The following is a 51,453-nucleotide window of genomic DNA, read 5'->3' as shown; positions in this document are numbered from 1 at the left end:
CTTTTGTAGCGAACGCTCGAGCGTTCGACGAAAAGAGCCTTGCACGCCCGACGCTGGCTCACCCCATGCTGATCGCAGGCGTGGGCCACAGCGCTTCGCTTGGCATCGGGCGTCACCATTTTTTTGCAGCGACATCCTTCAGGATGGCGTTGTCCAGCATCTGCTCTGCCAGCAGTTTCTTCAGCTTGGCATTCTCTTCCTCCAGCGCCTTCAGCTTGCGCGCATCGGAAACGTCCATGCCGCCAAACTTGGCCTTGTATTTGTAGAACGTCGCTTCCGAGATCCCGTGCTTGCGGCAGACATCGGCGGTCTTCATCCCCGCCTCCTGTTCCTTCAAAATCGCGATGACTTGTTGTTCCGTGAACCTTGAACGCTTCATTCGTCCGTCTCCTCGATCAGACGGACTCTACCAAAAACTGGAGGAGATTCAGGGTCTCAGGTCACAATGGATGAAGTAGGGATAGCGCCTACAGGTTTAAAGATATTTCGCGAGGAAATCGTAAAAGTATTTCCAACGCTGTCGCTATTTCGAAAACATTGGCTTTAGAAATTGGCAAGAGCGCGAAATCGCGCTCTTGACGGGTCAGAACCGTCGGAAGGTTCTGGCGTAGTTTCGAGGGGGATCAGCAGCTCGTAGTTCGCGGTTTCATTCGGCCCGGGGAGCCAAACATTCTCAAGCACTTGGCTATGATGTCTGCGTGAGCGCGAAATTGCGCTTTTGCCTTTGGGGCTACGTCTGGGGCTATAATTGCGAGTCTCCCCGTCCCTTCCGGTCGTGATGGCGCTTTCGCACGCGTTCCTGCGCGACTATCCAACTTTCAATGAAAGGGGCTAGCGCGATGCCATCCAAGGTTTGGAATGCCGTTGCGTCTGGGGCAGTTTGGGGCCGTCGGCGGGACCCTCACCACCGGTGCTTTCGGATGCCTCAACAAAAACCGAGAGCTCGACATCGAGATGGTCAGAGTCTGGCTTTCGATTTTTGGCATGAGAAGACAAGACACTTCCCTGTCAGGCCGAAAATTCGCCTAGCCATTCGACTGCTCCGCATCGCGAAGGTTCTAGGCGCCGCAGGGGACCGCGTCATGGACCAAGTAGAGCGGGAGATCGCCCGATGACCGCTCACGTCGGCACGTGGACCTTTCGGTATGCCGGTGGGGATGAACCCGCGCGAATGCGCCGGTCAGTCGAGAAGCGTCTGAACGGCCTCCTGGACCGCGCCATGGGCCTGATTGCGTCCTTCGTTCGCATGTTTCTACAATATTAGCATAGACGCATATACTTGCCATGCGGCGCCTGGAGCGGAGACCCAAATGGGCGGCTATAAGGCCTGGCATGATGCTATTCACGACCATCAGGTCGAAAGTTTCGCTTCGGAGAACGGTTTGACTGCGGACCTGGTCTGGGAGTTGATCCTAAAACACGGTAACAGCCGCAAGGCCGTGATCAAAGCTGCGCAGGGTTTAAAAGGTGATGCCAGGCGACACGGCCGATCAGCACCCTGCCCGCCGACCCGCCCCGGACGATGAGCGTGGCCCGACGAAAGCAATAGCCGGCTTGCTCCAATAAGCCGCGATGGGCCACTGTCAGGTCGCTCGCTTGGCGCTTTCGAAAGTCGGTTCGGCTTGCGCACGATTTGGAGAATCACAGCCATCCATGGCATTATATTCAGGACCGCTAATATGAAGGGCGTCGACTTCGTGAGACATTCCGAAATCGTCAGTTTTTGAAGCAGGAGCATGGCCCCAACTGTAGAAATCAGCCAATCCCTAGGCGAGTGGGTTGTTACGATCGTAACAACGGACGGCAACACCTATTCTAGAGCCTTCGAACGTGAGTCCGATGCGATCGCTTTCGCTGTCAATCAGCGTTTGCATCAGGAATTGCAACTTCCGCCGCCCGACTAGTCGCCCTGAACTGGCACCTTGCTTAGGCCTTTGTCCTCCTGGACTGGCCCGGGGTCAGGAAGCCATCCCTTATCAGGTCCAACGCGTCGAGCGCGTCTTCACCCAACAAGTTTGTCAAGGGCACTCCACCCACGCGCACAACCTTGTTGTTGTCTATGTCGTAGACTTCCCAGAGGCCATCATTGACCCTTCGGATTGCGTGCCGTCGCTCCATAAGGAGTCTCTAATAAACGAGTCACCGAAGCGCCAGCAAGAAAACTCGATCGAAAGAGTTAACGGTGGAAAACCATGCTCGCTTTGGCAAGCCCCTGCGAATGACCCGCAAAGAGGCCGCGTCAAATCAGATCAAACTGGCAATCAGCTCTTCCACGAAGGCGAGTTCGCCGGCGCCATCGCCCCAAATCGTCCAGCACTTCCGAAAGGGAGCTGGTTTGCGTTTGTAGTCGACCGGCGCGGTGCTCGACCTTAAGGGCAAACAGGATGGCGAAACATGCCGCCGCCTTGGCTACCAGGCCAAACGAACTATCTGGGAAAGCTCGGCAATGTCGCCATAGATCATCGATCCCTTGACGAGCAAACATTTGTTACCGAGAACCTTGGAGAGTGGGCTCGACGCGGTGCAAACCGGCCGGTCCCTGTCCTTGGCCTCGGCATAGCCGATGCTGATGGCAAGGACAGCGATAGCAATGAGTGTCGTCTTGGTCATATTGGGCCACCCACCAGCGAGTCTCTGCAAAACATAGGACGTGAGTATTTATTAGCACATACTCATATTAGGCTTCATCCATCAATTAAATGAAGCGAACCCATCTTCGATCGCGCGCTAAAGGTAGATCAAAGCCGGCGGAGACCAGAGAGCAGCCCGGGGCGAGCGCAATAAAAATCGCCGCTTCACCATTGCTTTCCAGGGAGCTTGCGATGGATTACGTGGAACGGCGAGGAAGCCTGCGGAGCCATCCCACGGCGCCCCCTCACGCCATACCGACAATGCTCTGCGCATGGGCATGGAGCTGTTGGGCCGCTCGCTGGTATTCGATCGCGTCGCCGCTGCAAACCACCAGGAACTGCGCCGCGAACTCGTGCGTATTTGTAGCCGGGATGGCAAGGATGGCCTTCACGATCTCCGACATGTCTTGATAAACGCGTTTCAGATCGCGGTCGGAAATGTCCAGGGAGATCGAATTCGTCAGTGCCTCCCAGCGCCGAAAACCCGCCAGGATGGGACTTTCGTTCGAGTTTGCGGCAAAAATCTTTTCCGCCGCAGCGGCCCCCATGGGCGGAAAGGAGACCATCGTGCCTACCACCGTGCGTCTGGTCATTGCATCAAACATCATGTCCGAGCTCCTACGACTGAACGCAATTCTGTAGGGCCGGCGATCGGGCGGCACATTGTTCTGCGTCAAATTCCGGCAAGCTGCCCGACGCGGAGCAGGCGGAATATGAAGGAAGTCTTCGGCTGGCTGGTCGATTGAGCCATTCATCGCAATGTCGAACGCCACTCCCGCTTGCGCGCGGTTGTCCGCCGCGCGATAGATGCCTCGGTTCGGGGAGGTATCATGCGCAAAATCCTGATTTCGGTTCTGCTGGCCGCGGTTGCGCTTTACGCGAATTGCGCTCTGGCACTGGACAGCAGCACCACGCCTGTCGTCGTCACCCCGCTCGCATCACGCACGACCACCGCTTCCGGCCAGCCGATCACGCTGCCGCAGAAGAACGTGCAGGTGCTGGTGTCGAGCTATGACATCGCACCGGGCGCGACCTTGCCGGTGCACCGGCACCCCTTCCCGCGCTATGCCTATGTCGAGGCCGGTACGCTGAAGGTCACCAATGTCGAGACTGGCAACAGCAACACCTACAACACAGGCGATTTCATCATCGAGATGATCGGCCAGTGGCATCAGGCCACGAACATCGGCGATGGCCCGGTCAAGCTCCTGGTGATCGACCAGGTCGAGCAAGGCGCCAAGAACACGGAACTGCGGCAGTAGCCAGGCGTCACGCTCATGTGGCGAAAGGCGGGAGGCAACACGCCGCCCGCCTTCCCGCTCCGTATCGGATGACCATCCTGCAGCGCAGGACCAGTGCTCAGCCCCAGCTGCCGACCATCTGTCGTGTCGTCGCATTCAGCCGGTTGAAGGCGTTGATCAGGGCGATCTGGACAACCAGCGCGGCGAGGGCCTTCTCATCATAGTGGCGGGCGGCTTCGTCCCAGACATCGTCCGGCACCGCGTCGGGCCGGTCGGCAAGCCTCGTGCCGGCCTCGGCCAGCGCCAGGGCGGCCCGTTCGGCGTCGGTGAAGTAGGGCGTCTCGCGCCACGCCGCCAGCGCAAAAATGCGCTCGTCCTTCTCGCCGGCCTTCTTCAGTTCGCGCGCGTGCATGTCGACGCAGAGGCTGCAGGCATTGATCTGGCTGGCGCGCAGATGAATGAGCTTGCGCGTCACATAGGGTATGTCGGCCGCCTCGGTCGACTTGTCCAACGCCAGCAGCGCCTGCAGGGCGCCTGGGATGAGCATCACGGGATTCTTGAGTCTAGCTTGCATGGTCTTCTCCTTTTGAAGCGTTTTCGTCAGGACGTGTTTTGCCGAGCCCGGAAGCAACGCATCCGGGATTTTCAGCAGATGGAATTTTCGGCTGCCGCCGCACGGCCACCGGTCAATCCATAACCGTGTAGCTATGGGTTATTCATAACTACACAGTTATAGGACTGTCAAGCCGGGAAATGTCGGCGGGTCCAAATGGCGGTGCGCCGTTCACGCTTTCGCGCCAGCCGCCCGGGTGCTAGGGCTTTGCGCAACATCATGAACTGGATCGCCCCTTGACCACGCAAACCCGCCTGCCGCTGATCGAAATCTGTGTCGAAGGCATCGATGGCCTGCTCGCCGCGCAGGCTGCCGGCGCCGACCGGGTCGAACTGTGCGCCAGCCTGGTCGAAGGCGGCATCACGCCGAGCCTCGGCACGGTGCGCGCGGCTCTCGATCAGGCGACAGTGCCGTTTCACGTCATGGTACGGCCGCGCGGCGGCGATTTTCTCTACAGCGAGACCGAATACCGCTCGATGCTCGCCGATGTCGCGGCGCTGCGCGATCTCGGCGTGCCGGGCGTGGTGTTCGGCTGCCTGAACGCCGACGGCACCATCGACGAGAAGCGCATGAGCGAATTGACGGAGGCCGCCGGCTCCCTGAACGTCACCTGCCATCGCGCCTTCGACATGACACGCGACCCGGCCGAGGCGCTGGAGGCGCTGATTGGCTGCAAGGTCGGCCGCGTGCTGACCAGCGGCCAACGCGACACCGCGATCGAAGGATTGTCCATACTGGCGGATCTCGTGCGGCAGGCCGGCGACCGCATCATCATCCTCGGTTGCGGCGGGCTCGATCTCGGCAACATCGCCGAGGTGCGCCAAAGAACCGGACTGGCCGAAATGCACTTTGCAGCGCTGAAGGACGTGCCAAGCGCCATGCACTACCGCAATCCCAAGGTTGGCATGGGCGGCTCCGATCTCGATCGCGAATACCGCAACACAGTGACCGACACACCGCAGGTGGCGGCGACGATCGCGGCGGCCAAGGCATGACCACCCCGATAGACCGCATAGCGCAAGGCGACGAAGCGGACATACTGGCGCTCAACAACGAGCATGCCGCCGAACTGTCCTGGCTCGAAGCCGAGCGGCTGTCGTTCCTGCTCGGCGAGGCGTTCTACGCACGGCGCATCGGCGATCTCGAGGCCTTCATCATGACCTTCGACCAGGAAGCCAACTACGACAGCCCGAACTTCATCTGGTTCCGCGAACGCTACGAACGCTTCATCTATGTCGACCGCGTCGTCGTGGCGGCGCATGCAAGGGGCCGCGGCCATGCGCGCCGGCTCTATCAGGACCTGTTCGAACATGCCGAACGCGCCGGCCACACGCTGGTCACCTGCGAGGTCAACGCCGATCCGCCCAACCCCGCCTCGGACGCCTTCCACGCCGCGCTGGGCTTTGCCGAGATCGGCGAAGCAGTGATCCACGGCGGCAAGAAAGCGGTGCGGTATTACGTCAAGCAGATCGTCACCTGATTGCTGGCCACATAAAGAAGACGCGCCTAATATAAGCGTTCCACCAAATGGAGGAACCGCGATGCCAAGCAACGTCTTCCGCTTCGACGAAAGCTGGGACATTCCCGAAGGCACGCCGCAGCAAGTGTGGGACGTGCTCTCCGACGCTGAATTGCTGCCGCTCTGGTGGGGCGAGGTCTACAAGGAAGTGGTTCCGCTCGACCGCAAGGGCAAGGCGTCAGTCGGCTCGCGGGCAAGGGCGCGGGCGCGCGGCGCCCTGCCCTATGAGTTGAACTTCATCATCGAGGCCGCAGAACTCGAGCCGGGCCGGCTGGTCGTCGTGAAAACCTTTGGCGACTTCGACGGGCTGTGGCGGGCCGAACTCTCGCCGTCGGGCAGCGGCACCCATGTCCAACTGACCTGGCAGGTCACTGTCGAGAGGCCGATCCTCAAATTCCTGGCACCCCTGCTGCGGCCGGCCTTCGCCTGGAACCATCGCTGGACAATGCCGCGCGGCGAAGCCGGCCTGCGGCGCTATCTCAGGCTCGCAACAACAGTGCCTCGGCGCGATGACGCCTGAATCACCAATTGCGGTTCAGCCATTCACGCGCCGGCCGCTCGATGAGGTAATAGCTGCAGAGCGCGCAGGCAAAGACACCGGCCAGCATCGGCCACGGACTGCTGCCTTGCTCGTAGACGAATTTGTAGAAGGGCTGCTGCCACAGATAGAGTGAGTACGACCACAGGCCCAACGTCGCCATGGGCCAGGACGAGAGCAATTTGGAAAAGATTGGCGTGCTGAAATCGAGCGCATTGACGGCCAGCGCCAGCAGCGGCACCGCCAGGAGATAGTGGATCGGCGTCGGCACCGGGTCCATGAACAGCAAAACCGCGACCGCCGCCGCTGCCAGGGCGATATAAGGCCCCTTCAGCACCTCCGGCAGCCGGCCTTCGGCCTTGAGCAGGCAGATCGAAGCCGACAGTAGGATCGAGGCGATGTGCACATCGGTGCGCCAGTAGGTAGCTTCGTAATCCAGCCTGAACACCCAGTACGACACCGCGCCATTGGCCATTGCGAACAAGGCGAGCGTCACCAGCAAAGGGATGACGCGATTGCGGCTGGAGACGAGCGCGCTGATCAACGCCAGGATGATGTAGGCATGCTCCTCGACACAAAGCGACCAGATATGGTCGAGCGCTCCGGCGCGGGTGACGAGAATTCCGGCGTAATTGTAGGTGAATGTCAGTGCCGTCAGCGCCGCCTTCCACTTGAAGGCGACGAAGGTGCCGGAAAGCGCGATCATGGCGATGACGACGAAGACCAGCAGCGCCGGGTAGATGCGCGAAAAGCGGCGTTTGAAGAACTTCTTCAGTGGATAGCGTTCGATGAACAGGATCTCGCCCATCAGCCGGCCGCTGAGCACGAAGAAGAATTCGACGCCAAGCACGCCCAGATTGATTCCCGGAACCGGAAAAAAATGCCCGATCAGCACCAGGGCGATGGACAGGCCGCGCCAGCCATCGAGATAGGCCAATCTTGTTCTGGCCGATCTGTCGACGGCGGATCGGGACGGAACCATCTGGGTCGCGGTAATTTCGGACATGCCGATCCTTCGCATTGGCATGCGAAAGGGCACGGCGGTACATGTCCGAACCCGGCTCGCATTCCCGCCCCAACCCATACTGCAGTGCAATATAGGTTTGTGCAAGTGCGAGATTGGCAGCGACGCAGTTCCTTGAGCAGCAGGCTGGCGGAAATTGCCTCGAGCAAGGGAGCGGCCGCGTGGCGGAATTCCTTCACGAGCCGCACGGCTACACTACCGCATACAAAAGGGGCCAAGATGGCCCCTTTCATGTCGGCAACCGATGCTGTCAGGCGTTAGCCGCTGCCACCGCGCGCTTGGCCATGACTGCGATCAGGTTGGCGCGGTAGTCGGCGGAAGCGTGGATGTCGCTCATCAGGTTCTTCGCCGGCACTTTCACGCCGGCGAGCGATGCGGCGTCGAAATTCTTCGCAAGGGCTGCCTCGATCTCCTTCGAGCGGAACACGCCGTCGTCACCGGCGCCGGTCACCGCGACGCTGACGCCGTCCTTGCCCTTGGCCACGAACACGCCGACGATCGCGTAGCGTGAGGCCGGGTTACGGAATTTTTCGTAGGCCGCCTTTGCCGGGGCGGTGAAGGAGACCGCCGTGATGATCTCGCCATCCTTCAAGGCCGTTTCGAACAGCCCTTTGAAGAACTTGTCGGCCGATATCTCGCGCTTGTTGGTGACGATGGTGGCGCCCAGTGCCAGAAGGGCCGCCGGATAGTCGGCCGCCGGATCGTTGTTGGCGATCGAACCGCCGATCGTGCCCTTGTAGCGCACCGCCGGATCGCCGATCAGCGATGCCAGATGGGCAAGCGCCGGGCAGGCCTTCTTGAGCTTCTCGTCGTTGGAGACGTCGAAATGCGTGGTGGCCGCGCCGATAGTGACCGTCTTTCCCGACACCTTGACGCCCTGCATCTCCTTGATGCGCGACAGATCGACGAGATCTGAAGGGGCCGCCAGCCGCGTCTTCATGGCAGGTATCAGCGTCATGCCGCCGGACAGCAGCTTGGCGTCGCCGCTCTTCACCAGCTTGGCGGCATCCGCAACCGAGGCGGCGCGATGGTAGTTGACCGAATACATGGTTGTTCCTCCTCAGTGCTTCGCGGCGCGGATCGCGGCCCACACGGTGGGCGGCGAGGCGGGCATGGCGATGTCGGCGATGCCGATGGCATCGGTGATGGCGTTGATCACCGCCGGCGGCGAGCCGATGGCGCCGGCCTCGCCGCACCCCTTGATGCCGAGCGGGTTGCCCGGGCATGGCGTGTTCGAGGTCGAGACCTTGAACGACGGCAGGTCGCCCGCGCGGGGCATCGTATAGTCCATGTAACTCGCGGTCAGCAGCTGTCCGCTGGCGTCATAATGGGCGCCCTCCAGCAGCGCCTGGCCGATCCCTTGCGCGATGCCGCCATGCACCTGGCCCTCGACGATCATCGGATTGATGATGTTGCCGAAATCGTCGGCGGCCACGAATTGGACGATCTCTGTCGTTCCGGTCTCCGGTTCGATCTCGACCTCGCAGATGTAGCAGCCCGCCGGGAAGGTGAAGTTCGACGGATCGTAGAAGGCCGTTTCCTTCAATCCGGGCTCCATCCCTGCCGGCAGATTGTGGGCGGTATAGGCGGCCAGCGCCACCTGGAACCACGGCACGTTCTTGTCGGTCCCGGCAACCTTCAGCGCACCGTTCTCGATGACGATGTCGCCCTCGTCGGCTTCGAGCAGGTGGGCGGCGATCTTCTTGGCCTTGGCCTCGACCTTGTCGAGGGCCTTTGATATCGCCGACATGCCGACCGCGCCCGAGCGCGAACCGTAAGTGCCCATGCCCATCTGCACCTTGTCGGTGTCGCCATGGACGATCGAAACCGAATCGATCGGTACGCCAAAACGCTGGTTGACCAGTTGCGCGAAGGTCGTCTCGTGGCCCTGGCCATGGCTGTGCGAGCCGGTCAGCACCTCGATCGTGCCGACGGCATTGACCCGCACTTCGGCCGATTCCCAAAGGCCGACGCCGGCGCCAAGCGAGCCGACCGCCGCCGACGGCGCGATGCCGCAAGCCTCGATGTAGCAGCTCATGCCGATGCCGCGCAGCAAGCCCTTCTTGGCGGCCGCCGCCTTGCGCTTGGCAAAGCCGGCATAATCCGAAGCTTTCATGGCCGCGTCGAGCGAGGCGCCATAGTCGCCGGCGTCATAGTTCATGATCACCGGTGTCTGGTGCGGGAAGGAGGTGATGAAGTTCTTGCGCCGCAATTCGGCAGGCGACACGCCAAGCTCGCGCGCCGCCGCTTCCATCGTGCGTTCCAGGAGATAGGTGGCTTCCGGCCGCCCTGCCCCGCGATAGGCATCGACAGGAGCCGTGTTGGTGTAGACCGTGCGCACATTGGCGTGGATGGCCGGAATGTCGTACTGGCCCGACAAGAGCGTCGCGTAGAGATAGGTCGGCACGCAGGACGAGAACAGCGACATGTAGGCGCCGAGATTGGCGATCGTGTCGACCTTCAGCCCGGTGACCCGGTTGTTCTTGTCGAAAGCCATTTCCACCGTCGAGACATGGTCGCGGCCATGCGCGTCGGAGAGAAAACTTTCGGTGCGGTCGGCGACCCATTTGACCGGCACGCCGGTTTTTTTTGAAGCCCACAGGCAGACGATCTCTTCGGGATAGATGTAGATCTTTGAGCCGAAGCCGCCGCCGACATCCGGCGCGATGACGCGCAGCTTGTTTTCCGGCGCGACATTATAGAAGGCGCTCATCACCAGCCGCGCGACATGCGGGTTCTGCGATGTCGTCCAACAGGTGTAATGGTCCTCGGCCTTGTCGTAGTGGCCGAGAGCCGCGCGCGGCTCCATGGCATTCGGCACCAGCCGGTTGTTGACGATCTTCATGCGGGTGACATGCGCCGCGGCCTTGATCGCCGCGTCGGTCGCCTTGGCATCGCCGATCTCCCAGTCGAAGATCAGGTTGTTCTCAGACTCGGCATGGATCTGCGGCGCGCCCTTTTCGAGCGCCTTGGTGGCTTCGACGACGGCCTTCAATTCCTTGTAGGTGATCTCGACCGCCTCGGCCGCGTCGCGGGCCTGCCCCTTGGTCTCGGCCACGACGATGACGACGGCGTCACCGACATAGCGCACCTTGTCGACGGCCAGCGGCGACCAGGCGCCCATCTTCATCGGCGAACCGTCCTTGGAATGGATCATCCAGCCGCAGATGAGGTTGCCGATGCCGTCGGCCTTGAGCTCCTTGCCGGTCAGCACGCCGATGACGCCGGGCATGGCTTGCGCTCGTTTGACGTCGATCTTCTTGATCTGCGCATGCGCGTGCGGGCTGCGCACGAAAGCCGCATGCTTCATGCCGGGAACCACCATGTCGTCGACATAGCGGCCGGCGCCGGTGATGAACCTTTTGTCTTCCTTGCGCGCGACCCGAGCGCCAACACCTTCAATACCCATCAGAAATTCCTCCCGAATTTAAGGGGAGTAGGTGAGCAGGGCACTAAGGCAGCAGGGAAGTTTTTCTGCTGGTTCCCTACTGCCTTAGTGCCCTACTGCCCTACTGTCTTGTTCATCACGCCGCTTGCTTGGCCCTGCCCTTGGTCCCCTTCGCCATCGTCTTCGATGCAGCGAGGATCGCCTTGACGATGTTGTGGTAGCCGGTGCAGCGGCAGATATTGCCTTCCAGTTCGGCTCGCACCGTCGCCTCGTCGAGGCCTTCGGGATGGCGGTTGATCATGTCGGTTGCCGCCATGATCATGCCAGGCGTGCAGAAACCGCATTGCAGGCCGTGATGTTCCTTGAAGGCGGCCTGCACGGGATGCAGGTCGGCGCCGTTGGCGAGACCTTCGATCGTTACAACGCTCGAGCCGGACGCCTGTACCGCGAGCATGGTGCAGGACTTCACCGCCTTGCCGTCGACATGGACGACGCAGGCCCCGCATTGCGAGGTGTCGCAGCCGACATGCGTGCCGGTCAAGCCGAGATTCTCGCGCAGGAAGTGAACCAGCAGCGTTCGATCCTCGGCGGTCCCGCTGACCCGCCTGCCGTTCACCATCAACGAAACGTCCGACATGAATCCTCCCTGGGTATCAACCTTGGTCATCACGCTGCCGACGCGCCGCTGGCACTTCGGCCATGCGTTATTCGTACACCGCACAACGCACAAAAAACAGCGCGACGGAAAAGGCGGATCATTGTACTTTCGGTCATGGCCACGGCCGGAGGCACATTCCCCTCGCCCCATTGCCAAAACACCGATTGGAAGCAACAATATCCTTCGACGCCTGCGCGCCAGAAGCCTGTAAAAACAGCCGCGTATAAAAGAGCGTCGGAGGAAATGCGGGAGAACGCCGCTGACCAGTTCACGGACGCGCTACGCTTGCGGCCTGTCGGCGCTGACCACGGACGAGCCCGACCCGGTTGCTTTCGCTCGCGCGGTCGCCAGCGAGGCCGCGGCAATCGACGCCGGCTTTGCCCTCGTGTTCTTCTCCCAAAGCCTTGTCGAGGCCGGCGCCCTGTCGCGGGCGCTCTCGGCGTATGCGCCGGGGCTTCACCATGCTGGCTGCTCCACCGCCGGCGAGATCACGCCGCAGGGGCTCGAGGAAGGCCACATGCTGGCGATGCTGCTTCCCTCGGCGTCGTTCACCGCGGTCAGCGCCATGGTGGACAATCTATCCTCGTCGGGCATGGACCGGATCACCGGCGAGGTCGAGGCCTTGCGGCGCACGCTGCGCGTCCGGGTGGGCGGCGAGCGGACCAGGAACACCTTCGCGCTCTGCTTCATCGACGGGCTGTCCTACGCCGAGGAAGCGGTCAGCTCTGCCATCCATTGGGGTCTTGACGACATACCCCTGCTCGGCGGCTCGGCCGGCGACGACCTGAAATTCGAGACGACGCACCTGATCTCGAACGGCAGGGTCACCTCGGACAGCGCCATCATCGTGCTGATCGCCACGGAAATTCCGTTCCACGTCTTCAAGACCGACAATTTCGTTCCGACCGACGAAAAACTGGTGGTCACGGCGTCCGATGCCGATCACCGCATCGTACGCGAGTTCAACGCCACCAACGCGGCAGAAGAATATGCCGCTTCCGTCGGTATCGTCCCGCAGACCCTGACGCCGCTGAGCTTCGCCTCGCACCCGGTCGTGGTGAAGGTGGGCGGTGAATATTATTGCCGCTCGATCCAGAGGATGCACGCGGACGGCTCGCTGTCGTTCTTCTGCGCCATCGACGACGGCGTCGTGCTGTCGATCGCCCAACCCAAGGACATGGTGGAATCGACACGCGCGGCCCTGCGCGAGGTCGAGGCGAGGCTTGGCGGCATCGACCTGATCCTCGGCTTCGACTGCGTGCTGCGCCGGCTCGATGCCCGCAACCGGCAGGTCTTTCGTGACATTTCGGAACTCTACCGGGTCAACAATGTCGTCGGCTTCGGCACCTATGGCGAACAGTACCGGTCGATGCATTTGAACCAGACCTTCACCGGCATTGCCTTTGGCGAACGCCAGGCTGCAGAATAACAAGATGCCGCTCAAGGATATAAACGACCTCGAAAAACTGAAGAAGATCAACGCCGCCCTGGTCAGCCGCGTCGAGCGCTCGATGGACCAGCAAGGCAATGCCTTCTCGCTGTTCCAGACCGCCATCTCGCTCGAAAACCGGGTGCGCATGCGCACCGAGGAGTTGCACTCGACCTTGCGGCGGCTGGAACAGTCCAACATCGACCTCAGCGCCGCCAAGGAAAACGCCGAGTTCGCGAACCTGTCCAAGACGAGGTTCCTCGCCGCCGCCAGCCATGACGTGCTGCAGCCGCTGAACGCGGCTCATCTGTCCGTCTCGGCGCTCGCCGAGGTGCAGACCAGCGACGAAGGCAGGAAGCTGGTGCGGCAGGTCGAGCGCTCGCTGGAGACGATGGAGGACCTGCTGCGCACCCTGCTCGACATTTCCAAGCTCGATGCCGGCGTGGTGCACCCCGACATCGGCGACGTCAACCTGGAGGCGCTGTTCTCGTCGCTGCGCTCGGATTTCCAGCCGGTCGCGGAAATGAAGCGCCTGTCGCTGAAGTTCCGACCCGTCAACGCCGTGGTCCGCTCCGACCGGACGCTGCTGCGCCGCATCCTGCAGAACATCCTCTCCAATGCGTTGGGCTATACCCGCTCGGGTGGCGTGCTCGTCGGCACCAGGCATCGCGGCGATACGATCCGCATCGACGTCGCCGATACCGGCTGCGGCATCCCCGAGGACCAGCGCGAGGCGGTGTTCGAGGAATTCCATCGCGGCACCTTGCCCGCCAATGCGGGGCTCGACGGCGGCGGCCTGGGGCTCGGGCTTGCCATCGTGCGCCGCATGGCCGGCGCCCTCGGCCACCCCGTGACCTTCTCGTCAAAGGTCGGGCGCGGCACGATCTTCCATATCGATGTCCCGGTCGGCATCGGCGCCCCCGCCGACGCCATCGCCAGCGCCACCAGCCTGGAGCGGTCGCGCGGCTACGGCCTGTTCGGCACGAAGGTGCTGCTGGTCGAGAACGACGCCGAGGTGCTGGAGGCCATGACCTTCCTGCTCGAGCGCTGGCAATGCCTGGTGCGGACAGCGACCTCGACCGACGATGCGCTTGACTTGCTCGGCGATACCGACTGGGTGCCTGACATCGTCATTGCCGACCAGCATCTCGACGGCGGCGACCTCGGCACCGCCACCATATCGGAAGTCCGCGACTATCTCGGCCGCGCAGTGCCAGCGCTGATCGTCACCGCTGACAGTTCCGAAGCCGTCGCCAAGGCAGCGCGCGCCGACGGCATCGAACTGATGCGCAAACCACTGAAGCCGGCGCAACTGCGCGCTCTGCTGGCGCATTTGCTGGCTTAGAATGGCTCATGCGTTGCTTGATTACCTGGGAAAGCCGGCGTCATCTCTTTTGACGTCACCGCCGTTTGAGTCCTGGAGGTTCAAGCGGACTGGTGATCCTGACCTTCCGGAAATCCGCATACATTACGTCTCCGCGTGCGACAAATTTTCCTTCATCTGCTACGACGACGAAACAATAGACACCATATTCATAGAGGCCGAAAATTTAGATCGAGATTTCTTGGACATTCCCTTTTCATTCAGGCGCAACGATGTGCTGAGCAGCTTTGGCGCACCCTAAAGAAACGGCGCCGCACGGCGAGATCTTTTTTTGGGTGAATTCGGCCCTTGATTTGATGAGGCGCGTCATTCAATACATGTTGAGTATCAGCCTCGTGCAGATCGGATAAGGCGGGTCACGCTAGTGCGCGCGCATGCGGTGCCGTGAACCACGCAGTGCGTTCACCATGCTCGACTGAGAGATCCTCTAAATCCAATGATAGTTCAATTCCATGGCATCACCTTCGACGCGCCCGTCGGATGGGAAGACATAACTGACGACCTTCCTCTGGGGTCACCCCCTACGTTGGCAAAGGCATCAGATGCAGGCGGCTCACTCCAATTCTCTATTGCGAAATATCGTAGCGGGGAAAAGCCAAGTGCGAATTTCGATGTTCTCAGGTCATTTGTGACAGAGTTTTGTCGAAACAATTTTATAGATGTCGAGCGGATTTTTGCGACAGAATTTGGCGACGTAATGTGCGTTGGCGTTTCGTCACGGACTGCAGATCAAACCTTGTCGGCATGGTATCTGTCCAATGGAAACGATTTTGCATTCGTGACCTACCTTGCCGAGGGCGACGAATACGACCTCATCGATGAAGAACTAGGCGAAACGCGAGAAATCATTTCGTCTATATCATTCGGATAGGTACAAGCAAATCAAACGCCATTGAGACATTGTTCTCACCGGATCGCAGCATGTTGCTGCTTCGTTTGCAGGAGTATCGGCGCCCGCCGCTCAAAACCCCGCCTGATCCCTGAACAGCTCCGCATTATCCAGCTTCGAGACCTCGATCACCGCTTGCGTGCGGCTGTAGACGTTGAGCTTGCGCAGGATCTCCGAGACATGCGCCTTCACCGTGGTCTCGCCGACCTGCAGCTCATACGCGATCTGCTTGTTGAGCAGGCCCTGGCGCAGCATCTGCAGCACGCGCAACTGCTGCGGCGTCAGCTTGGACAGGCGCTGGACCATGTCGGCGCGATCGACGCTGTCGGCGTCCGCCGGCTGGCCTTCATAGGTTTCCGGCACATAGATCGCGCCTTCCATCACCGAGCGGATGGCGGCGGCGAGATCGCTCTTGCGCGCCGATTTCGGGATGAAGCCGGCAGCGCCATAGGACAGCGCCTCGGAAATGATCCGCGGCTCCTCATAGCCCGATACGATCACCACCGGCAGGCGAGGATAGCGGGTCCTGAGCTGCAGCAGCCCGTCGAAGCCGTGCACGTCGGGCATTGAGAGATCGAGCAGCGCAAGGTCGAAAGGCTTGGCGTCGGCCAGGAGATCGAGCGCCTCTGCGATCGAGCGTGCCTCGACCGTGTCGACCTCCGGATAGGCCATCTGAACGGCGCTGTGCAGCGCCTCGCGAAACAGCGGATGGTCGTCGATGATCAGGAACCGGGCGCGATCGTTGGGTACTGTCATGTGGCTCGTTCCGGTTTACCTGCCACACCATAGTCCCGCAGCCATGGCCGGATTATTAGCAAATAGTCTATCGCCGGCTGATAGGCCGCTGCAAAGGGGATCGGGACCCTGAATTCCTTATACGGCCGGGCAAAGCCCGTGCTTTACGAGAAACGACGCCTTGCCCGGTATCCGAAATCGGCCGAAGGTGCCGCCTTCATCCTGATATCCAACGCAGAGACCGCCATGACCGCCTTCCTCCTTCCCGTGCCGCCAACGCCTTCCGTCGCCATCAGCGGGTCGGCGGAGCGCTTTGCCGTGCGACGCGTCTTCTGCGTGGGCCGCAACTATGCGGCGCATGCGCGCGAATTCGGCAATGACGAGCGCGATCCGCCCTTCTTCTTCACCAAGCCGGCCGACGCAGTGGTCGATTCCGGCACCGTCATCCCCTACCCGCCGCTGACGGCCAATCTGCACCATGAAATCGAACTGGTGGCGGCGATCGGCAGGCCGGGCTTCCGCATTGCGCGCGAGCGGGCGCTCGACCACGTCTGGGGCTACGCGGTCGGCATCGATCTTACCCGCCGCGATCTCCAGGATGAGGCAAAGAAGACGGCGCGGCCCTGGGACTGGTCGAAAGCCTTCGACCGCTCCGCCCCTTGCGGCCCGCTGGTTCCTGCACAAAAGACCGGCCATCCGACGAAAGGACGCATCTGGCTCGCCGTCGACGGCAAGGTCCGGCAGGACGCCGATCTCACCGAGTTGATCTGGCCAATCGCCGACATTGTCTCGATCTGCAGCGAGGGCGTAGAATTGCAGGCCGGCGACCTGATCTTCACCGGCACGCCGGCCGGCGTCGGCGCGGTCAAGCCGGGCGAGACGATGACCGGCGGCGTCGAGGGCATCGGCACGATCGAAGCGACGATCGGCCAGCCGCAGTCATGAATGACAGGCCATGAGCGACATCGTCCTGCACAATTACTTCCGTTCCTCCACCTCCTACCGGGTGCGGATCACGCTGGCGATGAAGGGGCTGAGCTATGACTATGTCCCGCATCATCTGCGCCATGGCGAGCATCTGGAACCGGCCTATCTCGCGGTCAACCCGCAGGGGCTGGTGCCGGCATTGGTGCTCGACGACGGTACGCTTTTGACGCAGTCGCTAGCGATCATCGAATATCTCGACGAGATCCAGCCCGTGCCGCCGCTGCTGCCGAAGGACCCACTTGGCCGGGCGCGCGTGCGGATGCTGGCGCAGATGATCGCCTGCGACATCCACCCGGTGAACAATCTGCGCGTGCTGACCTCGCTGCGCACCTTGTTCGGCGCCGGCGACCAGGACATCACCAACTGGTTCCGCCACTGGGTGAACGAAGGCTTTCAGCCGCTTGAAAAGATTCTGGCTTCGTCGCCTCAGACCGGAACATTCTGCCACGGCGAGGCGGCGGGGCTGGCCGATATCTGCCTGGCGGCACAGATCACCAGCAACGCCCGTTTCGGCGTCGACCTGACCCCTTACCCGACGATCACCCGCATCAACGCCGCCTGCATGGCGCTGCCAGCCTTCCAGACAGCCGCTCCGCAGAACCAGATCGATGCCGAGTAAAGGCTGCTACTGCCGACGCGCCGAGCGAGTAGAAGATCATGTAGCCGCCCGCCCCGGCGACACAAGGCTCGCGGATTTCCGCAACCGGGAAAAAGGCTGACCCTGGCCGGTTCGGCAGACTGGTCAGGCTAGCGGAATCGATTTCCGCTTGACCGGCCAGGGAATCGGCTATCGTTTCCCCGGAGCTATTCTAGGAAAAGTGTGATGCGGTTTTCCGTCTGGGATCGCGTCAAAACAATGAGATAGAGTGGTTCTTCGTTTCCATGAAGCGATGAACCGATCTATTGCGCAAGGGTGGAGTGACCGATGAAAGCCGTCGTCTTCGAGAAGTTCGGCGAAGCGCCGACGATCCAGACCGTCCCCGATCCGAAACCGGCCGCCGATGGCGTCGTCATCAAGGTCGAGGCGACGGGGCTGTGCCGCAGCGACTGGCATGGCTGGATGGGCCATGATGACGGCATCACCTTGCCGCACGTTCCCGGACATGAACTGGCAGGCGTCGTCGTCGCCGCCGGCAAGCAGGTCAGCCGGTGGAAGGCCGGCGACCGCGTGACGGTGCCGTTTGCCGTCGGCTGCGGCCGCTGCTTCGAATGCACGTCGGGCAACCATCAGGTCTGCGAGCAACAGACGCAGCCCGGCTTCACCGGCTGGGGCTCGTTCGCCGAATATGTCGGCATAGAGCATGCCGACACCAACCTGGTGCGCCTGCCCGAGGAGATGGAATACGCCACCGCCGCCAGCCTGGGCTGCCGTTTCGTCACCTCATTCCGCGCCATCGTCGACCAAGGGCGGGTTAGGCCCGGCGAATGGGTGGCGGTGCATGGTTGCGGCGGCGTCGGCCTGTCGGCAATCATGATCGCCAGTTCGATGGGCGCCAATGTGATCGCTATCGACCTCACCGACGAGAAGCTGGAGTTCGCCAAAAAGATCGGCGCCGTGGCGACCATCAATGCGTCAACGACGCCGAATGTGGTCAAGGCGGTCAAGCAGATCACCAATGGCGGCGCGCATATGTCGATGGACGCGCTCGGCCACCCGACCACCTCGTTCAACTCGATCGCCAATCTGCGCCGGCGCGGCCGCCATGTGCAGGTCGGCCTGATGCTGGGCGAGCACGCCCGCCCGCAAGTGCCGATGGACAAGATCATCGCCTTCGAACTCGAAATCCTCGGCAGCCACGGCATGCAGGCCTATCGCTACCAGGCGATGATGGACATGATCCGCAACGGCAAGCTCAAGCCCGAACTGCTGGTCGGCAAGAAGATCAGCCTCGACGAGGCGCCCGCGGCCTTGATGGCCATGGGTGGCTTCGAGGGCATTGGTATCGGGGTGGTGACGAAGTTCTAGGCGCGGGGGCGCTTCCCGAACTACCGCGCGAACTTCTTCGCCCCGAACACGCATGCCACCACGCCGAGCGTGACGACCACCATCAGCGGGCTGACCTGCTCGTGCAGCAGGCTTGCCGCGAGCGCCAGGCCAAAGAAGGGCTGCAGCAGCTGCAACTGGCCCACCGCCGCAATGCCGCCTTGCGCCAGGCCGCGATACCAGAAGACGAAGCCGATCAGCATGCTGAACAGCGAGACATAGGCGAGCCCGATCCAGGCGTTGGAGCCGATGCCGGCAAAGGATGGCGGCAGGGTCGCGAAAGTCAGCGCCAGCATGATCGGCAGCGACAGCGTCAGCGCCCAGCAGATCACTTGCCAGCCGCCAAGCCTGCGCGACAGCGCGGCGCCCTCGGCATAGCCCAGGCCGCAGACGACGACGGCGGCGAGCATCAAGCCATCACCGACCGGCGAGGCGGTGACGCCCTGCGCCAGCGCGAAACCGGCGACCAGCGCGCTGCCGATGCACGAAAACAGCCAGAATGCCGGACGAGGGCGATCGCCGCCGCGCAGCACGCCGAAGATCGCGGTCGCCAGCGGCAGCAGGCCGATGAAGATGATCGAATGGGCCGAGGTGATGTGCTTGAGCGCCAATGCCGTCAGCAGGGGAAAGCCGACGACCACGCCCAGCGCCACGATCACCAGCGACACCACGTCGCCGCGCACCGGACGTTTCTCACGAAACAGCAGCAGCATCGCCAGGCCAAGCAATCCGGCAATCGCGGCCCGGGCTGATGTCACGAAGGTCGGGTCGAAATCCATGACTGCTACACGCGTCGCCGGCAGCGAGCCGCTGAAGATCAGCACACCGATAAATCCGTTCACCCAGCCGCTCGCGGTCTTGTCCATTGCAGGCTCCATTGCTTTCGCCCTCTATCGGACAGATGCCCATGGCGCGGCCAGAGACAATGCGGTACAATTCTACGAAACTGTAATGGCATATTGAGCAGTACAGATGACCGACCTCGCCTTGGAAACTGATGGCGCGCGAGCCCTGGGCGCCCCCACTCTAGTCGAAAGCGTCATGGCGGCCATTCGCCAGCGGATCGCCGCGCGCAGCCTGACGCCGGGAGCCCGGCTGCCGTCGATCCGCGCCTTCGCCCATTCCATGCAGGTGTCCAAATCCACCGTTGTCGAGGCCTATGAGCGGCTCGCCGCCGAAGGCACGATCCGCTCCCGGCCGGGCTCGGGCTTCTACGCCGCCGGCTCGCTGGCGCCGTTGTCCCTGGCCGAGATCGGTCCCCGGCTCGACCGTGCCGTCGATCCGCTCTGGGTCTCGCGCCAGTCGCTAGACGCCGGCGACGAGGTGTTGAAACCCGGCTGCGGCTGGCTGCCGGCCTCCTGGATGCCGCAGGCCGGGCTGCGGCGCGCACTCCGCACGGCAGCGCGCGCCGATGATGTCGCGCTTGCCGACTACGGAACGCCGCTTGGGCTGCCGCCGCTGCGGCAACTCTTGGCGCGGCGCATGGCCGGGCATGGCATCGAAGTCTCGCCTGAACAGATCATGCTGACCGAATCGGGCACGCAGGCCATCGACCTCCTGTGCCGGTTCCTGATCGAGCCTGGCGACACCGTGCTGGTCGACGATCCCTGCTATTTCAATTTCCACGCTTTGCTGCGCGCCCACCGCGCCAAGGTCGTCAGCGTGCCCTATACGCCGTCGGGGCCCGATATCGAGCTGTTCGCGCAGGCGCTCGCCGAGCACCGGCCGCGCCTCTACATCACCAACTCCGCCATCCACAACCCGACCGGCGCGATCCTGTCGCCGGTTACGGCACACCGTTTGCTGAAGCTCGCCGACCAGTCGGACCTCACCATTGTCGAGGACGACATCTTCGCCGATTTCGAACATGCCCCTGCCCCGAGGCTGGCGGCATTCGATGGCCTGAACCGCGTCGTCCACATCGGCAGCTTCTCCAAGACGCTGTCGGCGTCGGTGCGCTGCGGTTTCATCGCCGCGCCCCGCGACTGGATCGAGGGCCTGACCGACCTCAAGATCGCTACCACTTTCGGCGGCGGACGCCTGGCCGCCGAATTGGTGCTGACCCTGCTGAAGGACGGCAGTTACCGCAAGCATGTGGATCTGCTGCGCGCCAGGCTGGCGCGCGCCATGGCCGAGACCGGCGCCCGGCTGAAGGCGATCGGCATCACGCCCTGGATCGACCAGCCGGCCGGCCTGTTCCTGTGGTGCAGGCTCCCCGATGGCGTTGACGCGGCCGAAGTCGCCCGCCGGGCACTTGCCGACAATGTCGTGCTGGCGCCCGGCAATGCGTTCAGCCTGTCGCAGACGGCCAGCCATTTCCTGCGCTTCAACGTCGCGCAGTGCGAAGACCAGAGGATTTTCAAGGTGCTCGAGGCGGCGATGGCGCGCTGATCTCAGCGCCCCGCACAGACCTCCCGCACGCAGTCGCGCAACCAGCGTTGCGCCGGATCGGCATCGAGGCGCGGATGCCAGAGCATCGAAATGGTGACTTCCAGCGTCGTGACCGGCAGCCGAAAACTGTGCATGCCGGCGCGCGCGCCGGCCGTGTGCCGCTCGGGCACGCTGGCGATAAGCTCCGACGCGCGCGCCATGGCGAGCGCGGCCGAGAAACCCGAGACCATGCAGACGACCGTCCGCTGCAGCCCAAGCGCGCCCAGCGCCTCGTCGATCGGTCCTTTCTCGCGGCCGCGCCGCGAAACACTGATGTGCCGGCCCGCCGCATAGCGCTCGGGCGTCACCGTGCCTTCGCTCAAGGGATGGCCTGATCGGACAGCGCCGATGAAGCGGTCGCGAAACAGCGCCTGGATGCGCACTTCGGGTCCGGTTTCGCCGGCAACCCCGATTTCCAGGTCGATCGCCGCGTCGCGCAGCGACATCACATCCTTGTCGGACTTCGGCGCGAAACGCAGCCGCACCCCCGGCGCTTCGGCCTCGATGCGGGCGACCAGGCGAGGCCCGAACTCCTCGACGAAGCCTTCATTGGTGCGCAGCGTGAAGACCCTGTCCAGGGTTGAGAGATCAAGCAATTCGGCAGGGCGCAGCAGCGCCTCCGCCTCCTGGACGACAGGACCGATTTGGCGGCGCAATTCCTCCGCGCGCGGCGTCGCCACCAGGCCGCGGCCGGCACGGACCAGCAAAGGATCGCCCGTTGCGTCGCGCAGCCGCGCCAATGTCCGGCTCATCGCCGAGGGGCTGAGACGCAGACGGCGTGCCGCGCGGGCCACGCTGCCTTCCGCCAGCAGCACATCGAGAGCAAAGAGCAGGTTGAGATCGGGCGTCGTCATTGGCGGATCTTAGCATGATGTGGCGTTTCATGCACTGATATGATGCAAATGCTGCGCCTTCCGCCATATCATCCGCAAGATTAGATCTCCATCGGCTCCGCTTTCGGAGCGAACGGAAAGGAGATCGCATGGCAGTCGCAGCACAAGATCGGGAAGGGCTGATATCAGCCTCGCAACAGAAGCAATCGGTCGGCTGGGCGCTGGCAAGCCTGTCGCTCGCCACGCTGTTGTCGTCGCTCGGAACCAGCATTGCCAGCGTCGGGCTGCCCTCGCTGATGCAGACGTTCGGGGCGTCGTTCCAGGCCGTGCAATGGGTGGTTCTGGCCTATCTCCTCGCTATCACCACGTTGATCGTCAGCGCCGGGCGGCTGGCCGACATGTTCGGGCGCCGGCCGCTGCTGCTTGGCGGCATCGCCGTGTTCACGTCGGCATCGGTGCTCTGCGGCCTGGCGCCGACGCTTTGGCTGCTGATCGTCGCACGGACCGTGCAGGGGCTTGGCGCGGCGCTGATGATGGCGCTGACGCTGGCCTTTGTCGCCGAGACGGTGAGCAAGGAACGGACCGGTAGCGCCATGGGCCTGCTGGGCGCCATGTCGGCGATCGGCACGACGCTCGGTCCGTCGCTCGGCGGCCTGCTGATCGCCGGCCTCGGGTGGCGCGCGATTTTCCTGGTTAATGTCCCGCTGGGCCTCCTGACCTTCGCCCTCGCCTGGCGTGCCTTGCCAGCCGGCAACAAGAACGCGCAGGCCGCTCATGGCAAGTTCGACGCGATGGGCACTGTCCTGTTGGCGCTGACGCTGGCCGCCTATGCATTGGCCATGACGCTTGGCCGGGGCCATTTCGGCGCACTCAACATCGGCCTGCTGGCCGCCACTGCTCTCGGCATCGGTCTATTCGCCATCGCCCAGAAGCGGGTGAAGAACCCCCTGGTCCAACTCGCCAGCTTCAGGGATCCGCGGCTCAGCGCCAGCCTGGTTATGAGCCTCATCGTCGCCACGGTGATGATGGCGACCCTGGTGGTCGCTCCGTTCTATCTGTCGCGTGGATTGGGACTCGATGCGGCAATGGTCGGCGTGGTGCTTTCGACCGGGCCGCTTGTCTCGACCCTGTCGGCACTGCTGGCCGGACGGCTCTCCGATCGCTTCGGAGCCCACCGGATGATGATCGCCGGGCTCACCAGCCTCGCCACGGGCACCTTCCTGCTGTCGCTCGCCATGACGAAACTCGGCATTGCCAGCTATGTCGTTCCCATCACTGTCACCTGCTTCGGCTACGCCCTGTTCCAGACGTCCAACAATGCGGCCGTCGTGAGCGGTGTCGGCGCCGGCGAGCGCGGCGTCATTTCAGGCCTGCTCAATTTGTCGCGCAATCTCGGCCTCGTCACCGGCGCTTCCCTGATGGGCGCCATCTTCGCGGTTGCATCCAACGGCGCTCGCCAAGGAACAGGACAGGATGTTCTGAGCGCCGGCGCGGCCGCCCGAGGCATGCAGATCACCTTTGAGACGGCAACGGTCCTGGCGCTGGCGGCACTGCTGCTCGCGCTGTTCTTGCTGCGCTTTGCTGGCCGTATCCAGCCCGGGATTGCCTGATCCATTTGGACGTTCGCCGGTACTGCCCAAGGTTGCCGGGCCGATTCCGGGCTGCTACTGAACGGCGCGCAGGCGGATGCCTGCAACGTCAATTTGGGGCAGCGGTATGGGAACCAGCGGCGGGCTTGGGCGAACGCTCAGGCCCCTGCCCGTTTGCGGCGTTCGTAGAGCATGACCAGCGTTTCCGCCGTCAGCGCCGGCTTTTCCTCGCCTTCGATCTCGACGGTGTTGGCTGCCTTCATCAGATACTGGCCGGGCCCCCTGTCTTCCATGGAAAGCAGGACGGTGCGCAGCCTGATGCGGGCGCCGACCCTGACCGGCGCCAGGAAACGCACCTTGTCGAAGCCATAATTGAAGGCGGCCTGGGTGTTTTCCGGCACTATGCCCATGCCGAGCGCCAACGCGCCGATGATCGACAATGTCAGATAGCCATGCGCGATCGTGGTGCGGAACGGGCTTTGCCGCCGCGCGCGCTCAGGGTCGACATGGATCCATTGGTGGTCGCCGGTGCATTCGGCGAACTGGTTGATACGGTCCTGATCGACCGTGGTCCATTCCGAGACGCCGAGTTCCTGCCCGGACATCGTTCTCAGCTGCTCATAGGTCGGCGGCGTTTTAGGCCGTACTTCGTTCATTCCTGCTTTCCCGATCGCTTGCCGTGCCTCCGGACCACGAACGGATGGCTCCTGTCAATTCACCCCTTGTGAATCGGTTCCGTCGAATTCCGGCTGAACCGTGCCATGCCTTGCCGCGCAATGGCAGGCCGAATTCGGATTTTCGGACCTTCCAGCGGCGCCGACGCCTATAACGTGGCGCGGATGCAACTATGCGCAGGGTCGCGAAATTGCAAACCGGCATGTCCCGCCGAAGACGAAACGACAGGCCGCGGAAGCCTATTTCTGCCCGTAGCCGGCGCGGATTTCCTCCATCGCCTCCTTGATGCGCGCGCGCAGGATTTCGATCGATTCGGTTCCGGATTTGCGAGCCAGTTCAGCCACTTCACCGGCATTCTTGAGCGCGGCTTCGAAGGATTTCCTGGCGAACTCGGTCTGCTTGGCCATCAGGTCCTGCGGGTTGCCCGGCGCCCGGTAGCTCTGCGCCATGTCGGCAATTTCGCGCAGCGTGTCCTGCAGCATTTCGCGCTGCCTCGACAACAGCGAGGTCGCGCCATCGGCGCCGGCTCGCGCCGATTTCTCCAAGGCTTCGAGGTTCTTGCGGTGATGGGCAAGGATCGCCTCGACATCGACATTGGGCACCTTCAGGTCGCGGCCGAACCTGCCGAACATATCCATGAAGGAATCGGATTGCGGTAGCTTGGCCATGCTGTCTTCTCCCCTTTGCCGCGGATGCGGGTGCCCTCGCAGGGAGCATAGCACTCGGCTGCAGCCTGTCCATTTCGAAGACAGGCCCGACGATCGATGCGCATCAATTGACCGGGAGCAGCAGCTCGATCGTATAGAGCACGATACCCGCCAGCCCGCCGATGATCATGCCATTGAAGCGGATATATTGCAGGTCCCGACCAATGTTGATCTCGATCAGCCGCGTCAATTGCGCCAGGTCCCAGCGCTTGACCTGATCGGCGATGAATTTCGACACGCCGCTCTTCTGGCTTTCGACGAAGGAGGCCAGCGCCACGACGAACCCCTGGTTCATATCGGCCCGGATCTGCGCATCGCCGGCGAGATGGCGGCCGACCTCGACGAACATGTTGGCGAGATGCGCGCGGATCACTGAATTCGGCGCCTTGGCATCTTGCTCGATGAACAGGCTGAGGCTCTCCCACATGTCACCGGCCAGCGCCCTGACTTCGGGTCGAGCGAGGAAATCGTGCTTCATCTTCTCGGCACGCTTTGCATATTGCTTGGACGTCCGCAGCCGTTCGACGAAGCCTTGCGCGAAACGATCGAACTCGGCGCGCATCGGGTGGTCGGGATCGGCCCGCACCTCGTCAAGCAAGGAGCCCGCCGAGGCGACGATCTTCTTCAGGAGATAGGCGTCGGCGCGGAACAGGTTGAACAGCGACGGCAGCTCCTCGCGGATCTTCTCGCGCATCGTCGCCAGGGCCTGTTCGTCGTTGAGGAAGCGCCCGACCACCTTGATGAACTCGTCGAACAGCTTTTGATGACGGCGGTCGTCGGTCAGCGCCGACAGCAGTTCCGCCGCCAGCGGCGCCAGCGGCACTTTTTCGATCTGCTCGACCATGCGGCTGGTGACGAAGCCGCGCAGACCGGACTGCTCGACGGCGGCAAGTGTCTGCGGCACCAGCCGCACGACGAAGCGCGACAGGCCGGCGGCACGTTCGGCATTGGTCAGCCAGTCGGCGACGAGTGACGCAAAATCGACCTCGGCAAGCTTTTCCCGCACCGGTTCCGGCGCCAGGAAATTGGCCTCGATGAAGCGGCCGAGATTGTCGGCGATGCGGTTCTGGTTTTCCGGGATGATGGCGGTGTGCGGGATCGGCAATCCGAGCGGCCGCCTGAACAGCGCCACCACCGCGTACCAGTCGGCAAGGCCGCCAATGGTCGCCGCCTCGGCGAAGGCTGCGACAAACCCCAGCCATGGATGGGAGCTCTCGAACGACTTGGCCAAGGCGAACACCAGCACGCAAAGCGCCAGCGCGGCCGTGGCGATGAATTTGGTGCGACGCAGCGCCGAGAGCTTGGCGGTCGCGTCAGTATCGAAACGGACAGGCGCCAGGGACGAAGCCGATTGGGACATGGATGAACTGCTCCTCGTCGATCTCTGGTCGACCTCTTGTCGATCTCTGGTCGACCTCTTGTCGATCTCGGCCCTATCTAGGGTTTCATCAGCCGGAATGCCCGTAGCGGCCGGTTTTCCCCTCGTTTTGTCGGGCTGCGCACATAAAGTTGACGAGAATATTCATCTATGATGCCCGGCTAGTCTGGAATTGTTCCAAGGTATAGACCATATTCGGGTCAAGGCCAGCGCGGCGAATCCGAAACTCCGGGATCAGAACCGCGGCGGCGAAGTTCAGGAATCAGGCGTGGTTGAACCGCGCCGGCGCCTAGTGAGGACGAAATGCGGCTTACACGCCAGACCAATTATGCCATGCGCATCCTGATGTATTGCGCCGCCAACAATGACCGGTTGAGCCGCATTCCCGAAATCGCGACCGCCTATTCGGTGTCGGAACTGTTCCTGTTCAAGATCCTGCAGCCGCTGGTCGAGAACGGACTGGTCGAGACGGTGCGCGGCAGGAATGGCGGCGTCCGGCTTGGCCGCGCCGCCGAGGCGATCAGCCTCTTCGACGTCGTGCGCGTGACCGAGGAAAGCTTCGCCATGGCCGAATGCTTTGAGAACGATGCCGCCGAATGCCCGCTGGTCGACAGCTGCGCGCTGAATTCAGCGCTGCGCGAGGCCCTCAACGCCTTCTTCGCCGTGCTCGCCCGCTACACCATCGCCGACATGGTGGCGGCAAGGCCGAATGTGCGCAACCTGCTCGGCATCGACATGCTGGAGCGCCGCGCCCCGGCCGCGTGAGCTTCTTTCTCCCGTCCAACGGGGAGAAATGCCCGGCAGGGCAATGAGAGGCAGCGCTGACTTCGACAATTGGCGCGTCACCACAGAAATGCGCAGGAAACCGCCATTCGAAGGCCAGCCTCACCTGAATATCAATAGACCGCGGATTGCGGCAACACGAACGGCATATTGCCGGCCGGCAGCACGCCGACCCTGAGCCGGCAATCGAATACTTTTTCGATCAGATCATCACTCAGCACATCGTGTGGCGAACCGGTGGCCGCGAGCCGACCACGATGCATGACGAAGATCCGGTCGGCATACATGGCCGTCAGATTGAGGTCGTGCAGAATGGCGACCACGCCGCCGCCCCTTCTGGCGAAGTCGCGGGCGATGTCCATGATGATCAGCTGATGCTTGATGTCGAGGCTGGAAACCGGCTCGTCGAGAAAGAGATAGCGCGGCTTGCCGTCGAGCACCGGCGCCCAGACCTGGCACATCACGCGCGCCAGCTGGACGCGCTGCTGCTCGCCGCCCGAAAGCGCCTGATAGAAACGCCCGCCAAAACCGTCGAGGTCGACACGCGCCAGCGCCCGCTCCGGCAGCCGCGCATCCTCGCCCGGCAAGGCACCCGAGCGCCCGCCGACGAGGCCGAGCTTGACCACCTCGCGCACCGTGAACGGGAAGGACAGCGTCGTCGCCTGCGGCAGCACCGCACGATGCACCGCACTCTCGGCCGGCTTCATCGACGAAAGATTTCGGCCGTTGAGGGCGACGTGCCCGGTATAGGCGAGTTCGCCCGACAACGCCTTCAGGAAGGTCGTCTTGCCCGAACCGTTGGGGCCGACGATCGCCGCTATTTCGCCAGGCCGCGTGTCGAAATCGACACCACGGATTATGCGCTTGCGGGCGATATCAACGGAAACATCCCTTGCTTCGATCATCAAAGCCTCACAGGTCCCAAGTCTCGCCGAACTCACGTCTCACAGATCGATCACGCCGCGCTTGCGCAGCAGGATCCACAGGAAGAACGGCGCGCCCGCGATTGCGGTGACGATGCCGATCGGCAATTCGGCTGGCGCCACGATGGTGCGCGCAACGGCATCGGCCAACAGCAGCAGCGAGGCGCCGAGCAGCGCCGACGCCGGCAAGAGATAGCGGTTGTCCGGACCGATCAGCAGGCGCAGCAGATGCGGCACGACGATGCCGACGAAGCCGATGCCGCCGCTGACCGCGACGGAGGCGCCGACCGCAGCCGACACGCCGATGATCGCTGTGTATTTCAGCCGCTGCACCGGTATGCCGAGATGGCCGGCGGTCGCCTCGCCCAGCGCCAGCGCGTTGAGGCCGCGCGCCAGGAAAGGCATCGCCGCCAGCGCCAGTATGATGATCGGTCCGACGGAACCGATCTTCGCCCATGTCGCGCCGCCAAGCGATCCGAGTGACCAGAACGTCAGGTCGCGCAGCTGGCGATCATCGGCCATGAAGATGAGAATACCGGTCAGCGCCATGGCAAGGGCTGCCAGCGCGATGCCGGCGAGCAGCATGGTGGCGACCGAGGTTTGGCCACGTCGCGTCGCGACCTGATAAAGCACCAGGGTCGAGGCAAGGCCACCGAAGAAGGCCGCCAGCGGCAGCGCAAGCGTGCCGAGCAAGGTGGTCAACGGCGCCAGCACCGTGGTGCCAAGCACGATGATGGCCACGGCGCCGAGGCTGGAGCCGGCGGAAACGCCGATCAGGCCGGGGTCGGCCAGCGGATTGCGGAACAGCCCCTGCATGACGGCGCCCGAGACCGCGAGCGCCGCCCCGACCAGCATGCCGAGGATGATGCGCGGCAAACGGATATCGTAGATGATCAGGCTGTCACGGGTGCTCAGCGCCGCATCGCTCGGAATGGCCCCAAGCAGCCAGTCCTTGAGGACGCTGACAGCCGAAGCATCCGATGCCCCTGACGTTAGCGACAAAGATATGGCGGCCGCGAGCCCGAAGCACAAGAGCAGGATGATGATGCGGGCGCGGCCTGAGCGGTCACCTTCGGATACATTCGCCATCACCGTCACCGGGCCGGCGATCGATTGATCTACCATGATATGCCCGCTCAGTCCGTGACTTCAGCGCCATAGAGCGAGACGGCGAGGTCGTGAATGGCGTCGGCGGTGCGCGGCCCGAAGCCGAGCAGATAGCCGCCATCGATGCGGATCAGCTTGCGCGCGGTTCCGGCCGGCGTCGAGGCGATCGACGGGTTGCCGAACAATTCGTCGTCCGACACCGGTGGCCCGGCATTGCTCATCATCAGGATCACGTCAGGCCTGGCGGTGATGATTGCCTCGTCGGACATCTGCTTGTAGCCGGAGAAACCGTCGACGGCGTTGACCCCGCCCGCCAGCTTGACCATGCCGTCGGCCGCGGTCTCGGCGCCGGCGGCCAGGATCTTGCCGCCCTGTATCGACAGCACGAACAGGATGCGCTTGCGCTCCTTGATCGAGGCCGTCTGTTTTTCGGCTGATGTCAGTTTGGCATCAAGTTCCTTGGCCAGCACCTCGGCCTTGGCATCAACGCCAAGCGCCTTGCCGACGATGCGGACCTTCTCGAGGATGCCCTCGTGGCTATAATGTTCGGGCACTTCGATGAAGGGGATGCTGGTTTTCTTCAACACATCGACGGCTTCCTTGGGGCCGCTGCCGTGCAGCGCCAGGATGCCGGTCGGATTGACCGACAGCACGCCTTCCGGCGACAGCGCGCGCATATAGCCGACATCGGGCAAGGCAAGCGCCGCTTTCGGATAATTGCTGGTGGAATCGCGCGCCACCAGGTGTTTCTCCTCGCCAAGCGCAAAGACGATTTCGGTGATCGAACCGCCTATGGCGGCGATCTTCGACGGATCGGAGAAGACCGAGACGCCCTCGGCGGCGCCAGCCGGCTGCAGCGCGGCAAGAGAAAGGCCGATGATCGGGGCAAACATCGATCGGCGGATGGCCGGCAGGGTCGGGAAAAGCCGCATCACACTGTTCCTCACGCTGCCGTCGGGCTTGGAATACGCGGCAGGTTCTCGGCCAGGAACCGCCAATCGTCGCGCTCGCTCTCGCCTTCATGGCGCTTGCCGAAGAACTGGATGATCATCTCGCCGTCGGCGGCATAGACCTCGAGCGAGGTGACATGGCCATCCGTGGTCGGCTTGCGCACCGCCCAGACTTCATGGATGTGGTCGGTGCGCAGATGCAGGTGGAAGGTCTCGTCGAGGACGTTGATCCACGGTCCCATCGGCTTGATCGCCTTGACCGGTCCGGAATGGATCTGGATGCAGCCGCGGTTGCCGACGAAGCACATGATCGGCATCTCGCCTTCTACGGCATGATGAAACATGGCGCGGACCGCGTCATTGTCGAGCAGCCAGGCATAGTCCGTTCCGACCATGCGCACCGCCTGACGGCGGCTGAGCTTGAGCGTTTTCAGCATGCCGAAGAACTGGTGCACGTCGGTCAGCCGACTCCAGCGGTCGCGCAGATCGTTAGGGTTGGCGCTGGTTGTCCCGGCCTCACTCCGATCGTCGGAGATTGGCCCTGCAATATCGACCGTCGGTTCCTGGTTGGGCGATTCCAGCGAGGCGACCAGCTTCTGGTAGGCGTAGAGGCTGGAGGCCGGCCGCAGATGCACCTTGTGCACCGCCTCGCCCGCCGCATCGAAGAACTGCAGGCTGCGGCGGATCTCGTCGCCCTCGCGTTTCTCGACGGCAAAGCCATGCGCCCAGACCTTCGGGAAGATGCGCAGGTCGATGTTCTCGCCAAGCACCATGGCATTGTGGTTGCCGGTGACGACCTTGTCATAGACGCCGATCTTTTCGTGCACGGCGCTTTCGTTGCGGGTCAGCGCCATCACCTCGCCGACCGCCTCGAGACCGGTCAAGAGGTCGTTGACGCGCGGTTCGATGCGAACGACGCCGTCGCCGCAATGCGCGGCGACCAACTCGGCTTCCGAAATGCCGAGTTGGGCGGCCAGGTCACGCTCGCGCGTTTTCGGGTTTTCTGTCCGTGCCCGCCGGATTTCGTGCGGGGCGGGTTTTACGCGCTGGTCCATGTCTCGTCCCTGCTGCCTAGAGCAATTCCAGGAAAAGTGTGAAACGGTTTTCCGTCCGGAATTGCGTTACAAAGAGATAGAGTGGTTCGGCGTTTCCGCGAAACGGTGAACCGCTCTTGCCTTACTTGTTGAGAATGAGCTTGCCCTGCCGGGTGATCTTCAGCCGGTAGAGCGCGCCATGATGCTCGATGCCGATCTCGTGCTCGCCCTGGAACAGCGTGTTGCTGGAGAGCGTTCGCACCGCCAACGGGATCCGATCGAAGCGGGCGGAGGCATCATCGGAACGGCGGACGCGATAGCGAAAATCGTTGGGATTGTGCGTGTTCATCTGGGTCGATCCCTTTCCTGTGCCGGGCATCTGGCTAGGCGTTGCGAAATTGCCGATTCATTTCTTGACTTGAATAATCATGTTTATTAGTCAGTGCAATACCGGAGTAAACGAGTCAACATTTAAGACGCCGGACGCGATGAAAAATGCCAGCAAGCCCCGGGCCAGCCAGCATGAAACCTGGAATCTGGAGTTGGGGCATGGGGTTTTTGAACTGGGAATTGCGCGGCCGGTCGACGGCAAGCGGTGTCGCGGCTTTGTTGGCGAGCGGGGCGGCGATCGCCTTGTCCGCGCCACCGGTGCATGCCCAACAGGCAACGCAGCCGGCGGGCGAGCGGACGGATCAGTCGAAGCAGGCTGACCAGGAAAAAGCCGCCCCCGCGGGCGCGACGCTGCTCGACAAGATTTTGGTTATCAGCCGTACCGGCGAAACGGCTATCGAATCACTGGCCTCGGCAAGCCATGTCGACCAGGAGCAACTCGACCGCCGCATGGCGACGACGCCGAACGAGATGCTGTTGGGTGTGCCCGGCGTCGCGACACAGGCCGACGCCAGGCGCGTCAGCACCAGCATCAACATCCGCGGCCTGCAGGATTTCGGCCGCGTCGCGGTCATTGTGGACGGCGCGCGCCAGGATTTCCAGCGTTCAGACCATGGCACCCAGTCGACCTTTTACATCGACCCCGAGCTCGTCAAATCCGTCGATGTGATCCGCGGTCCGGTCGCCAACACCTATGGTTCGGGCGCCATCGGCGGCGTCGTCTTCTTCGACACCAAGGACGCCGCGGACTTCCTCAAGCCTGAGGAAGCATGGGGCGCTTCGGTAACCGGACGCTATGAGAGCAACGGCAAGGGCTGGACCACCAGCGCCACCGGCGCCTACCGTTTCAACGAGAACTGGGACGCGCTCGCCAACATCGTCTACCGCAACTACGGCGACTACAAGGATGGCGACGGCGACACCGTCAACGGCACCGGATTCGACGTCCTGAGCGGCCTGCTCAAGACCAGCATACGGCCGACGGAGAACAGCGAGTTGAAGCTGGGCTGGGTCGGCTCAAGCGACAGCTGGGACGAAACCAGCGGCGGCGTGCCGGTCAACGATGTCGACCTGAAGTCGAACACTTTCACCGCCCGTTACAACATCACGGATGAGGACAAGAGCTGGCTCGATCTCCACATCAACACCTCCTACAACAAGACCAATCTCGACCTGACCAGCCTCGTTCCGCAAAAACGGTTTGATCCCGTAACGGGTCTTCCCACTGTCCTGCCGGCGGGGTCGCAATCGACTTTCGACGTCGGCACCACGGGTATCGACATCTGGAACACATCGCGCTTCGAAACAGGCGGGATCGCCCACGAATTGACCTATGGCGGCGACTGGGTCGGCGACAATGTGAAGACCGGCGGTACGGCCGGCGGCGACAGTTTCTACACACCTTCGGGCAAGCGCAACGTGTCCGGCGCCTATGTCCAGGAAAAGCTCACCTGGGACTGGCTCGAGGTCATCGCCGGGCTGCGCTACGACAATTACAGCCTCAAGGACAGCACGCGCGAGACATCGGGCGACCGGCTGTCGCCGCGCATCACCGTCGGCGTCTCGCCGTTCGAGACCGCCGGACTAGCCGGCCTGCACTTCTACGGTACCTACGCCGAAGGCTATCGCTCGCCGTCGCTGACGGAAACGCTGATCAGCGGCAACCATCCGGCCGGCGTCACCTTCCCGTTCCTGCCCAATCCCAATCTGCGGCCCGAGACCGGCAAGACGACGGAATTCGGCATCAACTACAAGCAGAACGACATCTTCGAACCCGGCGACGCGCTTCGCGTCAAGGCGGCCTACTTCCACAACAATGTCGACGATTACATCGATGGCGTGACCCTGTCGCCGTTCGCTCCAGGCAGCGGCTGCCCGTTCGGGCCTGGCATTCCGATCTGCTTCCAGTATCAGAATTTCGCCCAGGCCAAGATCGACGGCTTTGAGCTGGAAGGCGTCTACGACGCCGGCTGGGGCTATGCCGGGCTTTCGGCCTCGATCACCAATGGCCACACCATTTCCTACAAGGGTGTAGAAGCCGATCTCGCCACCATCCCCTCCTCGCAGGTCACCGCCCAGCTCGGGCTGCGCTTCCTCGAGGACAAGCTGACCGTTGGTGGCGAAGTGCAATACAACGGCAAGCCGAAGGGCAATGCGGTGGCCGAGGACTATACGCTGGTCAATGCCTTCGCCAGCTATCAGGCGACCGACAATCTGAAGGTCGATTTCCGCGCCGACAATCTGTTCGACGTCAAATACGCCAACCCATTGAACGGCAGCACGACGGTTGCGGTCTATGAGCCGGGCATAACGCTGAAACTGGCGGCAACCATGCGGTTTGGAGGCTGATGGCATGATGGGCTTGACGGCATCGCTTCGTCTGCTGACCTCGACGCTGGCGATGTCGCTTGCGATGGTTCCGGCGCGGGCTGAAGGGTCCGCGCCGGCCCCCGCGCTGACCCTGGAGCTCAATGCCGCGCAGCCTTCCGACAAGGGCTGCCGGCTGACCTTCCTGGTCAACAACAATCTCGGTGCCGACCTCTCCAAGACAGCGTTCGAGATTGCGCTGTTCAATGAGGCCGGCATCGTCGACCGGCTGACCGTGCTCGATTTCAAGGATCTGCCGGCTGGCAAGACCGAGGTGACCCGCTTTGATCTCGCCGGCACCGACTGCACCAAGGTCAGCCGCGTGCTGATCAACAGCGCGACCGAATGCGCAGGCGCGGGCGTCGAACCCGCCGCCTGCATGCACAAGCTGAAGACGGACACCAAGACCGGCATCGCTTTCGGCGTCTGAGAATGGCGTTGGGACTGCATCCCGCATTCACGCGAGACACCATGGCCTGGTCGCTGGCTGGCCATGGATCAGTGACGCCACGGGCAAACGATCTTGATTTGACTTTTGCCCGCCGGCCGCTGCAATTTCCGGCCCGCGAGATGCAGGAAATCAGCCCCCTCCCCGACGCTGGCAACGAGCTGGCGATAGCGCCGGCAGAGCCGTTTGCAGTCGCGCGGCCGGTGGCCCGATGGCCCGTTGCCATAGTCGTCTCCGGCCTGCTTCACGCCGCTGTCGCGGCATTCTTTCTGATCTCGCCCGCCGGCACATTCGATTTCCCGAATGCGGAGCAACCGGAAGGCAGCGATCACACAGGCGACAAGGTGGCTGGCAGCGCCCTGGACAAGGATCCGGCGGCGATCAATGTCACGCTGGAGCCGAAACCGCAGCCGACCAAGCCGGAGCCGGCGGTCAGACCGGTGCCGCCGACAAAACCCTTGCAGCCTGAGCAGCAAACCGTGGAGCAAGGTTCTCAGCCCACACAGGAACCAGCCAAGCCGCTTCCCAAACCTTTGCCGGAAGTTGTCAAACAGCCGGCAGTCACGCCGGACATACTGGTGGCGGCGACCCCGCCCCCTGACAACCAGAGTGTGGCTGCCAGGACCGAAACACCGGCACAGCCGAGCGTCCAGGCCGAGAGCGCTGAGATGCCTGCCGCCGTTCCGGACCAACCGCCGATCCCCAGCACTCGGCCCACTCCGGCGATCGCTCCTTCAAAAGCAGCGGACGAGAAGCGTGGCACGGCAGACGGCCAGGACCGGCTGGCGCAGGCCGCCAGCAAGGGCAAAAGGCGGAACGAGGCAGGCTCCGACGCTGAATCCAGCTACCGAAGCGACGTCATCGGCAAACTTGGCCGCGTGTATCGAGCAGTGCCGCCTTCGTTGCAAGCGACGGCGCGCACCAACACCGTTGTCACCTTCGTCATCGGCAGGCAGGGCAACATCGATGAGCTGCGTGTCGTCGAAAGCTCGGGCTCGGCAACTTTCGACCAGATCGTGCTTGGTTTCGTTCGCAAGGCGGCCCCTTTCCCTCCGATCCCGGCAAAGATTGGCAACAGTCTGGAATTCACCGGCGCGATCGGTCCGTTCTGAGAGCCGACGCCTCGCCGCATCCTTCAATCGCAGCAGTCCACCAATTCAGAAAGGAACGCCATGTACATCGCCATGAACCGCTTCAAGGTGCAGAACGGCTCGGAAGCCGATTTCGAAGCGGTGTGGAAGAACCGCGATTCCAGCCTAGCCGAGATGAAGGGTTTTCGGGAATTCCATCTGCTGCGCGGCCCGGTGAACGAGACCGAAGGCTACACGCTGTTTGCCTCGCACACGGTGTGGGCGAGCCAGGACGATTTCGTCGCCTGGACCAGGTCGGAGAATTTTCGCGCCGCGCACAGGAATGTCGGCACGACGAAGGTCCACTATCTCGGCCATCCGCAATTCGAGGGGTTTTCGGTCGTCGAAGGCGCCTGAGAATGGGCTGAACTAGGCCGCAGCTAGCAGGCTGGCATTGCCGCCCGCGGCCGTGGTGTCGACGCAGACCGCACGCTCATGCGCATAGGCCGCCGGGTTGAGCACCTCGCTGACCAGCGGGACGATCGGACCCGTTCTGTCAGCGATGACCTTGCGCACGATGCGCGCCGCCTCCGGTGTGCCTGAGAAAGCGACGACATCGACGCGCAGCGAACGCGCTTCGACCGGATCGGGGCGGCCATCTATTGCCGCCAGCGGCAAGCCCTTGCCGGTCAACGCCGACAATGCAGCCGGCGCCCCAGGCGCCACGGCCAGCACCGCATTGCCGGCGGCGAGCGCCTGGATCGTCTGGGCCAGCAGCGTCTCGGCATCCGGCCCCAGGCACAGCACCCGCCCGCGCGGCGACAGCGACAGCGTGTTGGCCTCGCCCGTCGGTCCGGGCAGGTCGACCTGGCCGAAATCGATGCCAGCGGCGGCGCCGATGGCGGCCGCGCCCTTGCCGCGCAGATGCTTCCTCAGGATGGCGATCCGGTCCGGGCGCGTCGACCAGCCGCCAAGGGTCGGATCGGGTAGATTGTCTGCCAGTTCGGTCGCCGTCACCTTGTGGCCATCGCCAACTGCCGTACCGGCTTCCGGCCCCTTGCGGAAGCGGCGCAGATAATGCGGCCCGCCGGCCTTTGGACCGGTGCCGGACAAGCCCTCGCCGCCAAAGGGTTGCGAACCGACGACGGCGCCGATCTGGTTGCGGTTGACGTAGATGTTGCCGGCATGGATACCGTCGACAAAATGCTGGACGCGACCTTCGATGCGGGTGTGCAGCCCGAAGGTCAGGCCATAGCCCTTGCGGTTGATGGCGGCGATGACAGCATCGATCCCATCGGCGTCGAAGCTGGCGACATGCAGCACCGGCCCGAACACCTCACGGTCCATCTCCTCGATGCCCTTGACCCGGAAGACATGCGGCGCGACGAAGCGCCCGTCCTTCGGCGCCTCGAGCTTGGCGATCAGCCGGCCCTCTAGACCCTTCTTGACGCAATAGTCGCGGATCGACGCCTGCGCCTCATCGTCGATGACCGGCCCGACATCGGTCGAAATCCGCCAGGGATCACCGATGTTGAGCGCCTCCATGGCGCCTTTCAGCATCTCCAGCATCTTCTTCTCGACGTCCTTCTGGACATAGAGCACGCGCAGCGCCGAGCAGCGCTGACCCGCACTCTGGAAAGCCGAGGCCAGGATATCGCGCACCGCCTGCTCGGGCAGCGCGGTGGAATCGACGATCATCGCGTTCAAACCGCCGGTCTCTGCGATCAGCATGGCGTCGGGAGCCGCGGTCTCTGCCAGCTGTTTTTCGATCAGCTTGGCGACATCGGTCGACCCGGTGAAGCAGACGCCGGCAATGCGCGGGTCAGCGGTCAGCGGCGCGCCCACCGATGGACCGTCGCCCGGCAACAGCTGGATAATGTCTTCCGGCACACCGGCCTCGCGCAGCAACTCGACGGCGCGGAAAGCGATCAGTGGCGTCTGTTCGGCCGGCTTGGCGATGACCGAATTGCCGGTAACAAGTGCTGCCGCGATCTGGCCAGTAAAGATCGCCAGCGGGAAATTCCACGGCGAAATGCAGACGATGGCGCCACGCGCCTGCGTGCCCGCCTCGGCATTGGCTGCCTCGGCGGCGTAGTAGCGCAGGAAATCGACGGCCTCGCGCACTTCCGCCACGCCGTCGGCCAGCGATTTGCCGGCCTCGCGGGTGGCAAGCGCGAAGAACTCGACCGCATTGGCCTCATAGAGGTCGGCGGCGCGGTTGAGGATGGCGGCGCGTTCGGCAACGGGGCGCTTTGCCCAGGCCGGCTGCGCTTCCACAGCGATGCGCACGGCGATCGTGACCTGCTTGGCAGCGGCCTCGTGAACCGTTCCGACCACTTCATCGGGCTTGGCCGGATTGACGACCGGGCGTGGCTTGCCATAACCGGCAGCCCGCGTGATCGGCTTGGCGTGCCAGCGGTCCGGCCCGGCGAACGCCGCCCTGGCCTTGTCGATGGCCGCCAGCGTCACCGTGTCGGTGATGTCGAATCCCCTTGAATTGCGGCGGCCCGCGCCAAAAATCTGCGACGGCCTGGCAATCGCCGGATTGGCGGCGGGGCCTTGGCTTTCGACCGTTTCGAGCGGATCGCGCGCGATGTCTTCCGGCTCGACATCCTCGTCGGTCAGCTGGTGCACGAAGGAGGAGTTGGCGCCGTTTTCCAGCAGGCGACGCACCAGATAGGCCAGCAGGTCCGAATGCGCGCCGACCGGCGCATAGATGCGGCAGCGCGTGCCTTCGGCCTGGCGCACGGTCTCGTGCAGGGCCTCGCCCATGCCATGCAGGCGCTGGAACTCAAAGGAATCGCGGTTCGTGGCCATCGACAGGATGGCGGCGACGGTGTGGGCGTTGTGGGTCGCGAATTGCGGATAGATGCGGTCGGTCATGCCAAGCAATTTCTTCGCGCAAGCCATGTAGGAGACGTCGGTATTGGCCTTGCGGGTGAAGACGGGATAGCCGGCCAGTCCGAGCATCTGCGCCCGCTTGATCTCGGTGTCCCAATAGGCGCCCTTGACCAGCCGCACCATGATGGTGCGGTCGTATTTCCTGGCCAGCGCATAGAGCCAGTCGATGACGAAGGCCGCGCGCGGCCCATACGCTTGCACCACCACGCCAAAGCCGTTCCAGCCGGCGAGTTCCGGCTCGGCCAGCACGCGCTCGATGACATCGAGCGACAGATCGAGGCGGTCGGCCTCCTCGGCGTCGATGTTGAGGCCCATGCGCGAATGTCTGGCCGCAAGCGCCAGCGACAGCAGCCGCTCGGCCATGACAGGCAGCATCGCGTCCTTCTGCGCCACCTCGTAGCGTGGGTGCAGTGCCGAGAGCTTCACCGAGATGCCGTGGTTCTGCCTGATGTCAGGTCCGTTGGAACCGCCATCGAGCGAGGAAATCGCGTCGGCATAGGCCTTGTGGTAGCGCAGTGCGTCGGCCTCGGTGCGGGCCGCCTCGCCCAGCATGTCGAAGGAATAGAGGTAACCCTTCTGTGTCATCGGCCGGCCGCGCTTGACGGCTTCCGCGATGGTGCGGCCGAGCACGAACTGTTCGCCCATCTCGCGCATGGCGGCGGCCACCGCCTTGCGGATGACCGGCTCGCCCAGCCTGCGCACCATCGAGCGCAGCGTGCCTTCGATGCCGCCCTCGCCCTCGTCCAGCACGCGGCCGGTCAGCATCAGCGCCCAGGTCGAGGCATTGACGAAGATCGAGCTCGAACCGCCGGAATGCGCCGACCAGTCATGCGGCGCGATCTTGTCGGCAATCAGATCGTCCATCGTCTCGGTGTCGGGCACCCGCAGCAGCGCCTCGGCCAGGCACATCAGCGCCACGCCCTCCTTGGTGGAAAGGCCGTAGGCGGAGAGGAAAACTTCCATCAGCCGGGGATCGGAGGAGCCGCGCACCGCCCGCACCAGATCGGCCGCCCGCGCCGAGATCGCATCGCGATCCGCAGCCGAAAGCCCTGTCGCCTCGGCCAGCCGCTTCACGGCCTCGTCTTCGTCGGGAAGATAATTGGCACGGATCTGCTGGCGGATGGTGTCGAGCGGCATGGCGGGTCCCGTGGAGCGAGCATCAGGGAGCGGGCCGGTTGTCACCGGACCGAATGGCGCAAGCTAGCACAGGCGCGGATTCCAGTCGGTCCAAAGAAATCGACAGGACAGACCGATCGATCTATCATTATGTCAATTCCTCAGAGTTTGGACTGTAATTTTTATGACAGAAGACCAATTGGACCGCATCGACCGCAACATCCTGTCGGCGCTGGCCAGCAATGGCCGCCTTTCCATGTCGGAACTCGCGGCCAAGGTCGGTCTCTCCAAGACACCGGTGCAGGCGCGGGTCAAGCGGCTGGAGAAGGACGGCTACATCAGGGGCTACCAGGCGATCATCGACCGTGAGCGCATGGGCGAAGGCCATGTCGCCTTCGTCCAGGTGAAATTGTCCGATACCCGTTCCGCCGCGCTCGACGCTTTCAATCGCTCGGTGCAGGCGGTGCCGGAGATCGAGCAGTGCCACATGATGGCGTCGAGCTTCGATTACCTGCTGAAGGTCCGCACCCGGGACATCGCCGCCTACCGCCGCGTACTGGGTGAACGCATCTCGGCGCTCCCCCACGTCGCCCAGACCTCGACCTTCGTGGCGATGGAGACGGTGAAGGATCGCTGACCATGATCCCGAAAAGTGGATGCCGGTTTTCGGACAAGATCATGGTCAAACAACAGCTTACTCCGACAGCGTCTTCAAAAACGCCACCAGCGCCGCGCGTTCGCGGTCCGACAGTTGCAGCGGATGGATCTCGGTTGTCCCCCTCACGCTCGCCGCCGCCTTGGCGTAATGCGCCACCACCTCGTCGAGCGACGAAAACTGCCCGGCATGCATATAGGGCGGCCGCGTGGCCGCGCCGCGCAGCGACGGCGTCTTGTAGGCGCGCACCAGTTCCGGCGCATCCTTGACCATGAAGCGCAGCTCGCCGCAGGCGCTGACGTCGCCGTCACGGTAGGCGCCGAAACAGTTGAACGGATCGGCCTCGACCTGTGCAACCGCGTCGACCCGGCCGCGATCCGGCGGCAGGTCCGCGACGGGTGGCACGCCGGTGTTGTGAAAACCGTTGTCGGTGAAGCGCGGGCCATTGTGGCAGGTCACGCAATTGGCCTTGCCGATGAACAGTTTCAGCCCAAGGATTTCTTCCCGCGTAAAGACGGCATCGCTCTTCGGCTCGGCGCCGGTGGCAAGGTCCAGGGCAAACCGGTCGAAGCGCGTCTGCGCCGGCTCGATCGAGCGTTCGAAGGCCGCGATCGCCTTGCCGATGTTGGCGTAAACGCGGTTGACGGCGTCGCGCTGCGCATCGCTCATCGCGTTCCAGGCAGCCCTTTCGGCATCGTTGCCAAGCGGGCTCGCATTCAACGGAATGCCGGCAAAATCGGGCAACGGCCCGAAAATGCGCTCATAGCGCTCGCCGAAGCGTGCCTTGATGTAGTGCGCGTAGGCAGTACGGTTTCCTGCTTGCTCCAGCGGATTTTCCAGCGGCGTCAGCGCTTGCGCCCACAGGCTGTCGCGGCGGCCGTCCCAGAAGAACCAGGGATCGCGCGCCACGCCGGCCAGCGGCATGGTGCGCCGGTTGGTGCGGCCGACGCCCAGGGCTTGCGGCAGGTCGTCCTGGAACTGGCGGTCGATCTTGTGGCAGGTCGAGCATGACACCGTGCCATCGCGGCTCATGCCCAGATCGAAGAACAGCGTCGAGCCAAGGGCCGCGGCGGCCGGCACGTCGGCGAAGCGATTGGTGGTGTCGGGTTTCAGCGACGGCAGCGTGTTCAGGGCCAGCGAGGCGATGGTTTTCCTCTCGGCGTCGGAAAAATCCGGCTTGCCGCAGCCCACGAGGATGACGGCGACCATCAGCGCCAGAAAGCAGAAAAGGCGCTTCATCGATCGCTCACAGCACCACGTTGAACAGCACCGTATCTGAGCCGGCGCCGGACGAGATGGCGAACCGAACTTGCCACCAGCCACTCATGGTGAATTTCAGCCCCTCGATGCGGTAACGGCCATCGCCGAGATAGTCGGTCACCTGCGGGCTGGTCGGCAGGCCGTGATTGTGTTGCGGCATGCCGCCGGAGATGGCGATCGCAGCTCGCTCCACCGAAGCCCCGGTCTTTGTTTTCAGCGTCAGCAGCCAGGATTCCAGTTCGCCCTGCCGCACCACGCCCCGTTCCGGTACGAAGCTCGCCATGTAAAGCCCGTTGTCGGTTTTCTTCGTCCGCGAGAGATCCGGGCCAGCAAGCTGCGCGCTTTGCGGCGCCGTTAGATAGACGACCGCGAGCACGCCGACCAGCAGAGCAGCCAGACCAAGACCCGCCAAAAGATAACGCCATATCGATGCCAAACCGGTTCCTCTTCTGCGGATAACGCTCGGCCGGGTGGATCGCGTCCCGCCAGCCTGTGGGAAAACGCTGTGGCGCAAAAAAGCCTGCTTGCCAAGCATGGCGCTGCCGCCGGCAAAAAGCTACAGCACCGAAATCAATGGAGGATTGCAGATGGCGGGAAACGGCGTCGCCTCGATCGGCGAATGCATGCTCGAACTGTCGGGCCAGACCGGGCCGAACTGGCGCATGGGTTTTGCCGGCGACACGTTCAACACGCTATGGGCGCTGCACGCGTTGAGCAAGGACCGGCCAGCGACCTATGTCTCGGCCTTCGGCGACGACCCCTTTTCGCAAGGCCAGATCGGCTTCTTCGCCGAAAACGGCATCGGCATCGGTTCCAGTCCGATAATATCGGGCGCGCGGCCCGGCCTCTATGCTATCACCCTGACCGGTGCCGAGCGCTCCTTCACCTACTGGCGCGGCGACGCCGCCGCCCAGCAGCTTGCCTCGGATCCCGCCGCACTGTCGAAAAATCTTGAAAATCAGGCGCTTGTGTACTTTTCCGGAATCACTTTGGCAATTCTGGACGATGCCGCACGCAAGACACTGCTGGAAGCCGTGGCCAAGGCACGCGCCGCTGGCTCGCTGATCGCCTTCGATCCCAATTATCGGCCACGGCTTTGGCGCAACCGCAAAAGCGCGCAGGCAGCGATCGTCGAGGCACTCGGCGTCACCGACATCGCCCTGCCGACCTTCCCCGATGAACAGATGCTGTTTGAGGATGCAACGCCGCTGGCGACCGCCGAGCGGCTCAGGCAATGGGTCGGCGAGGTCGTGGTCAAGAACGGCGAACGGCCGGCGCTGATCGCCGAGGGCGGAACATTGCACGAGGTGCCGGCGATCCATGTCGCGGCCGCCGTCGACACCACCGGCGCCGGCGATTCCTTCAATGGCGGCTACCTCGCGGCGCGTCTTGCCGGCCATGGCCCGCGCGAAGCGGCAAGCCGGGCGCATCGCGTCGCCGCCGCCGTGGTCCAGGTCCGCGGCGCCCTGGCGCCATTCGAGACGCTGCGGGCAGCGTTCGAAAACTAGCCGCCCGGAGACCTATGGAAGGCGGAAACGGTATTCCGTCACGTGGTGATAAATCGCACCGGGCCACAGCGTTGCTTGCGGGAAATACGGCCGGTTCGGCGCATCCGGCCAGATTTGCGGCTCCAGGCAGAAGGCGGAAAAAGCCTGGTAGTCGCGGCCTTCCAACCCCTTGCGCGGCGTCACATACTGGCCGGTGTAGAGCTGAACGCCTGGCTCGGTGGTCCAGACCTCCATCTCGACGCCGGAGCTCGCCCCTTGCGTCCATGCCGCTTGCCGCAACGGCCCGCGTGCCGAGGCAAGGCAGAAATTCTGGTCGTAGGGGAGCTGCTCGCCCTCGGTCTCCATGCGCAGCGGCCGCGCCTGGCGGAAATCGAAGGGCGTGCCGTCGACCGGCTTGACCACGCCGGTCGGGATCATGTCGCCGTCGACAGGCAGATAGGCGCCGGCGTTCAGCATCATCCTGTGGTCGAGAATGTCACCGGCGCCGCCATCATCCAGGTTGAAATAGGAATGCTGGGTGAGATTGCACAGCGTCGGCTCCTCGCAGGTCGCCGTCAGCTCGACGCTGAGCGTGCCGGGGATCTTCAGCCGGTAGGTGCAGGTGACGTCGAGCGCACCGGGAAAACCCATCGCGCCGTCGGGATCGTGCAGCGTCAGCGTGACGAAGTCCCTGCCGTGCAGCGAAACCGCCCACGGCCGATGCGCATAGCCCTGTGAGCCGCCATGCAGCGTATGCTTGCCGAGGAAGTTTTGCTCGGTCTGGTAGCGGTTGCCACCGATGGTGAAGCGGCCGTCGCGGATGCGGTTGGCATAGCGGCCGACCACCGCGCCGAAGAAGGCGTTGTCGGCCTCATAGGCTTCCAGCGTGTCGTAGCCGAGCACCAGCGGCGCATCGTGACCGGTCAGGCGCAAATCCTGGATGATGGCGCCGAGGCCGATGACGTTGGCGGTGAGACCGCCGCCCCTGATGGTGAAGCGGCGTACCGGCTCACCCGCCTGCGTCGTGCCGAAAACCTCGCCGTCCTTCATTGCCATGCCCGCAAACGTCAGTTGATCCAAAGGATTTCGGCTGGTTTTCTCGACCCAAGGCGGCGGGCCTGGCCCGCCCACTTCAGGGACAAGGTATCAGAGGCCGAGGCCGCCGATACAGACATATTTGGTATCGAGGTAATCCTCGATGCCCTGATGTCCGCCTTCCTTGCCGAGGCCCGATTCCTTGACACCGCCGAACGGCGCCTCCGGCGTGGTGATCAGGCCTTCATTGACGCCGACCATGCCGTATTTCAGCCCCTCCATGACGCGAAAGGCGCGGCCGAGATCGCCGGTGTAGAAATAGCAGGCAAGGCCGAATTCGGTGTCGTTGGCGAGCGCTATTGCTTCCGCTTCGGTCTCGAACTTGAACACCGGAGCGACCGGCCCAAAAATCTCTTCCTTCATGAAGCGCATCTTGGGCGTCGCGTTGGCGATCACCGTCGGCTGGAAGAACGAACCGCCGAGCGCATGACGCTTGCCGCCGGCGACAATCTTGCCGCCCTTCGAGGTCGCGTCTGCGATCAGTTCCTCGACCTTCTCGACCGCCTTCTCGTCGATCAGCGGCCCCTGCTGCACGCCTTCCTCGAGGCCGGAACCGACCTTCAGCCCGTTGCTGGCGGCGGCCAGCTTCTCGACGAACTTGTCATAGACGCCGGCCTGGACGAGGAAGCGGTTGGTGCAGACGCAGGTCTGGCCGGAATTGCGGTATTTGGCGGTGATCGCGCCGGCGACGGCACGGTCGATATCGGCGTCGTCGAAGACGATGAACGGCGCGTTGCCGCCAAGCTCCATCGACACCTTCTTCACGGTAACCGACGACTTCTGGATGAGGAGCTTGCCGACTTCGGTCGATCCGGTGAAAGTGATCTTCGACACCAGCGGATTGGCGCAGATCTCGTCGCCGATCTCGCTGGCCGAGCCGGTCAGGATGTTGACGACGCCCTTGGGGAAGCCGACTTCCTCGGCAAGCGCGCCCCAGGCAAGACCCGAATAAGGCGTCTGCGAGGCCGGCTTGACGACGGCGGTGCAGCCGGCAGCGAGCGCGGGACCGAGCTTGCGGGCCAGCATCGAGGACGGGAAATTCCACGGCGTGATGGCGGCGATGACGCCGACCGGTTCCTTGGTCACCAGGATGCGACGATCGGCCCATGGTGAGGGCACGACGTCGCCATAGGTGCGGCGGCCTTCCTCGGCGAACCACAGAATGTAGGCCGCGGCCGAACCGATCTCGCCCTTCGATTCGAACAGTGACTTGCCCTGCTCGATGGTCAAGAGCTCGGCCAGCACGTCCTGATTGTCCATCATCGCGTCATGCAGCTTGCGCAAGAGCTTCGAACGCTCGAGCGCGGTCGTCTTGCGCCAGGTCTTGAAGGCGGCGTCCGCGGCCTCGATGGCGCGGCGGGTCTCGGCCTTGCCCGATTTCGGCACGGTGCCGATCTTGAGGCCGGTGGCGGGGTTGTTGACGTCGACCGTCTGGCCACTATCGGCCTGCACCCATTCGCCATTGATGAGATTGGCCTGCCGCATGAAATGGCTGGTTTTCTGAAGCATGGTCTATCCTCCGTTCGGCGCACTGACGGGCCGGTCTGTGAAATCTTCGGTGAGCGTGCGCCATGATTTGAAGCCGGCACGCCGGAGCCACTGCTCTTTACCTAGGGCAAGGCCCGCAAGCAATCGCAAGATGGCATATAGGGGTTGGGCCAGCCCGGGACGAGAGCAAGCTTTACCGCCTCGCCTGGATTTGCGCATCGCCTAGCCAAAGACATGCAGGACAATCGTCAGCCAGAAAGCCGTGGTGACGGCGGCGCAGGCGGTGGCGATGGTCATCTGGTTCGATGCAAGCGCCTGGCCGGTGTTGAACTGCACGGCGATCAGGTAGGAGTTGATGCCGGACGGCAGCGCCGCCACCACGACCGCCACCTTGGCGGTCATCGGCGGCAGGCCGAGCAGCCAGACGAAGGCAAGAACCAGCGCCGGCATCAGGAACAGTTTCAGCGCCGAAAGCGCCAGTGCCGGCCGGACATTGCCGGAGATGCCGAAGCGGCGCAGGCTGAGCCCCATGGCAAACAGCGCCACCGGCCCTGCCGTGTTGGCCAGCGCATCGACCAGCCGCATGACGAGCCTGGGCAGCGGCACGCCGCTTAGCCGCCATGCCAGGCCAAGCAGGATGCCGATGATCAGCGGATTGATGAACAGCCGCCGCAGGAAGCTTCGCAGCACCCGCAGCGGATGCACATGTTCGTCACCGCCTCGGCCGAACATCTCGAACAGCACGATCGAGGCCATCATCATGACCGGCAGATGCACGGAGACCAGCAGCGACAGCACTTCGAAGCCGCTTGGGCCGAAGATGCCGAGGATGAAGGGAGCGCCGAGCAGCACGACATTGGAATAGGCCGACGATACGCCCCCGACGACGCCGGCGCGCGCGTCGCGCCCGAAGATCCGCGTGGTGACGAGATGGCCGGCGGCCCAGGTGATCGCTGCCGCCGCGAAATAGGCTCCCCACAACGGCCATGGCGCAACGCCGTGGAAATCGGCCTTCACCATGGTCTGGAACAGAAGCAGCGGCATCGCCACCGAGACCGCGAAATCCGATATCCCCTCGCCGCTCGCCGGTCTGAGATAGCCGGTCAACCCGGCGAAATAGCCGAGCGCCACGAGGCTGAAGACGAAAAGCACGGTTTCTGTAAGCGGAGACATTTTTTCAGGGATAGGCGAGCCATGCGCGCGGCGCAATCGCGCCCGAATTTGATCATGGTATGCTGGCAACGTTATAGAGGGCTTGGAGCATCAGGGCGGACACGAACGGCAAATGACCTTTGTCGAAACCTCAGGACGCAATCTTCTTGCACGGATGTGGCTGACGGCCTTCGTCGCCGCCCTGTTTTGTCTTGTCGCGACGGCGCTTGCATTTGCCGAGGCGAAAAGCCTCAAGGGCGTGGCGCTGATCATCGGCCAGTCGAACTACCTGCACATCGCCGCCCTGCCCAACCCGGCCAATGACGCCCGCGACATGGCCAAGATGCTGACCGACCTCGGCTTCGACGCCCGCAACGTCACCGATCGCGATGCCGCCAAGCTGAATCGCGATCTCGAACGCTTCGTCGAGGACGCCGAAGGCGCCGACGTCGCTTTCATCTATTACTCCGGCCACGGCATCGAAGCCGGCGGCGAGAACTATCTGGTTCCGGTCGATGCCGATGTCACGTCGCTCAAGGACGCGGGCCAGGAGCTGGTGCCGATTTCCGCCGTCATGGACGAGTTGAAGAAGACCGTGCCGGTGACGATCATGCTGCTCGATGCCTGCCGCACCAATCCGTTTCCGGCGGACGCCGTGGTGCGCCGTGCGCCGACCGCTTCCGCCGAGCCGATCGGCGCCGGCGGGCTGGAACCGGTGCGCGGCGCCAAGGCGCTCGCCAACGCGTCGGCGCGAGATGCGAGCCTGGGCACGGTGGTCGGCTTCGCCGCCGAACCGGGCCGACCGGCGCTCGACGGCGCGGCCGGCGAAAACAGCCCCTATGCCGCCGCCCTGCTGCGCCATCTCGCGGCGATGAAAGGCACGGAGTTCGGCTCCGTCATGCGCATGGTGACGGAGGAAGTCTATCTCGACACCAAGGCCAAGCAGCGCCCCTGGGTCAATGAAAGCCTGCGCCGCCTGCTGTATTTCGGCGTCGCGCCACCGGAACCGACCGGCGACGACGGGCTGATCACCGGCGAGAGGCGGCAGTTGCTCTTGACCATTTCCGACCTGCCCGACCCGAAGCGGGCGCAGGTGGAACTGGCCTCGCTGCAGGACGGCGTGCCGCTCGACGCGCTCTATGGCGTGCTGAGGGCGCTGGGAACGGACAAGATCCCCGAGGATCCGACCGACCTGCAGAAGATGCTCGACGCGCAAGCCGAGCGCCTGAAGAAGATGATGTCCGAGCGTGCGGCACTGCGCACCGACGATCCCGAGATCAAGCGCCTGGTCGCCTCCGCCGACAAGGCCATCGGCCAGGGCGCCATGGTGACGGCGCGCAAATTCCTCGACGACGCCGTCAGCAGGGTCGAGCAGAACAGCGGTGCCGTCGACGAGGCCGAAGAACTGGTCAGGCAGAAACGCATCGCCGACGCCGCCATCTATGCCAAACGCGCCGACGCCGCCGCACTGGTCTTCGAATACAAATCCGCCGCCAACGACTATGCCAAGGCCTTCTCGCTGGTCGAGAAATGGGACGACAAGCTGCGCTGGAACTACAAGAACCAGGAAGCCGAGGCGCTCAACGCCCACGGTTACGCCACCGGCGATCTCGAAGCATTGCAGCACGCGATCGAGGCCTATCGCGTCATCCTGAACTTCATTCCCAATGGCGAGCAGAACAGGGATTGGGCCATCACCCGCAACAACATGGCTGTGGTGCTGCAGACCATCGGCGAGCGCGAGACCGAGACCGCACATTTGGAAGAAGCCGCGCAGATCTTCCGCGCTTCGCTCGTCGTCTTCGAGCGCGACAAGGACGATCGCAACTGGGCGGCCGCGCAGAATAACCTTGCCAATGTCCTCTTGAAGATCGGCGAGCGCGAGAGCGATCCGAAGCGTCTAAACGAGGCAGTGGCCGCGATGCGCGCCACGTTGGAAAAGCGCCCGCGCGACAAGCTGCCGCTCGACTGGGCAGCTTCGCAGAACAATCTCGGCCTGGCGCTCTATGCGCTTTCCGAACGCGAACCAGCCGGCGAGCACCTGAAGGACGCGGAAGCCGCCTACCGGCTGGCGCTCGAGGAATACACGCGCGAGAAAGCCCCCGTGGAATGGGCGATGGTCGAGAATAATCTCGGCAACACGCTGGTGACGCTCGGCATCCAGCTCAACGACAAGGCCAAGATCAACGAAGCGGCCGATGCCTTCCGCGCCGCGCTGAAGGTGCGAACCCGCGAGACCTTCCCGGTCTCGTGGGCGACCAGCCGGCTCAACCTCGGCAACGCGCTGAGCGGTGTTGCCCGCTTCGACATGGGCACGGGCACGCTTGAAGAGGCAGCCGCGGCCTATGACGATGCGCTGACGGTGTTTACCCGGCAGCGCTTCCCGATGGACTGGGCGTCCGCCCAGAACAATCTCGGCTCGATCTACCAGACGCTTGGCCAGCGGACCCGCGACGCGGCCAGGCTCGAACAGTCGGTGGCAGCGTTCCAGGCAGCCGGGCAGGTCTATGTCAGGCGGAAATTCCCGCAGGATTGGGCCATGAGCCACTACAATCTCGGCAACACGCTGCAACTGCTTGGCGGCGTGACGGACAAGCCCGAGCACTACAGCGAGGCGGTCGACGCCTACAGCAATGCGTTGCGCGAGTACAAGCGCGAGACCAACCCGCGGCAATGGGCGCTCGCCCAGGCCGGCCTCGGCTCGACGCTGCACTGGCTGAGCATGAGCAATGCCGATCCCAAAACCCTGCGGGATTCGATCGCCGCCCGGCGGGCGGCACTCGAAGTGCTGACCATCGAGACGGCACCGGTCGACTGGGCCAACGCCCAGAACGGCATCGGCATGAGCCTGCTCAATCTCGGCAATATCGAACGGACCGGAAAATATCTCGACGAGGCCGAGGTGGCCTTCACGGCGACGCTGAAAGTCTTCACCAGGGAAAGCCAGCCCATGCAGTGGGCCTTTGAGCAGAACAATCTCGGCGACATCCACTGGAACCGCGCCAGCTATGGCGGCGGCAAGGCCGAGTATGTCAGGGCTATCGCGTTCTTCGAGAATGCCAAGCAGGGCTTTACCGAAGCCGGCTACACCATTCCCATCCCGCTTACCGACCAGAAGATCGATCTGGTGAAAAAGCAAATCGCCAAAAAGTGAGGCTGGGACATCTGCGACGCCCGCTTGTCTTTGTGCCGGCGTTCCGATCCCTATATGCGAATGGCCGGAACCCGATGTCGGGCCCCTGGAAGGACTGCGATGATCCGATTTGCCCTGGCCCTGTTGCTGCTCGTCGTTCCCGTCGCGGCCCATGCCACGGATGCCGGCTGGGCGTTGCTGCGCGATGGCGGCCATGTGGTGCTGCTGCGCCATGCCATGGTCACCGGCACCACCGATCCGGCCAATTTCGACATCGACAGCTGTGCCACCCAGATCAATCTGTCGGCGCGCGGCAAGCAGCAGGCAAGCAAGATCGGCGCCTTGTTTGCCGCTCGCGCCGCGCCGATCGAACGCGTGCTGTCCAGCCGTTACTGCCGCTGTCTCGACACCGCGCGTATCGCCTTCGAGGCCGAGCCGGAGCTTTTTGCCCCGCTCGATCTCCTGAAGGGCGACGACGGGCAGAAGGCAGCACAGATCGCCGCCATCATGAAGGAAATCCGCGCCTATTCCGGCTCCGACAATCTGGTCATGGTCACCCATTTGGAAGACATCGTGGCGCTGACCGGTGTTTCCCCGCGCGAGGGCGAGGCCGTGGTCGTCGAGCCGCAGGGCGACGGTCTGCGCGTGCTCGGCCGCGTCACCTTCTGAGGCCACTGCGTTCCATCCCGGGCGCGGCAGACAGTGTTGCCGAAATACCACCGCCGAAAGAAGCCGTAAATTCGCCGCGACAATGCCGCTTGCGACAACCCGTCGCAGGGGCTATAGGCGCGCACCCGGTCACGAAAACCGAAGTGAGCACAACGGTTGGAGCTTTCGTCTCCGCCCGTGCAGGCGGCTTTGCCGCGCTGTATACGGTGCCGCTTTGGGGATTGGGATCGCGGACGTAGCTCAGCGGAAGAGCGCCGGATTTGGGTCCGGAGGTCGCAGGTTCGATTCCTGCTGTCTGCACCACGGATAGCTCAGTTTGGTTAGAGCATCAGATTGTTAATCTGACTGTCGAAGGTTCGATTCCTTCTCCAACGGCCTGATAAGCCGACACCTTTGGGTGGTGTTATCCAAAAACGGTCCGGGGACCGGAATGCTGAAGACCTGACGAACGGCCGAAGCCTGCGGGCCAGGGCCGTATCGAAAGGTCCGACGCCATCGGTTCGCGGCCAGGTCCGCGGTGACGATCAAGGCGCAGTGTCGCCGGCAAGGGAGGCTTCGACCTCCGACGCCCGCTTCGCTGCCCCGCGATCCGCTCCCGAAGGCCCGCCACGGATCGATGCCACCGGTCTCCGGATCATTCGTGCCCGGAAGATGATGTGAAACGAGAAACGAAGGGAAGATCGACGCATGAGTTGACGCCTCGCATGGGGCCATGCCCGACAGGAGTAAGACAATGACTGTTCTCGATAAGGTTCTTGGACGCGAGCGCGTCCTCGTAAGGGAAAACGAACGTG

The 51,453-nt window shown here is 63.3% G+C and carries 47 protein-coding genes, 2 tRNA genes and 1 pseudogene (1 of these 50 running past the window's edge); 25 read left to right on the top strand and 25 right to left on the bottom strand.

The genetic code is table 11. From position 1 onward, the window contains the following. Window positions 1-379, bottom strand: a pseudogene (locus tag FJV83_RS12735) (transposase); the annotation flags it as partial. Between the two features lie 931 nt (window positions 380-1,310). Here FJV83_RS12735 and FJV83_RS12730 point away from each other — a divergent pair. After that, entirely contained in the window at window positions 1,311-1,526 is a 216-nt protein-coding gene (locus FJV83_RS12730) for a hypothetical protein (RefSeq protein WP_142885335.1), read from the top strand. 883 nt (window positions 1,527-2,409) lie between these two features. Here FJV83_RS12730 and FJV83_RS12720 read toward each other — a convergent pair. Together FJV83_RS12720 and FJV83_RS12715 are read right to left on the bottom strand one after the other, a co-directional pair. Beyond that, window positions 2,410-2,610 carry a hypothetical protein gene (locus FJV83_RS12720; protein ID WP_095772875.1) on the bottom strand — a complete coding sequence of 67 codons (201 nt, stop codon included), beginning with the start codon at window positions 2,608-2,610 and terminating at the stop codon, window positions 2,410-2,412. A gap of 265 nt (window positions 2,611-2,875) precedes the next feature. Continuing rightward, window positions 2,876-3,238: a hypothetical protein gene (locus tag FJV83_RS12715; protein ID WP_095787489.1), complete on the bottom strand. Its 363-nt coding sequence runs from the start codon at window positions 3,236-3,238 to the stop codon at window positions 2,876-2,878. A gap of 222 nt (window positions 3,239-3,460) precedes the next feature. Here FJV83_RS12715 and FJV83_RS12710 point away from each other — a divergent pair, with 222 nt between their 5' ends. Further along, a complete protein-coding gene (locus tag FJV83_RS12710) occupies window positions 3,461-3,892 on the top strand; it encodes a cupin domain-containing protein (RefSeq protein WP_095787488.1) in 432 nt (143 codons plus the stop codon). A 97-nt stretch (window positions 3,893-3,989) separates the two neighbouring features. Here the strand turns inward: FJV83_RS12710 and FJV83_RS12705 are convergent, their stop codons facing one another. Continuing rightward, window positions 3,990-4,445 carry a carboxymuconolactone decarboxylase family protein gene (locus tag FJV83_RS12705; RefSeq protein ID WP_019858596.1) on the bottom strand — a complete coding sequence of 152 codons (456 nt, stop codon included), beginning with the start codon at window positions 4,443-4,445 and terminating at the stop codon, window positions 3,990-3,992. Window positions 4,446-4,720: 275 nt separating this feature from the next. Between FJV83_RS12705 and FJV83_RS12700 the strand changes: the two genes are divergently transcribed. The 3 genes from FJV83_RS12700 to FJV83_RS12690 all read left to right on the top strand — a co-directional run bounded on the left by FJV83_RS12700 (window position 4,721) and on the right by FJV83_RS12690 (window position 6,523). Further along, entirely contained in the window at window positions 4,721-5,479 is a 759-nt protein-coding gene (locus FJV83_RS12700) for a copper homeostasis protein CutC (RefSeq protein ID WP_245318120.1), read from the top strand. Continuing rightward, complete coding sequence (locus FJV83_RS12695) at window positions 5,476-5,964, top strand: GNAT family N-acetyltransferase (RefSeq protein WP_142885334.1); 489 nt, start codon at window positions 5,476-5,478, stop codon at window positions 5,962-5,964. The genes FJV83_RS12700 and FJV83_RS12695 overlap by 4 nt, the downstream gene beginning before the upstream one ends. Before the next feature lie 61 nt (window positions 5,965-6,025). Further along, on the top strand, window positions 6,026-6,523 hold the full coding sequence (locus tag FJV83_RS12690; protein ID WP_095772880.1) for an SRPBCC family protein: 498 nt from the start codon (window positions 6,026-6,028) through the stop codon (window positions 6,521-6,523). A gap of 1 nt (window position 6,524) precedes the next feature. On the opposite strand, the gene FJV83_RS12685 is transcribed toward FJV83_RS12690, so the two are convergent. The 4 genes from FJV83_RS12685 to FJV83_RS12670 form a co-directional block, all read right to left on the bottom strand. Continuing rightward, the gene (locus tag FJV83_RS12685; RefSeq protein ID WP_095787582.1) at window positions 6,525-7,547 is read right to left on the bottom strand and encodes an acyltransferase; all 1,023 of its coding nucleotides are present in this window, start codon (window positions 7,545-7,547) and stop codon (window positions 6,525-6,527) included. Window positions 7,548-7,815: 268 nt separating this feature from the next. After that, the gene (locus FJV83_RS12680) at window positions 7,816-8,613 is read right to left on the bottom strand and encodes a xanthine dehydrogenase family protein subunit M (RefSeq protein WP_095787485.1); all 798 of its coding nucleotides are present in this window, start codon (window positions 8,611-8,613) and stop codon (window positions 7,816-7,818) included. 12 nt (window positions 8,614-8,625) lie between these two features. Further along, complete coding sequence (locus FJV83_RS12675; protein WP_095772882.1) at window positions 8,626-10,974, bottom strand: xanthine dehydrogenase family protein molybdopterin-binding subunit; 2,349 nt, start codon at window positions 10,972-10,974, stop codon at window positions 8,626-8,628. A 115-nt stretch (window positions 10,975-11,089) separates the two neighbouring features. Beyond that, window positions 11,090-11,590: a (2Fe-2S)-binding protein gene (locus tag FJV83_RS12670; protein WP_095772883.1), complete on the bottom strand. Its 501-nt coding sequence runs from the start codon at window positions 11,588-11,590 to the stop codon at window positions 11,090-11,092. A 313-nt stretch (window positions 11,591-11,903) separates the two neighbouring features. Between FJV83_RS12670 and FJV83_RS12665 the strand changes: the two genes are divergently transcribed. The 3 genes from FJV83_RS12665 (at window position 11,904) to FJV83_RS12655 (ending at window position 15,295) form a co-directional block, all read left to right on the top strand. Beyond that, window positions 11,904-13,040, top strand: a complete 1,137-nt coding sequence (locus tag FJV83_RS12665; RefSeq protein WP_142885333.1) for an FIST signal transduction protein — start codon at window positions 11,904-11,906, stop codon at window positions 13,038-13,040. 4 nt (window positions 13,041-13,044) lie between these two features. Beyond that, window positions 13,045-14,385: a hybrid sensor histidine kinase/response regulator gene (locus tag FJV83_RS12660; RefSeq protein WP_142885332.1), complete on the top strand. Its 1,341-nt coding sequence runs from the start codon at window positions 13,045-13,047 to the stop codon at window positions 14,383-14,385. A 475-nt stretch (window positions 14,386-14,860) separates the two neighbouring features. Then, window positions 14,861-15,295, top strand: coding sequence for a hypothetical protein (locus FJV83_RS12655; RefSeq protein ID WP_142885331.1), 435 nt, complete (start codon window positions 14,861-14,863; stop codon window positions 15,293-15,295). Between the two features lie 90 nt (window positions 15,296-15,385). Here FJV83_RS12655 and FJV83_RS12650 read toward each other — a convergent pair whose 3' ends face one another. Then, complete coding sequence (locus FJV83_RS12650; protein WP_142885330.1) at window positions 15,386-16,069, bottom strand: response regulator transcription factor; 684 nt, start codon at window positions 16,067-16,069, stop codon at window positions 15,386-15,388. Between the two features lie 225 nt (window positions 16,070-16,294). Between FJV83_RS12650 and FJV83_RS12645 the strand changes: the two genes are divergently transcribed. The 3 genes from FJV83_RS12645 (at window position 16,295) to FJV83_RS12635 (ending at window position 19,001) form a co-directional block, all read left to right on the top strand. Next, window positions 16,295-16,993 (top strand): fumarylacetoacetate hydrolase family protein, encoded by a 699-nt coding sequence (locus FJV83_RS12645; protein WP_142885329.1) that lies wholly within the window; start codon window positions 16,295-16,297, stop codon window positions 16,991-16,993. 10 nt (window positions 16,994-17,003) lie between these two features. After that, complete coding sequence (gene maiA, locus FJV83_RS12640) at window positions 17,004-17,654, top strand: maleylacetoacetate isomerase (protein ID WP_142885328.1); 651 nt, start codon at window positions 17,004-17,006, stop codon at window positions 17,652-17,654. Between the two features lie 306 nt (window positions 17,655-17,960). Continuing rightward, entirely contained in the window at window positions 17,961-19,001 is a 1,041-nt protein-coding gene (locus FJV83_RS12635; protein WP_142885327.1) for a zinc-dependent alcohol dehydrogenase family protein, read from the top strand. Between the two features lie 20 nt (window positions 19,002-19,021). Here FJV83_RS12635 and FJV83_RS12630 read toward each other — a convergent pair whose 3' ends face one another. Beyond that, on the bottom strand, window positions 19,022-19,885 hold the full coding sequence (locus FJV83_RS12630; protein WP_142885326.1) for a DMT family transporter: 864 nt from the start codon (window positions 19,883-19,885) through the stop codon (window positions 19,022-19,024). A gap of 106 nt (window positions 19,886-19,991) precedes the next feature. Here FJV83_RS12630 and FJV83_RS12625 point away from each other — a divergent pair, with 106 nt between their 5' ends. Next, the gene (locus FJV83_RS12625; RefSeq protein WP_142885325.1) at window positions 19,992-21,410 is read left to right on the top strand and encodes a PLP-dependent aminotransferase family protein; all 1,419 of its coding nucleotides are present in this window, start codon (window positions 19,992-19,994) and stop codon (window positions 21,408-21,410) included. A gap of 2 nt (window positions 21,411-21,412) precedes the next feature. Here FJV83_RS12625 and FJV83_RS12620 read toward each other — a convergent pair whose 3' ends face one another. Beyond that, window positions 21,413-22,303 carry a LysR family transcriptional regulator gene (locus FJV83_RS12620; RefSeq protein ID WP_142885324.1) on the bottom strand — a complete coding sequence of 297 codons (891 nt, stop codon included), beginning with the start codon at window positions 22,301-22,303 and terminating at the stop codon, window positions 21,413-21,415. A gap of 128 nt (window positions 22,304-22,431) precedes the next feature. On the opposite strand from FJV83_RS12620, the gene FJV83_RS12615 reads away from it, so the two are divergent. Next, window positions 22,432-23,892 (top strand): MFS transporter, encoded by a 1,461-nt coding sequence (locus FJV83_RS12615; RefSeq protein WP_142885323.1) that lies wholly within the window; start codon window positions 22,432-22,434, stop codon window positions 23,890-23,892. A 137-nt stretch (window positions 23,893-24,029) separates the two neighbouring features. Here the strand turns inward: FJV83_RS12615 and FJV83_RS12610 are convergent, their stop codons facing one another. The 3 genes from FJV83_RS12610 to FJV83_RS12600 all read right to left on the bottom strand — a co-directional run bounded on the left by FJV83_RS12610 (window position 24,030) and on the right by FJV83_RS12600 (window position 26,613). Further along, window positions 24,030-24,527, bottom strand: coding sequence for a MaoC family dehydratase (locus FJV83_RS12610; protein ID WP_095772891.1), 498 nt, complete (start codon window positions 24,525-24,527; stop codon window positions 24,030-24,032). A gap of 258 nt (window positions 24,528-24,785) precedes the next feature. Then, window positions 24,786-25,214, bottom strand: coding sequence for a phasin family protein (locus FJV83_RS12605; protein WP_095790959.1), 429 nt, complete (start codon window positions 25,212-25,214; stop codon window positions 24,786-24,788). A gap of 103 nt (window positions 25,215-25,317) precedes the next feature. Continuing rightward, window positions 25,318-26,613: a DUF445 domain-containing protein gene (locus FJV83_RS12600; protein ID WP_142885322.1), complete on the bottom strand. Its 1,296-nt coding sequence runs from the start codon at window positions 26,611-26,613 to the stop codon at window positions 25,318-25,320. Window positions 26,614-26,934: 321 nt separating this feature from the next. Between FJV83_RS12600 and rirA the strand changes: the two genes are divergently transcribed. After that, window positions 26,935-27,396 carry an iron-responsive transcriptional regulator RirA gene (rirA, locus tag FJV83_RS12595; protein WP_010909941.1) on the top strand — a complete coding sequence of 154 codons (462 nt, stop codon included), beginning with the start codon at window positions 26,935-26,937 and terminating at the stop codon, window positions 27,394-27,396. Between the two features lie 131 nt (window positions 27,397-27,527). Here the strand turns inward: rirA and FJV83_RS12590 are convergent, their stop codons facing one another. The 5 genes from FJV83_RS12590 to hemP form a co-directional block, all read right to left on the bottom strand. After that, complete coding sequence (locus FJV83_RS12590) at window positions 27,528-28,319, bottom strand: heme ABC transporter ATP-binding protein (RefSeq protein WP_142885321.1); 792 nt, start codon at window positions 28,317-28,319, stop codon at window positions 27,528-27,530. 39 nt (window positions 28,320-28,358) lie between these two features. After that, a complete protein-coding gene (locus FJV83_RS12585; RefSeq protein WP_142885320.1) occupies window positions 28,359-29,462 on the bottom strand; it encodes an iron ABC transporter permease in 1,104 nt (367 codons plus the stop codon). Window positions 29,463-29,473: 11 nt separating this feature from the next. After that, a complete protein-coding gene (locus tag FJV83_RS12580) occupies window positions 29,474-30,376 on the bottom strand; it encodes a hemin ABC transporter substrate-binding protein (protein WP_142885319.1) in 903 nt (300 codons plus the stop codon). A gap of 11 nt (window positions 30,377-30,387) precedes the next feature. Further along, window positions 30,388-31,449 (bottom strand): hemin-degrading factor, encoded by a 1,062-nt coding sequence (locus FJV83_RS12575; protein WP_142885318.1) that lies wholly within the window; start codon window positions 31,447-31,449, stop codon window positions 30,388-30,390. A gap of 121 nt (window positions 31,450-31,570) precedes the next feature. Further along, complete coding sequence (gene hemP / locus FJV83_RS12570) at window positions 31,571-31,777, bottom strand: hemin uptake protein HemP (RefSeq protein ID WP_027051401.1); 207 nt, start codon at window positions 31,775-31,777, stop codon at window positions 31,571-31,573. 200 nt (window positions 31,778-31,977) lie between these two features. Here hemP and FJV83_RS12565 point away from each other — a divergent pair, with 200 nt between their 5' ends. From FJV83_RS12565 to FJV83_RS12550, 4 genes are read left to right on the top strand one after another with little or no spacing between them, the layout of a single operon-like run. After that, window positions 31,978-34,167: a TonB-dependent hemoglobin/transferrin/lactoferrin family receptor gene (locus tag FJV83_RS12565; RefSeq protein ID WP_142885317.1), complete on the top strand. Its 2,190-nt coding sequence runs from the start codon at window positions 31,978-31,980 to the stop codon at window positions 34,165-34,167. A gap of 4 nt (window positions 34,168-34,171) precedes the next feature. Next, window positions 34,172-34,615 carry a hypothetical protein gene (locus FJV83_RS12560; protein WP_142885316.1) on the top strand — a complete coding sequence of 148 codons (444 nt, stop codon included), beginning with the start codon at window positions 34,172-34,174 and terminating at the stop codon, window positions 34,613-34,615. A gap of 41 nt (window positions 34,616-34,656) precedes the next feature. Then, a complete protein-coding gene (locus tag FJV83_RS12555; RefSeq protein WP_348645156.1) occupies window positions 34,657-35,745 on the top strand; it encodes a TonB family protein in 1,089 nt (362 codons plus the stop codon). 60 nt (window positions 35,746-35,805) lie between these two features. Beyond that, on the top strand, window positions 35,806-36,120 hold the full coding sequence (locus tag FJV83_RS12550) for an antibiotic biosynthesis monooxygenase (RefSeq protein ID WP_095772901.1): 315 nt from the start codon (window positions 35,806-35,808) through the stop codon (window positions 36,118-36,120). Between the two features lie 12 nt (window positions 36,121-36,132). Here FJV83_RS12550 and putA read toward each other — a convergent pair whose 3' ends face one another. Next, on the bottom strand, window positions 36,133-39,741 hold the full coding sequence (gene putA, locus FJV83_RS12545; protein WP_142885315.1) for a bifunctional proline dehydrogenase/L-glutamate gamma-semialdehyde dehydrogenase PutA: 3,609 nt from the start codon (window positions 39,739-39,741) through the stop codon (window positions 36,133-36,135). Window positions 39,742-39,904: 163 nt separating this feature from the next. Between putA and FJV83_RS12540 the strand changes: the two genes are divergently transcribed. Beyond that, the gene (locus tag FJV83_RS12540; protein ID WP_064988817.1) at window positions 39,905-40,357 is read left to right on the top strand and encodes an Lrp/AsnC ligand binding domain-containing protein; all 453 of its coding nucleotides are present in this window, start codon (window positions 39,905-39,907) and stop codon (window positions 40,355-40,357) included. 57 nt (window positions 40,358-40,414) lie between these two features. Here FJV83_RS12540 and FJV83_RS12535 read toward each other — a convergent pair whose 3' ends face one another. After that, window positions 40,415-41,614, bottom strand: a complete 1,200-nt coding sequence (locus tag FJV83_RS12535) for a cytochrome-c peroxidase (protein ID WP_142885314.1) — start codon at window positions 41,612-41,614, stop codon at window positions 40,415-40,417. A 7-nt stretch (window positions 41,615-41,621) separates the two neighbouring features. Next, window positions 41,622-42,071, bottom strand: coding sequence for a FixH family protein (locus tag FJV83_RS12530; protein WP_095787465.1), 450 nt, complete (start codon window positions 42,069-42,071; stop codon window positions 41,622-41,624). 151 nt (window positions 42,072-42,222) lie between these two features. On the opposite strand from FJV83_RS12530, the gene FJV83_RS12525 reads away from it, so the two are divergent. After that, entirely contained in the window at window positions 42,223-43,143 is a 921-nt protein-coding gene (locus FJV83_RS12525; RefSeq protein ID WP_142885313.1) for a sugar kinase, read from the top strand. Between the two features lie 12 nt (window positions 43,144-43,155). On the opposite strand, the gene FJV83_RS12520 is transcribed toward FJV83_RS12525, so the two are convergent. The 3 genes from FJV83_RS12520 to FJV83_RS12510 form a co-directional block, all read right to left on the bottom strand. Next, window positions 43,156-44,178: an aldose epimerase family protein gene (locus FJV83_RS12520; RefSeq protein ID WP_095787464.1), complete on the bottom strand. Its 1,023-nt coding sequence runs from the start codon at window positions 44,176-44,178 to the stop codon at window positions 43,156-43,158. A 90-nt stretch (window positions 44,179-44,268) separates the two neighbouring features. Beyond that, window positions 44,269-45,726 carry an NAD-dependent succinate-semialdehyde dehydrogenase gene (locus FJV83_RS12515; RefSeq protein WP_095787463.1) on the bottom strand — a complete coding sequence of 486 codons (1,458 nt, stop codon included), beginning with the start codon at window positions 45,724-45,726 and terminating at the stop codon, window positions 44,269-44,271. Between the two features lie 201 nt (window positions 45,727-45,927). Beyond that, window positions 45,928-46,878: an AEC family transporter gene (locus FJV83_RS12510; RefSeq protein WP_142885312.1), complete on the bottom strand. Its 951-nt coding sequence runs from the start codon at window positions 46,876-46,878 to the stop codon at window positions 45,928-45,930. Between the two features lie 112 nt (window positions 46,879-46,990). Between FJV83_RS12510 and FJV83_RS12505 the strand changes: the two genes are divergently transcribed. The 5 genes from FJV83_RS12505 to FJV83_RS12485 form a co-directional block, all read left to right on the top strand. Then, entirely contained in the window at window positions 46,991-50,011 is a 3,021-nt protein-coding gene (locus FJV83_RS12505; RefSeq protein WP_142885311.1) for a caspase domain-containing protein, read from the top strand. 99 nt (window positions 50,012-50,110) lie between these two features. After that, window positions 50,111-50,659 carry a histidine phosphatase family protein gene (locus FJV83_RS12500; protein ID WP_095790946.1) on the top strand — a complete coding sequence of 183 codons (549 nt, stop codon included), beginning with the start codon at window positions 50,111-50,113 and terminating at the stop codon, window positions 50,657-50,659. A gap of 229 nt (window positions 50,660-50,888) precedes the next feature. Further along, window positions 50,889-50,962: transfer RNA gene (locus FJV83_RS12495), tRNA-OTHER, on the top strand. Window position 50,963: 1 nt separating this feature from the next. Next, window positions 50,964-51,031, top strand: a tRNA-Asn gene (locus tag FJV83_RS12490). Window positions 51,032-51,392: 361 nt separating this feature from the next. Beyond that, a protein-coding gene (locus FJV83_RS12485; RefSeq protein WP_185973330.1) for a slipin family protein crosses the window boundary here: on the top strand, window positions 51,393-51,453 show its start. Its footprint extends 1,085 nt past the window's final position; only the first 61 of its 1,146 coding nucleotides appear in the window; its start codon is at window positions 51,393-51,395; its stop codon lies off the right edge, out of view.

This window comes from Mesorhizobium sp. WSM4307 (genome assembly GCF_007003945.1).
Lineage (GTDB): Bacteria > Pseudomonadota > Alphaproteobacteria > Rhizobiales > Rhizobiaceae > Mesorhizobium.
The sequence above is the reverse complement of the archived record's forward strand: the minus strand, read 5'-3'. Positions and strand labels throughout refer to the sequence as shown.

Coding starts and splice junctions, on each gene's coding strand:
- FJV83_RS12730 (WP_142885335.1), top strand. CDS start 1,311: ATGGGCGGCTATAAGGCCTGGCATGATGCTATTCACGACCATCAGGTC.
- FJV83_RS12720 (WP_095772875.1), bottom strand. CDS start 2,610: ATGACCAAGACGACACTCATTGCTATCGCTGTCCTTGCCATCAGCATC.
- FJV83_RS12715 (WP_095787489.1), bottom strand. CDS start 3,238: ATGATGTTTGATGCAATGACCAGACGCACGGTGGTAGGCACGATGGTC.
- FJV83_RS12710 (WP_095787488.1), top strand. CDS start 3,461: ATGCGCAAAATCCTGATTTCGGTTCTGCTGGCCGCGGTTGCGCTTTAC.
- FJV83_RS12705 (WP_019858596.1), bottom strand. CDS start 4,445: ATGCAAGCTAGACTCAAGAATCCCGTGATGCTCATCCCAGGCGCCCTG.
- FJV83_RS12695 (WP_142885334.1), top strand. CDS start 5,476: ATGACCACCCCGATAGACCGCATAGCGCAAGGCGACGAAGCGGACATA.
- FJV83_RS12690 (WP_095772880.1), top strand. CDS start 6,026: ATGCCAAGCAACGTCTTCCGCTTCGACGAAAGCTGGGACATTCCCGAA.
- FJV83_RS12685 (WP_095787582.1), bottom strand. CDS start 7,547: ATGTCCGAAATTACCGCGACCCAGATGGTTCCGTCCCGATCCGCCGTC.
- FJV83_RS12680 (WP_095787485.1), bottom strand. CDS start 8,613: ATGTATTCGGTCAACTACCATCGCGCCGCCTCGGTTGCGGATGCCGCC.
- FJV83_RS12675 (WP_095772882.1), bottom strand. CDS start 10,974: ATGGGTATTGAAGGTGTTGGCGCTCGGGTCGCGCGCAAGGAAGACAAA.
- FJV83_RS12670 (WP_095772883.1), bottom strand. CDS start 11,590: ATGTCGGACGTTTCGTTGATGGTGAACGGCAGGCGGGTCAGCGGGACC.
- FJV83_RS12660 (WP_142885332.1), top strand. CDS start 13,045: ATGCCGCTCAAGGATATAAACGACCTCGAAAAACTGAAGAAGATCAAC.
- FJV83_RS12655 (WP_142885331.1), top strand. CDS start 14,861: ATGATAGTTCAATTCCATGGCATCACCTTCGACGCGCCCGTCGGATGG.
- FJV83_RS12650 (WP_142885330.1), bottom strand. CDS start 16,069: ATGACAGTACCCAACGATCGCGCCCGGTTCCTGATCATCGACGACCAT.
- FJV83_RS12645 (WP_142885329.1), top strand. CDS start 16,295: ATGACCGCCTTCCTCCTTCCCGTGCCGCCAACGCCTTCCGTCGCCATC.
- maiA (WP_142885328.1), top strand. CDS start 17,004: ATGAGCGACATCGTCCTGCACAATTACTTCCGTTCCTCCACCTCCTAC.
- FJV83_RS12635 (WP_142885327.1), top strand. CDS start 17,961: ATGAAAGCCGTCGTCTTCGAGAAGTTCGGCGAAGCGCCGACGATCCAG.
- FJV83_RS12630 (WP_142885326.1), bottom strand. CDS start 19,885: ATGGACAAGACCGCGAGCGGCTGGGTGAACGGATTTATCGGTGTGCTG.
- FJV83_RS12625 (WP_142885325.1), top strand. CDS start 19,992: ATGACCGACCTCGCCTTGGAAACTGATGGCGCGCGAGCCCTGGGCGCC.
- FJV83_RS12620 (WP_142885324.1), bottom strand. CDS start 22,303: ATGACGACGCCCGATCTCAACCTGCTCTTTGCTCTCGATGTGCTGCTG.
- FJV83_RS12615 (WP_142885323.1), top strand. CDS start 22,432: ATGGCAGTCGCAGCACAAGATCGGGAAGGGCTGATATCAGCCTCGCAA.
- FJV83_RS12610 (WP_095772891.1), bottom strand. CDS start 24,527: ATGAACGAAGTACGGCCTAAAACGCCGCCGACCTATGAGCAGCTGAGA.
- FJV83_RS12605 (WP_095790959.1), bottom strand. CDS start 25,214: ATGGCCAAGCTACCGCAATCCGATTCCTTCATGGATATGTTCGGCAGG.
- FJV83_RS12600 (WP_142885322.1), bottom strand. CDS start 26,613: ATGTCCCAATCGGCTTCGTCCCTGGCGCCTGTCCGTTTCGATACTGAC.
- rirA (WP_010909941.1), top strand. CDS start 26,935: ATGCGGCTTACACGCCAGACCAATTATGCCATGCGCATCCTGATGTAT.
- FJV83_RS12590 (WP_142885321.1), bottom strand. CDS start 28,319: ATGATCGAAGCAAGGGATGTTTCCGTTGATATCGCCCGCAAGCGCATA.
- FJV83_RS12585 (WP_142885320.1), bottom strand. CDS start 29,462: ATGGTAGATCAATCGATCGCCGGCCCGGTGACGGTGATGGCGAATGTA.
- FJV83_RS12580 (WP_142885319.1), bottom strand. CDS start 30,376: ATGCGGCTTTTCCCGACCCTGCCGGCCATCCGCCGATCGATGTTTGCC.
- FJV83_RS12575 (WP_142885318.1), bottom strand. CDS start 31,449: ATGGACCAGCGCGTAAAACCCGCCCCGCACGAAATCCGGCGGGCACGG.
- hemP (WP_027051401.1), bottom strand. CDS start 31,777: ATGAACACGCACAATCCCAACGATTTTCGCTATCGCGTCCGCCGTTCC.
- FJV83_RS12565 (WP_142885317.1), top strand. CDS start 31,978: ATGGGGTTTTTGAACTGGGAATTGCGCGGCCGGTCGACGGCAAGCGGT.
- FJV83_RS12560 (WP_142885316.1), top strand. CDS start 34,172: ATGATGGGCTTGACGGCATCGCTTCGTCTGCTGACCTCGACGCTGGCG.
- FJV83_RS12555 (WP_348645156.1), top strand. CDS start 34,657: ATGGCCTGGTCGCTGGCTGGCCATGGATCAGTGACGCCACGGGCAAAC.
- FJV83_RS12550 (WP_095772901.1), top strand. CDS start 35,806: ATGTACATCGCCATGAACCGCTTCAAGGTGCAGAACGGCTCGGAAGCC.
- putA (WP_142885315.1), bottom strand. CDS start 39,741: ATGCCGCTCGACACCATCCGCCAGCAGATCCGTGCCAATTATCTTCCC.
- FJV83_RS12540 (WP_064988817.1), top strand. CDS start 39,905: ATGACAGAAGACCAATTGGACCGCATCGACCGCAACATCCTGTCGGCG.
- FJV83_RS12535 (WP_142885314.1), bottom strand. CDS start 41,614: ATGAAGCGCCTTTTCTGCTTTCTGGCGCTGATGGTCGCCGTCATCCTC.
- FJV83_RS12525 (WP_142885313.1), top strand. CDS start 42,223: ATGGCGGGAAACGGCGTCGCCTCGATCGGCGAATGCATGCTCGAACTG.
- FJV83_RS12520 (WP_095787464.1), bottom strand. CDS start 44,178: ATGGCAATGAAGGACGGCGAGGTTTTCGGCACGACGCAGGCGGGTGAG.
- FJV83_RS12515 (WP_095787463.1), bottom strand. CDS start 45,726: ATGCTTCAGAAAACCAGCCATTTCATGCGGCAGGCCAATCTCATCAAT.
- FJV83_RS12510 (WP_142885312.1), bottom strand. CDS start 46,878: ATGTCTCCGCTTACAGAAACCGTGCTTTTCGTCTTCAGCCTCGTGGCG.
- FJV83_RS12505 (WP_142885311.1), top strand. CDS start 46,991: ATGACCTTTGTCGAAACCTCAGGACGCAATCTTCTTGCACGGATGTGG.
- FJV83_RS12500 (WP_095790946.1), top strand. CDS start 50,111: ATGATCCGATTTGCCCTGGCCCTGTTGCTGCTCGTCGTTCCCGTCGCG.